Source organism: Caulobacter sp. UNC358MFTsu5.1 (assembly GCF_000712075.1).
In the GTDB taxonomy this organism is placed as follows: domain Bacteria; phylum Pseudomonadota; class Alphaproteobacteria; order Caulobacterales; family Caulobacteraceae; genus Caulobacter.
The window spans coordinates 1-53,201 of sequence record NZ_JONW01000002.1 but is presented as its reverse complement, the minus strand read 5'-3'; the positions used below and the strand labels follow the sequence as shown (position 1 = coordinate 53,201).

The 53,201-nt window shown below is 69.6% G+C and carries 61 protein-coding genes (1 of these 61 running past the window's edge); 31 read left to right on the top strand and 30 right to left on the bottom strand.

Features of this window, described 5'->3' with window-relative positions; genetic code table 11:
* Positions 1–138 carry the end of a DoxX family protein gene (locus tag BR39_RS0101050; protein ID WP_156035535.1) on the top strand. 333 nt of this gene lie to the left of the window's left edge, so only the last 138 of its 471 coding nucleotides appear in the window; its start codon lies beyond the left edge, outside the window; it ends in the stop codon at positions 136–138.
* 7 nt (positions 139–145) lie between these two features.
* Here BR39_RS0101050 and BR39_RS0101045 read toward each other — a convergent pair whose 3' ends face one another.
* Positions 146–781 carry a DUF2799 domain-containing protein gene (locus BR39_RS0101045; protein WP_029907177.1) on the bottom strand — a complete coding sequence of 212 codons (636 nt, stop codon included), beginning with the start codon at positions 779–781 and terminating at the stop codon, positions 146–148.
* A 74-nt stretch (positions 782–855) separates the two neighbouring features.
* On the bottom strand, positions 856–1,446 hold the full coding sequence (locus BR39_RS0101040) for a TspO/MBR family protein (RefSeq protein WP_029907176.1): 591 nt from the start codon (positions 1,444–1,446) through the stop codon (positions 856–858).
* 83 nt (positions 1,447–1,529) lie between these two features.
* On the opposite strand from BR39_RS0101040, the gene BR39_RS0101035 reads away from it, so the two are divergent.
* Positions 1,530–2,105, top strand: coding sequence for a GNAT family N-acetyltransferase (locus BR39_RS0101035; RefSeq protein WP_081916452.1), 576 nt, complete (start codon positions 1,530–1,532; stop codon positions 2,103–2,105).
* A 70-nt stretch (positions 2,106–2,175) separates the two neighbouring features.
* Here BR39_RS0101035 and bfr read toward each other — a convergent pair whose 3' ends face one another.
* Both bfr and BR39_RS0101025 read right to left on the bottom strand, forming a co-directional pair.
* Positions 2,176–2,655 carry a bacterioferritin gene (bfr, locus tag BR39_RS0101030; protein ID WP_029907174.1) on the bottom strand — a complete coding sequence of 160 codons (480 nt, stop codon included), beginning with the start codon at positions 2,653–2,655 and terminating at the stop codon, positions 2,176–2,178.
* A 275-nt stretch (positions 2,656–2,930) separates the two neighbouring features.
* Positions 2,931–3,116, bottom strand: coding sequence for a bacterioferritin-associated ferredoxin (locus tag BR39_RS0101025; RefSeq protein ID WP_029907173.1), 186 nt, complete (start codon positions 3,114–3,116; stop codon positions 2,931–2,933).
* Positions 3,117–3,287: 171 nt separating this feature from the next.
* Between BR39_RS0101025 and thiE the strand changes: the two genes are divergently transcribed.
* The 3 genes from thiE to BR39_RS0101010 all read left to right on the top strand — a co-directional run bounded on the left by thiE (position 3,288) and on the right by BR39_RS0101010 (position 4,871).
* A complete protein-coding gene (gene thiE / locus BR39_RS0101020; protein ID WP_029907172.1) occupies positions 3,288–3,929 on the top strand; it encodes a thiamine phosphate synthase in 642 nt (213 codons plus the stop codon).
* Positions 3,926–4,375 (top strand): NUDIX domain-containing protein, encoded by a 450-nt coding sequence (locus BR39_RS0101015; protein WP_029907171.1) that lies wholly within the window; start codon positions 3,926–3,928, stop codon positions 4,373–4,375. The genes thiE and BR39_RS0101015 overlap by 4 nt, the downstream gene beginning before the upstream one ends.
* Before the next feature lie 76 nt (positions 4,376–4,451).
* A complete protein-coding gene (locus BR39_RS0101010) occupies positions 4,452–4,871 on the top strand; it encodes a hypothetical protein (RefSeq protein ID WP_029907170.1) in 420 nt (139 codons plus the stop codon).
* A 3-nt stretch (positions 4,872–4,874) separates the two neighbouring features.
* Here the strand turns inward: BR39_RS0101010 and BR39_RS0101005 are convergent, their stop codons facing one another.
* From BR39_RS0101005 to BR39_RS0100995, 3 genes are read right to left on the bottom strand one after another with little or no spacing between them, the layout of a single operon-like run.
* Positions 4,875–5,741 carry a sigma-70 family RNA polymerase sigma factor gene (locus BR39_RS0101005; protein WP_029907169.1) on the bottom strand — a complete coding sequence of 289 codons (867 nt, stop codon included), beginning with the start codon at positions 5,739–5,741 and terminating at the stop codon, positions 4,875–4,877.
* Complete coding sequence (locus BR39_RS0101000; protein ID WP_029907168.1) at positions 5,741–6,280, bottom strand: hypothetical protein; 540 nt, start codon at positions 6,278–6,280, stop codon at positions 5,741–5,743. The genes BR39_RS0101005 and BR39_RS0101000 overlap by 1 nt, the downstream gene beginning before the upstream one ends.
* A 3-nt stretch (positions 6,281–6,283) precedes the next feature.
* Positions 6,284–6,679, bottom strand: coding sequence for a hypothetical protein (locus tag BR39_RS0100995; protein WP_029907167.1), 396 nt, complete (start codon positions 6,677–6,679; stop codon positions 6,284–6,286).
* Between the two features lie 138 nt (positions 6,680–6,817).
* Here BR39_RS0100995 and BR39_RS0100990 point away from each other — a divergent pair, with 138 nt between their 5' ends.
* Positions 6,818–7,075 (top strand): hypothetical protein, encoded by a 258-nt coding sequence (locus BR39_RS0100990; RefSeq protein ID WP_156035534.1) that lies wholly within the window; start codon positions 6,818–6,820, stop codon positions 7,073–7,075.
* Between the two features lie 149 nt (positions 7,076–7,224).
* Positions 7,225–8,025, top strand: coding sequence for an inositol monophosphatase family protein (locus BR39_RS0100985; protein ID WP_029907165.1), 801 nt, complete (start codon positions 7,225–7,227; stop codon positions 8,023–8,025).
* 210 nt (positions 8,026–8,235) lie between these two features.
* Here BR39_RS0100985 and BR39_RS0100980 read toward each other — a convergent pair whose 3' ends face one another.
* Complete coding sequence (locus BR39_RS0100980) at positions 8,236–8,628, bottom strand: hypothetical protein (RefSeq protein WP_035018069.1); 393 nt, start codon at positions 8,626–8,628, stop codon at positions 8,236–8,238.
* Between the two features lie 228 nt (positions 8,629–8,856).
* Here BR39_RS0100980 and BR39_RS0100975 point away from each other — a divergent pair, with 228 nt between their 5' ends.
* From BR39_RS0100975 to BR39_RS0100960, 4 genes are all read left to right on the top strand, one after another.
* Positions 8,857–9,327, top strand: a complete 471-nt coding sequence (locus BR39_RS0100975) for a chemotaxis protein CheW (RefSeq protein ID WP_029907163.1) — start codon at positions 8,857–8,859, stop codon at positions 9,325–9,327.
* A gap of 103 nt (positions 9,328–9,430) precedes the next feature.
* Positions 9,431–10,549: a Zn-dependent alcohol dehydrogenase gene (locus BR39_RS0100970; protein WP_029907162.1), complete on the top strand. Its 1,119-nt coding sequence runs from the start codon at positions 9,431–9,433 to the stop codon at positions 10,547–10,549.
* Between the two features lie 215 nt (positions 10,550–10,764).
* Positions 10,765–11,172, top strand: a complete 408-nt coding sequence (locus tag BR39_RS0100965; RefSeq protein ID WP_029907161.1) for a GFA family protein — start codon at positions 10,765–10,767, stop codon at positions 11,170–11,172.
* Between the two features lie 8 nt (positions 11,173–11,180).
* Positions 11,181–12,200, top strand: a complete 1,020-nt coding sequence (locus tag BR39_RS0100960; RefSeq protein WP_029907160.1) for a beta-eliminating lyase-related protein — start codon at positions 11,181–11,183, stop codon at positions 12,198–12,200.
* Here the strand turns inward: BR39_RS0100960 and BR39_RS0100955 are convergent.
* Positions 12,197–13,099, bottom strand: coding sequence for a LysR substrate-binding domain-containing protein (locus BR39_RS0100955; protein ID WP_029907159.1), 903 nt, complete (start codon positions 13,097–13,099; stop codon positions 12,197–12,199). The genes BR39_RS0100960 and BR39_RS0100955 overlap by 4 nt on opposite strands.
* Before the next feature lie 115 nt (positions 13,100–13,214).
* On the opposite strand from BR39_RS0100955, the gene BR39_RS0100950 reads away from it, so the two are divergent.
* Entirely contained in the window at positions 13,215–13,970 is a 756-nt protein-coding gene (locus BR39_RS0100950) for an SDR family oxidoreductase (protein ID WP_029907158.1), read from the top strand.
* A 25-nt stretch (positions 13,971–13,995) separates the two neighbouring features.
* On the opposite strand, the gene BR39_RS0100945 is transcribed toward BR39_RS0100950, so the two are convergent.
* The 5 genes from BR39_RS0100945 to BR39_RS0100925 all read right to left on the bottom strand — a co-directional run bounded on the left by BR39_RS0100945 (position 13,996) and on the right by BR39_RS0100925 (position 19,768).
* The gene (locus BR39_RS0100945) at positions 13,996–14,430 is read right to left on the bottom strand and encodes a recombinase family protein (protein WP_197026629.1); all 435 of its coding nucleotides are present in this window, start codon (positions 14,428–14,430) and stop codon (positions 13,996–13,998) included.
* An 83-nt stretch (positions 14,431–14,513) separates the two neighbouring features.
* Positions 14,514–16,760 carry a bifunctional diguanylate cyclase/phosphodiesterase gene (locus BR39_RS0100940; RefSeq protein WP_035018054.1) on the bottom strand — a complete coding sequence of 749 codons (2,247 nt, stop codon included), beginning with the start codon at positions 16,758–16,760 and terminating at the stop codon, positions 14,514–14,516.
* A gap of 315 nt (positions 16,761–17,075) precedes the next feature.
* Positions 17,076–18,053: a nitronate monooxygenase family protein gene (locus tag BR39_RS0100935; protein WP_029907155.1), complete on the bottom strand. Its 978-nt coding sequence runs from the start codon at positions 18,051–18,053 to the stop codon at positions 17,076–17,078.
* A 77-nt stretch (positions 18,054–18,130) separates the two neighbouring features.
* Complete coding sequence (locus tag BR39_RS0100930) at positions 18,131–18,565, bottom strand: carboxymuconolactone decarboxylase family protein (protein WP_029907154.1); 435 nt, start codon at positions 18,563–18,565, stop codon at positions 18,131–18,133.
* 240 nt (positions 18,566–18,805) lie between these two features.
* Positions 18,806–19,768 (bottom strand): acetyl-CoA carboxylase carboxyltransferase subunit alpha, encoded by a 963-nt coding sequence (locus BR39_RS0100925; protein WP_029907153.1) that lies wholly within the window; start codon positions 19,766–19,768, stop codon positions 18,806–18,808.
* A 395-nt stretch (positions 19,769–20,163) separates the two neighbouring features.
* On the opposite strand from BR39_RS0100925, the gene BR39_RS0100920 reads away from it, so the two are divergent.
* On the top strand, positions 20,164–20,364 hold the full coding sequence (locus tag BR39_RS0100920) for a hypothetical protein (RefSeq protein ID WP_029907152.1): 201 nt from the start codon (positions 20,164–20,166) through the stop codon (positions 20,362–20,364).
* Positions 20,365–20,433: 69 nt separating this feature from the next.
* Positions 20,434–20,850 carry an OsmC family protein gene (locus tag BR39_RS0100915; protein WP_029907151.1) on the top strand — a complete coding sequence of 139 codons (417 nt, stop codon included), beginning with the start codon at positions 20,434–20,436 and terminating at the stop codon, positions 20,848–20,850.
* 16 nt (positions 20,851–20,866) lie between these two features.
* On the opposite strand, the gene BR39_RS0100910 is transcribed toward BR39_RS0100915, so the two are convergent.
* From BR39_RS0100910 to BR39_RS0100880, 6 genes are all read right to left on the bottom strand, one after another.
* A complete protein-coding gene (locus BR39_RS0100910; RefSeq protein ID WP_156035533.1) occupies positions 20,867–21,235 on the bottom strand; it encodes a hypothetical protein in 369 nt (122 codons plus the stop codon).
* Positions 21,225–22,274: a CoA ester lyase gene (locus BR39_RS0100905; protein ID WP_029907149.1), complete on the bottom strand. Its 1,050-nt coding sequence runs from the start codon at positions 22,272–22,274 to the stop codon at positions 21,225–21,227. Before BR39_RS0100905 ends, BR39_RS0100910 begins: the two co-directional genes overlap by 11 nt.
* Positions 22,275–22,692: 418 nt before the next feature.
* On the bottom strand, positions 22,693–23,715 hold the full coding sequence (locus BR39_RS0100895; RefSeq protein WP_029907147.1) for a mechanosensitive ion channel family protein: 1,023 nt from the start codon (positions 23,713–23,715) through the stop codon (positions 22,693–22,695).
* Positions 23,716–23,905: 190 nt separating this feature from the next.
* The gene (locus tag BR39_RS0100890; protein ID WP_029907146.1) at positions 23,906–24,910 is read right to left on the bottom strand and encodes an aldo/keto reductase; all 1,005 of its coding nucleotides are present in this window, start codon (positions 24,908–24,910) and stop codon (positions 23,906–23,908) included.
* 275 nt (positions 24,911–25,185) lie between these two features.
* On the bottom strand, positions 25,186–25,785 hold the full coding sequence (locus tag BR39_RS0100885; protein WP_029907145.1) for a glutathione S-transferase family protein: 600 nt from the start codon (positions 25,783–25,785) through the stop codon (positions 25,186–25,188).
* A 132-nt stretch (positions 25,786–25,917) separates the two neighbouring features.
* The gene (locus BR39_RS0100880; protein WP_051695034.1) at positions 25,918–27,099 is read right to left on the bottom strand and encodes an aminotransferase class I/II-fold pyridoxal phosphate-dependent enzyme; all 1,182 of its coding nucleotides are present in this window, start codon (positions 27,097–27,099) and stop codon (positions 25,918–25,920) included.
* Positions 27,100–27,195: 96 nt separating this feature from the next.
* Between BR39_RS0100880 and BR39_RS25565 the strand changes: the two genes are divergently transcribed.
* The 4 genes from BR39_RS25565 (at position 27,196) to BR39_RS0100860 (ending at position 29,550) form a co-directional block, all read left to right on the top strand.
* Entirely contained in the window at positions 27,196–27,858 is a 663-nt protein-coding gene (locus BR39_RS25565; RefSeq protein ID WP_051695032.1) for a DUF4328 domain-containing protein, read from the top strand.
* An 82-nt stretch (positions 27,859–27,940) separates the two neighbouring features.
* Positions 27,941–28,267, top strand: a complete 327-nt coding sequence (locus tag BR39_RS0100870; RefSeq protein WP_029907142.1) for a DUF1330 domain-containing protein — start codon at positions 27,941–27,943, stop codon at positions 28,265–28,267.
* 93 nt (positions 28,268–28,360) lie between these two features.
* On the top strand, positions 28,361–28,855 hold the full coding sequence (locus BR39_RS0100865; protein WP_029907141.1) for a VOC family protein: 495 nt from the start codon (positions 28,361–28,363) through the stop codon (positions 28,853–28,855).
* A 41-nt stretch (positions 28,856–28,896) separates the two neighbouring features.
* Complete coding sequence (locus BR39_RS0100860; protein ID WP_029907140.1) at positions 28,897–29,550, top strand: dihydrofolate reductase family protein; 654 nt, start codon at positions 28,897–28,899, stop codon at positions 29,548–29,550.
* Here the strand turns inward: BR39_RS0100860 and BR39_RS0100855 are convergent.
* From BR39_RS0100855 to BR39_RS0100845, 3 genes are all read right to left on the bottom strand, one after another.
* On the bottom strand, positions 29,547–29,768 hold the full coding sequence (locus BR39_RS0100855) for an alkylphosphonate utilization protein (RefSeq protein ID WP_029907139.1): 222 nt from the start codon (positions 29,766–29,768) through the stop codon (positions 29,547–29,549). The two genes, BR39_RS0100860 and BR39_RS0100855, sit on opposite strands and share 4 nt — an antisense overlap.
* 150 nt (positions 29,769–29,918) lie before the next feature.
* Positions 29,919–30,833 (bottom strand): site-specific tyrosine recombinase XerD, encoded by a 915-nt coding sequence (locus BR39_RS0100850; RefSeq protein ID WP_029907138.1) that lies wholly within the window; start codon positions 30,831–30,833, stop codon positions 29,919–29,921.
* Positions 30,830–32,185, bottom strand: a complete 1,356-nt coding sequence (locus tag BR39_RS0100845) for a hypothetical protein (RefSeq protein WP_231499370.1) — start codon at positions 32,183–32,185, stop codon at positions 30,830–30,832. The genes BR39_RS0100850 and BR39_RS0100845 overlap by 4 nt, the downstream gene beginning before the upstream one ends.
* A 220-nt stretch (positions 32,186–32,405) precedes the next feature.
* On the opposite strand from BR39_RS0100845, the gene BR39_RS0100840 reads away from it, so the two are divergent.
* The 4 genes from BR39_RS0100840 (at position 32,406) to BR39_RS0100825 (ending at position 35,960) form a co-directional block, all read left to right on the top strand.
* Entirely contained in the window at positions 32,406–33,017 is a 612-nt protein-coding gene (locus BR39_RS0100840; RefSeq protein ID WP_029907136.1) for a shikimate kinase, read from the top strand.
* The gene (aroB, locus tag BR39_RS0100835; protein ID WP_029907135.1) at positions 33,014–34,123 is read left to right on the top strand and encodes a 3-dehydroquinate synthase; all 1,110 of its coding nucleotides are present in this window, start codon (positions 33,014–33,016) and stop codon (positions 34,121–34,123) included. Before BR39_RS0100840 ends, aroB begins: the two co-directional genes overlap by 4 nt.
* Before the next feature lie 188 nt (positions 34,124–34,311).
* Positions 34,312–35,310 (top strand): VOC family protein, encoded by a 999-nt coding sequence (locus tag BR39_RS0100830; RefSeq protein WP_051695031.1) that lies wholly within the window; start codon positions 34,312–34,314, stop codon positions 35,308–35,310.
* 140 nt (positions 35,311–35,450) lie between these two features.
* Positions 35,451–35,960, top strand: coding sequence for a cupin domain-containing protein (locus tag BR39_RS0100825; protein WP_231499369.1), 510 nt, complete (start codon positions 35,451–35,453; stop codon positions 35,958–35,960).
* A gap of 15 nt (positions 35,961–35,975) precedes the next feature.
* Here the strand turns inward: BR39_RS0100825 and BR39_RS0100820 are convergent, their stop codons facing one another.
* Positions 35,976–36,809 carry a helix-turn-helix domain-containing protein gene (locus BR39_RS0100820; protein ID WP_029907132.1) on the bottom strand — a complete coding sequence of 278 codons (834 nt, stop codon included), beginning with the start codon at positions 36,807–36,809 and terminating at the stop codon, positions 35,976–35,978.
* Between the two features lie 161 nt (positions 36,810–36,970).
* Between BR39_RS0100820 and BR39_RS0100815 the strand changes: the two genes are divergently transcribed.
* The 4 genes from BR39_RS0100815 to BR39_RS0100800 all read left to right on the top strand — a co-directional run bounded on the left by BR39_RS0100815 (position 36,971) and on the right by BR39_RS0100800 (position 41,412).
* Positions 36,971–37,909: an alpha/beta fold hydrolase gene (locus BR39_RS0100815; protein ID WP_029907131.1), complete on the top strand. Its 939-nt coding sequence runs from the start codon at positions 36,971–36,973 to the stop codon at positions 37,907–37,909.
* A 56-nt stretch (positions 37,910–37,965) separates the two neighbouring features.
* Entirely contained in the window at positions 37,966–39,249 is a 1,284-nt protein-coding gene (locus tag BR39_RS0100810) for an HlyC/CorC family transporter (RefSeq protein WP_156035541.1), read from the top strand.
* Positions 39,250–39,441: 192 nt separating this feature from the next.
* Positions 39,442–41,040 carry an HWE histidine kinase domain-containing protein gene (locus BR39_RS0100805; RefSeq protein ID WP_029907129.1) on the top strand — a complete coding sequence of 533 codons (1,599 nt, stop codon included), beginning with the start codon at positions 39,442–39,444 and terminating at the stop codon, positions 41,038–41,040.
* Between the two features lie 3 nt (positions 41,041–41,043).
* Positions 41,044–41,412 (top strand): response regulator, encoded by a 369-nt coding sequence (locus tag BR39_RS0100800; RefSeq protein WP_029907128.1) that lies wholly within the window; start codon positions 41,044–41,046, stop codon positions 41,410–41,412.
* Positions 41,413–41,548: 136 nt separating this feature from the next.
* Here BR39_RS0100800 and BR39_RS0100795 read toward each other — a convergent pair whose 3' ends face one another.
* Positions 41,549–44,419: a TonB-dependent receptor domain-containing protein gene (locus BR39_RS0100795; RefSeq protein ID WP_051695027.1), complete on the bottom strand. Its 2,871-nt coding sequence runs from the start codon at positions 44,417–44,419 to the stop codon at positions 41,549–41,551.
* 452 nt (positions 44,420–44,871) lie between these two features.
* Here BR39_RS0100795 and BR39_RS0100790 point away from each other — a divergent pair, with 452 nt between their 5' ends.
* On the top strand, positions 44,872–46,842 hold the full coding sequence (locus BR39_RS0100790) for a S9 family peptidase (RefSeq protein ID WP_051695025.1): 1,971 nt from the start codon (positions 44,872–44,874) through the stop codon (positions 46,840–46,842).
* A 69-nt stretch (positions 46,843–46,911) separates the two neighbouring features.
* Here BR39_RS0100790 and cdd read toward each other — a convergent pair whose 3' ends face one another.
* Together cdd and BR39_RS0100780 are read right to left on the bottom strand one after the other, a co-directional pair.
* A complete protein-coding gene (gene cdd, locus BR39_RS0100785; protein WP_029907125.1) occupies positions 46,912–47,355 on the bottom strand; it encodes a cytidine deaminase in 444 nt (147 codons plus the stop codon).
* A gap of 104 nt (positions 47,356–47,459) precedes the next feature.
* Positions 47,460–47,732 carry a BolA family transcriptional regulator gene (locus BR39_RS0100780; RefSeq protein ID WP_029907124.1) on the bottom strand — a complete coding sequence of 91 codons (273 nt, stop codon included), beginning with the start codon at positions 47,730–47,732 and terminating at the stop codon, positions 47,460–47,462.
* Positions 47,733–47,791: 59 nt separating this feature from the next.
* On the opposite strand from BR39_RS0100780, the gene BR39_RS0100775 reads away from it, so the two are divergent.
* The gene (locus tag BR39_RS0100775; RefSeq protein WP_029907123.1) at positions 47,792–48,442 is read left to right on the top strand and encodes a J domain-containing protein; all 651 of its coding nucleotides are present in this window, start codon (positions 47,792–47,794) and stop codon (positions 48,440–48,442) included.
* A gap of 13 nt (positions 48,443–48,455) precedes the next feature.
* Here BR39_RS0100775 and BR39_RS0100770 read toward each other — a convergent pair whose 3' ends face one another.
* Positions 48,456–49,310 carry a hypothetical protein gene (locus tag BR39_RS0100770; protein ID WP_156035532.1) on the bottom strand — a complete coding sequence of 285 codons (855 nt, stop codon included), beginning with the start codon at positions 49,308–49,310 and terminating at the stop codon, positions 48,456–48,458.
* Between the two features lie 28 nt (positions 49,311–49,338).
* Positions 49,339–50,085 carry a phosphatase PAP2 family protein gene (locus BR39_RS0100765; RefSeq protein ID WP_029907121.1) on the bottom strand — a complete coding sequence of 249 codons (747 nt, stop codon included), beginning with the start codon at positions 50,083–50,085 and terminating at the stop codon, positions 49,339–49,341.
* A 197-nt stretch (positions 50,086–50,282) separates the two neighbouring features.
* On the opposite strand from BR39_RS0100765, the gene BR39_RS0100760 reads away from it, so the two are divergent.
* From BR39_RS0100760 to BR39_RS0100750, 3 genes are all read left to right on the top strand, one after another.
* On the top strand, positions 50,283–50,660 hold the full coding sequence (locus BR39_RS0100760; RefSeq protein WP_029907120.1) for an RcnB family protein: 378 nt from the start codon (positions 50,283–50,285) through the stop codon (positions 50,658–50,660).
* A gap of 150 nt (positions 50,661–50,810) precedes the next feature.
* The gene (gene cobS, locus BR39_RS0100755) at positions 50,811–51,818 is read left to right on the top strand and encodes a cobaltochelatase subunit CobS (protein WP_029907119.1); all 1,008 of its coding nucleotides are present in this window, start codon (positions 50,811–50,813) and stop codon (positions 51,816–51,818) included.
* A 257-nt stretch (positions 51,819–52,075) separates the two neighbouring features.
* A complete protein-coding gene (locus tag BR39_RS0100750) occupies positions 52,076–52,324 on the top strand; it encodes a DUF2188 domain-containing protein (RefSeq protein WP_029907118.1) in 249 nt (82 codons plus the stop codon).
* A gap of 3 nt (positions 52,325–52,327) precedes the next feature.
* On the opposite strand, the gene BR39_RS0100745 is transcribed toward BR39_RS0100750, so the two are convergent.
* Positions 52,328–52,522 (bottom strand): hypothetical protein, encoded by a 195-nt coding sequence (locus BR39_RS0100745; RefSeq protein WP_029907117.1) that lies wholly within the window; start codon positions 52,520–52,522, stop codon positions 52,328–52,330.
* Between the last annotated feature and the right edge of the window lie 679 nt (positions 52,523–53,201).

Below are 53,201 nucleotides of genomic sequence, written 5' to 3'. Positions count from 1 at the left end.
GGCATGACCCTGGTGATCGAGGTGTTCGTCTATCCCGACGCCTGGAGCACCCACCTGTCGTGGGCCGCGATTCTGCTGTTCCTGGTCGCCAAGGGCGGCGGGAAGTGGAGCCTGGACCGGGTGCTGGGCGTCCGCTGACCGCTCCTCACCAACTCCCGTACCGCACCCCGAAGCGGTGGTGCAGATCGTCGACCTCGCGCTCGGCGTCGCGGGCGGCCCACTCGGCCCGGCGGCCGTCCTCGACGGCCTGGCGGCGTTCGGACCGCAGGCGGTTCAGGCGATCGCGCAGCTCGCGCTTCTGCTCGTCGTTCAGCTTGGGATTCTGCAGCTCGTCCTCGACGCCCCGCGCCTCGCGGTCGCGCTTCTCGGCGCGGTGGTCGGCGCTGTCGCGGTCCGACTCCGCCTGGCTCAGCCGCGAGACGGCGGCGTGGACCAGCTGGCCGTCGGCATAGCCGACCAGGAAGCCGCGCTCGGCGCCCGGCGGGCAGACCCCGGCGTAGCTGTTCCCCTCGCGGCCCTCGCCGAAGCCGCGGTCCTGGGTGCAATAGAGCTTCAGCCCCTGGTCGCGGGCCTGGAAATAGGGACCGGCCTCGGGGACCACCCCGACCTTGGCGCAGGCCTTGGCGTGGTCGTCCAGCCGGCTCTGGGCGCGTCCCGCCTCGCCGTCCTTGAAGCCCTGGGCGCCCCAGTCGCCCTGCAGGCAGGCCTCCTTGCTCATGGTGGCGCAGCCCGCCAGCGCGGCGACCGTGACGGCCAGACCCAGAACCCGAAGACCACGCATGGAAAGCCTCCCCGAAACACGTTTCGGGGACAGCTAAAGCTTGGCCGCCTGAACGGCCGCTGAACGGCGTTCTTCTAGTGGACGGTCACCCGGCGGGGACGCTTCCACAACTCCTCGGTCAGGGCGTTGGCGAAGCCCAGCCAGCCCAGATAGGGGCTGGAGAAACCCGAGGCCGGGGCCACCAGCTTGCGGGCCTGCAGGGCGTAGGCGCCCGAGGCGGCCAGGGACGCCGTGGCGGCGCCAAGCTGCCCCCCGACGCGCTTGGCGCCGAGGGCCAGCCAGAGGGCGTTGAAGCCCTGGACCAGGCTCCAGAGGGTGAGAGCCCGGGTGCGTGTGGGGCTGGAGGGCGCGTTCCAGATGCGCAGCCCCGAAAGGGTCATGGCGATGAACAGCGGCGGCAGGATCAGGCTGGTCAGGGCCTTGGGCTGATGGGCGACCGGCTCGTGCATCTCGGCGTAGCCGACCGCGTATTCCTCGTCGTCGATCATCCGCTCGTGGCGCCGGCCCAGCAGGGTCGAGGCCAGGATCGCGCCGCCAGCCAGGGCCAGGCCGATGGCAAGCTGCGCGCCGGCCGAAACGGCGGTGTCGGCCTTGGCGTCCATCTCGAACGACTCGCGACCGGCGTGAGTCCGCCTCCCGTGGGATCGGCCGTTCGGGATGTGCATGGCGGTACTCCTCGCTAAACATGCTTGTAACCCGTCTAGCTGGACCTTGGTTCCAGGGCGGCGAAACGGTTTGTGAGCCCGCCATGGTCGAATTCCGCCCCGCCCGGCCCGACGAGATCGAGACGATCCGCGCCCTCGAACGCGCCTCGGCCCAGCGGTTCGTCGGGTTGATGGACGCCCTGGCGGCGGACGAGCCCAGCCCCGCGGCGGTGCTCGCCGCGCGGATCGCGGACGGCGGCCTGATCGTCGCGGTCGAGGACGGGACCGTCGCGGGTTTCGTGATGTTCCGGCGGGTCGAAACCTACGCCTATGTCGAGCAGATCGACGTGCTGCCGGCCTTCGAGGGACGCCGGATCGGCGCGGCCTTGCTGGACGCGGCGGCGGAGCGGGCGCGGGCGGCGGGGCTGGCGGGCCTGTCGCTGTCGACCTTCCGCGCGGTGCCGTGGAACGCGCCGTACTATCGGCGGCTGGGGTTCGTGGAGGTGGAGGTCCTGACGCCGGGTATGCTGGCGATCCGGGCGGAGCACCGGGCGCGCGGCCTGGACGAGGACGCGCGAGTGTTCATGGTGCGGTCCTCCCCCTGTGGGGGAGGTGTCGGCGCAGCCGACGGAGGGGGGGAGTATTCGGTAGACGGCCCCAACCCGGATCGAGCGCCCTGAGACTCCCCCCACCGATCGCTGCGCGATCGCCTCCCCCACAGGGGGAGGGCCTTGCGCGGGATCGACGATCCTAGGCCGGCAGCTCGCCCACGGCGCTCTGCAGGTAGTTCTGTTCGCCCAGCGACTTGACCAGGCCCAGCTGCATCTCGAGGAAGTCGATGTGCTCCTCGGTGTCGCTGAGGATCTCGCGCAGCAGCTCGCGGCTGACATAGTCGCGGGCCTGTTCGCACTGGATGATGCCGGGGATCAGGGTCTCGCGGCCGCCCAGCTCGACCTGAAGGTCGCTGGCCAGGCACTCGGGCACGGTCTCGCCGATCTTCAGCTTGTGCAGGTCCTGCAGGTTGGGCAGGCCTTCCAGGAACAGGATGCGGTTGATCAGCTTGTCGGCGTGTTTCATCTCGCCGATCGACTCGTCGTAGGTGATCTTGCCCAGGCGCTTGAAGCCCCAGTTGTCGTACATCCGCGCGTGCAGGAAGTACTGGTTCACCGCCGTCAGCTCGTTGGTGAGCACCGCGTTCAAGAGCCGGATGATGCCGGGATCGCCTTGCATGGCGGCCTCCTCAGATTCGATTGATCGAGGGGACCCTGATCTATCGCCTGGGTTGCTTCAACCGCTATGTCTGCAAGTGTTTCTCAGCCTCACGGAAAAGCGTGAGACTGCTTCGCGTGAGCGGAAAATACCCCAAATCCGCTCATCCCGGCGAATGCCGGGATCCAGATCCAAAGGCGGAGAGGCTGATTGGAAAGAGGGCGGCGCTCATGGCGTCGGGCCCAAAGTCATTCCATCTGGGTCCCGGCATTCGCCGGGATGAGCGGAACGAGAACCTATTCGGCGGCGAAGGCCAGGGCCTCGCGGCTGTCCTGGATCATCTGGCGCATCTCGCAGACGCACTTGGCGCACTGGGCCTGGCAGCCCTTGTGGCGGAACACCTCGGCGGGACGGGTGGCGCCCGCCTCGATGGCGGCGCGGACTTCACGCTCGCGAATGCCGTTACAATTGCAGACGTACAAGGGAGAACGCCCTACCCGAGATGATTGTCATTCTCATGTAGCGGAGGCGTGAGGCTTTTGCAACTGACTCGCAGTGCGACAAAGTGAACGAGGGGGACAGGCGCATGCGCCTGTCCCCGGCCATGGCCGGAAGGGGCTGCGTCAGCGGCCAAATCGGCGTAATTGGCGCCCATGACCGACTGCCGCCTCTATCTGATCACCCCGCCGGCCCTCGACGACCTGGCCGCCTTCGGCCGCGACCTGGCCGCGGCGCTCGACACCGGCGACGTGGCGGCGCTGCAGATCCGCCTGAAGGACGCCCCGGACGAGGTGGTCGCCGCCGCCGTCCAGGCCCTGGCCCCCATCGCCCGCGCGCACGACGTGGCGGTGATCCTCAACGACCGTCCCGACCTGGCCGCGCGCCTGGGCTGCGACGGCGTCCATGTCGGCCAGAGCGACACGCCCTACAAGGACGCCCGCAAGATCATGGGTCCGTCGGCGATGATCGGCGTCACCTGCCACGACAGCCGCCACCTGGCCATGGAGGCCGCCGAGGCCGGGGCCGACTACGTGGCCTTCGGGGCCTTCTTCCCGACCACCACCAAGGACGCCCCGACCACCGCCGATCCCGAGATCCTGTCGATCTGGCAGGAGACGATGGAGGTCCCCTCGGTGGCCATCGGCGGGATCACCGCCGACAACGCCGCGGGCCTGGCCACAGCGGGCGCCGACTTCCTGGCCGTCTCGGCCGGTGTCTGGAAACACCCGGACGGTCCCGCCGCCGGCGTCGCGGCGCTCAACGCCGCCATCGCCGAAGGGCTTGCCGCGCGATGAAGGCGCGGCGGCGCAAGGTCGTGATCTACTGCATCGACCGCGACCGCCTGCTGGTGCTGCGCCACCCCGACCATTCACCCGACGCCGTCGGCCTGCAGGTTCCCGGCGGTTCGATCCGCGACGGCGAGGACCCGCGCGCCGCCGCCCTGCGCGAACTGCGGGAGGAGACCGGCCGCCAGGATTTCGAGATCCTCGGCGACCTGGGCGAGGCCGAGTACGACATCACGCCCCATCGGTTCGAGATCCAGCACCGCGTCTTCTTCCTGGCCCGGCCGACCGCGCCTCTGCCCGAGCGCTGGCCGGCGATCGAGGACCACGATGGGCTGGAGCCTCCGACCCGCCTGGAGTGCTTCTGGATCCCCCTGACCGACGCCCACGTGCTGCAGTCCGGCCAGGGCGCGCTGATCGGCCGGCTGTTCCCCGACGACGACGCCTCAGTCGCGTAACGCCGTTCGCGGAACTTGCCGCTCAAGCTTGACGGGCGTAGCCTCCTGCCAACGATAAAATACGGGGAGGACGCCCATGCGGCGGCTTGGTCTGTGTTTGCTTGGCGTAACGGCCCTGGGCCTGGCGGCGACCGCCGCCACGATGACCTGGGCCGAGAACTGGAAGCCCTCGCCCGGCGAGGCGAAGACCTTCTACGACGCGGACTTCCTGAGGGTGGACGAGACGTCCGGCCTGGTGGTGCTGCGCATCGCCGAGGGCCGGCCCAACGGCCCCTACAAGGGCTGGCCGGGCGGCAAGGGCCCGATCATGCTGTTCGCCCTGGACTGCGCCGCCGACAAGTGGATCGACCTGGGCATGGACTTCTCGGGCGACCAGGGCCTGCCCAAGGGCTGGCGCAAGGGCGAGAAGATCGAGGACATCAAGGGCGCCGCCGGCGGCGCGGGCCGCGTGGCCTGCGAGACCCGGGACACCCTGCCGAAGGTGGCTTTGCCTTAGGCCTCAGGAATTCAGCCGCGCCAGCTTTTCCGGATTGCGCATCGTGTAGACGGCGGCGATGCGACCGTCGACGATCTCCAGGCCCATGGTCTGGAACACCACGCCGTCGTGGCTGAACACGATGCCGGGCGCGCCGTTGATCCGCGCCAGGCGCGCGTCCGTACCCTCGGGGGCCGGCCATTTCTTCTTGATGCCCAGCACCAGGCGGATCGCCTTCTCCAGACCGAAGACCGGGTTCATCGTCGCCTTGGCGATGCCGCCGCCGTCCGAGTGCATGACCACGTCCTGGGCCAGGACGCCGCGCAGCAGGGCCTCGTCGCCGGTCATGGCGGCGGCCAGGAAGGCGCCGGTCAGGCGCTGCTCCTCCTCGGCGCTGGGGTGGTAGCGGGGCTTGCCGGCCTTGACGTGCTCGCGGGCCCGGGCGGCCAGCTGGCGGCAGGCGGCCTCGGTCCGGCCCAGGGTCTTGGCGACGTCGGCGAACGACGCGTCGAAGACGTCGTGCAGCAGGAAGGCCGCGCGCTCCAGCGGGGTCAGCCGCTCCAGGGCCAGGAGGAAGGCCACCGACAGGTCCTCGCCCAGGCGTTCGTGGTCCTCGTCGACCACCGGCTCGGGCAGCCATTCGCCGACATAGACCTCGCGCCGGGCCCGGGCCGACTTCAGCCGGTCCAGGCACAGGCGGGTGACCACCTTGTTAAGGAAGCCGGCGGGATTGGAGATCTCGCCGGGTTCGACGCCGCGCCAGCGGATCCAGGCGTCCTGCACCACGTCCTCGGCGTCGGCCCGCGAGCCCAGCATGCGATAGGCCAGGCCGGTCATCGCCCCGCGCCGATCTTCGAAGATCGTGTCCCCGTCCTTGCCCAAAGCGTCCATCATGCCCGCACCGCTATCGCGCGCCCGCCGACCGTGACCTTGGAGCAGGCCTTGCCGTAGCCCAGCGCGTATTTCACCGTCGGATAGACCCGCGCCGCCGCCAAGGCCAGGGCGATGGCGGCCAGTCCCTTCCGGCCCCACCGCGCCACCACCTCGTCGCGCAGGTCCTCGCTGCTCTCCAGGTCGCGGGCCAGGCTGGCGCGGGCGAAGCCGAAGGCCAGGCCCGCGTCCGGCCCCATGGCCTCGCCGTCGCCGGACAGGATCGCCGCCAGGATCGCGGGCGAGACACCCCGCTCCTCGGCCTGGCGCACGACGATCTGGGTGCAGGGACCGCAGTCCTCGTTCAGCGTGCCGGCCAGGGCCGCAGCGGCGATCGCCTCGGGCGGCGCGCCCTCGCGGAAGCCCTGCAGCCGCCCGACGCCCGAGAACGCCATCAGCGCCTTGGGGCTGGCCGCCGCCAGGGCGCGGATGTAGCTGGCCTCGTAGTCGTAGCGGCGCTCCAGGCGGCGCACCGCGCTCAGCATCAGCCAGGTCAGCATGGCTCAGGCCTCCGCCTTGGCGGCGCGTCGCCGGCACGAGCGCACGATCAGGACGCTGAGGATCGCCGGCAGGAACACGCCGGGGAAGTCGCGGGCCAGCAGCGGCCATGGCACGCTGGTCCCGCAGAACGGCATGATGAGGTGGATCACCGCGTGCAGGCACAGGAAGGTCGCCGAGGCCGCCGCCGCGCCCAGGCCTCGCACCGGGTCCTTCAGCGCCCAGCCCATGGCCAGGGCGCAGGCGAGGAAGGCGGCCCCGATGTCGCGCACGAAGTGGTCGTTGAACGCCCCGGTCTCGATCACCCCCGGAACGCGCGGATACCACCAGGCCGGGACCAGCATCATCGTCGCGCCGTTGATCGCCAGGATCGCCGGCAGGATCCATTTCACCCAACGCATCGTCGTGCCCTCCGTTGTTCAGGGACAGGACGAGACAGGCGTCACGGATGTGACACGGCGGCGCGAAAAATCCGCCGACGGTTGTGGAACGGCGTGAAGCTGGTCAAGCTGTCTCGGGCCTCGGGGGAGACGAAAGCCATGCGCGCCAAATGGAAACTCGCCGTCCTGGCCTTTCTGGCGCTGGGCGTGATCTTCTATCTGATCGTCCCGCTCTTCACGGTTCAGGTGACCGTGAAGATGCCGCCTGGAACGGCCGACGCCGCGCCGCAGGACATCAACCGCGTCGCGACCTGGATCGTCATCGGACTGGTCCTGGGGTTCGCCCTGACGGCCCTGGGCACGATCGCCTGGGTGATCGGCCACGTTCTCCGGCGACAACAGCGACCGAACGGCTAGGTCGCGACAAAATCCCCTCGCCTTGCTTTCGGCGGCCCAGGCGACTAGGTATCGCGCCCACTTTCCCGATCTTTCTATCCGCCCGCACGCATATCCCCCGCCGTCACTCCCATGACGCTGCGTAGGGGGACCTTTGAAGGACATCCAGATTGGCCACCGCTTCCGCCCTCCTGAACGTGATGATCGACGCTGCGCGTAAGGCAGCGCGCGGCCTGGCCCGTGACTTCGGCGAAGTCACCGAGCTGCAGGTGTCCAAGAAAGGTCCCGCCGACTTCGTCACCGCCGCCGACCAGAAGGCCGAGCAGGTGATCTTCGAGATCCTGGAGAAGGCCCGCCCCGGCTACGGCTTCCTGGGCGAGGAGCGCGGCCTGGTCGAGGGCACCGACAAGACCCACACCTGGATCGTCGACCCGCTGGACGGCACCACCAACTTCCTGCACGGCATCCCGCACTTCGCGGTCAACATCGCCCTGCAGCGCGAGGGCGAGGTGGTGGCCGGCGTCACCTACAACCCCATCACCAACGACCTGTTCTGGGTCGAGAAGGGCAAGGGCGCGTTCCTGGGCGCCGAGAAGCGCCTGCGCGTCGCGGCTCGCCGTCACCTGGACGAAAGCCTGATCGCCACCGGCATCCCGTTCCTGGGCAAGCCCGGCCACGCCCAGTTCCTGAAGGAGCTGCACCAGATCAGCCAGAAGGTCTCGGGCGTGCGGCGCTTCGGCGCGGCCTCGCTGGACCTGGCCTGGGTGGCCGCCGGCCGCTTCGACGGCTTCTGGGAGCGGAACCTCAAGCCGTGGGACGTGGCCGCCGGCGTGCTGATGGTCACCGAGAGCGGCGGCAAGGTCTCCACGATCGAGGAACACGGCAATCCCGTCGACGGCGCCTCGATCCTGGCGGCCAACCAGGAACTGCACCCGCAGTACCTGGAGCGGCTGCGGGCGGCGCAGGGCTGATCTCCACGCCCACCCCATGGGTGTCATCCGGAAAGCGCGCAGCGCTTGTCCGGGACCCAGGTGAACCGCAAGGCGCCAGCCCAGTCCCCTGGGTCCCGGACAGTCCCTGCGGGGCTTCCGGGATGACAACGATTTGGGGACGGGCCCAGACCTAACAAAAACGCCCCGGGTGCGAACCCGGGGCGTCTTCGTTTCCAGATCGATCAGCCGTTACCGGCACACCGTCCGCGAATAGACCGCGTCGCGATAGGGGTCGTATTCGCGCGTGGTCCAGCAGTCGCGGCCGTAGCCATAGCCGTACGGGCGCGGGGCGTAGCCGCCGTAGTAGCGCGGCGGGGGCGGCGGCGGAGGGGCGTAGCCGTAGCTGTAGCCGCTGCGGTAGTGGTTGTTGCCGTTGCCCGCGATCGCCGCGCCCAGGGCCAGGCCGACGACGCCGGCGGCGATGGCCACCCCCGCGTCGTTGTCGTGGTGGCCATGGCCGTGGCCGTAATAGCCGCCGTGGCGGTAGCCTTGAGCCGAGGCGCCGGTCGCCCCGGCGACCAGGGCCAGGGCGGCGACGCCGGCCGTCGCGCGGCCGATCAGGGTCTTCAGATTGCGGTTCATGACGCTCGTGTCCTCTCTGGAGAGGCGTTCCGACAGGTCCGTCTCCATCTTGGGACCCATCCTCCGCCCCGGCGGCTGAACGCAGGCTGAACGAGGCCGTCAGCTTCGCCGGGCGCCCTCGAGACTCAAATCGTTGAATTCGAGGCGGATTTATTCACCTTTCCGCGTGAAGCTGGGATCAAGACGGCGCCCAGAACGGGCGCAGACAAGCTTGAAGGCGACCCGCCGATGTCCAGGAACGTGGCTTACACGGCCGGCCAGGATCTGCAGATCCTGTCGTTCGAAGTCGGAACCCAGACCTATTGCGTGCCCGTGGGCGCGGTCCGCGAGATCCGCGGCGTCACCCCCGCCACCCCGCTGCCCGACGCTCCGCCCTATGTGCGCGGCGTGATCAACCTGCGCGGCCAGGTCATGCCGGTCATCGACCTCTCCGAACGCCTGGGCAAGGGCGTGGCCGCCGACAGCGCCCGCCAGGTGATCATCGTGGTCGAGCATCACGAAGACGTCGCCGGCCTGCTGGTCGACGCGGTCTGCGACAGCTTCATCGTCCCGGCCGACAGCATCAGCCCGCCCCCGCCGCTGGGCGAGGACGTCGCCTCGACCCTGGTCTCGGCGGTGATCACCACCGAGGCGGCCATGATCGTGCTGCTGGCCGTGGACGCCGTGCTGCCCGAACGCAAGGTCCAGCTGGCGGCCTAGGAGCCACGCGCGCCGAGGCTATTCGAACATTTGTTCGAATAGCCCCTTCCTTCGCCCCCCGCCCTCCCGCTAGGGTCTCCCGCAACAACAAGGGAGATCGCCGATGAAGGCCGCCGTTCTGCGCGAAGTGGGCAAGCCGCTCCAGATCGAGGACGTCTCGATCGGCAAGCCAGGCCCGCGCGAGGTGCTGATCCGCACCAAGGCCGCCGGCGTCTGCCATTCCGACCTGCACTTCGTCGAAGGCTCCTACTCCCACCCGCTGCCCGCCGTGCTGGGCCACGAGAGCGCCGGGATCGTCGAGGCGGTCGGGTCCGAGGTCCGCACGGTCAAGGTCGGCGACCACGTGATCACCTGCCTCAACCCCTATTGCGGCCACTGCGAGGTCTGCCTGACCGGGCACATGAACCTCTGCATCAGCCCCGAGACCAAGCGTGGCAAGGGCGAGGAGCCGCGCCTGTTCCGCGAGGACCTGTCCGGGCCAAATGGCGAAAGAACGGGCGACACCAAGATGGCCCAGTTCCTGAACCTGTCGTCGTTCGCCGAGATGATGCTGGTGCACGAGCATGCGTGCGTGGCCATCCGCAAGGACATGCCGTTCGACCGCGCCGCCCTGATCGGCTGTTCGGTGATGACCGGCGTCGGCTCGGTGGTCCACACCTCCAACGTCCGCCCGGGCGAGACGGTGGCCGTGATCGGCTGCGGCGGCGTCGGCCTGGCCACGATAAACGGGGCGGCCATCGCGGGCGCCGGCCGGATCATCGCCATCGACCGGGTGCCGGCCAAGCTGGAACTGGCCAAGACGTTCGGGGCCACCGACGTGATCGACGCCGGCGCCGTCGACGACGTGGCCAAGGCGGTGGTCGAGCTGACCAGCGGCGGCGTGCAGCACAGCTTCGAGGCCATCGGCCTGAAGGCCACCGCCGAAGCGTCGTTCAAGATGCTGCGCCGGGGCGGCACGGCCAATGTGATCGGCATGATCCCGGTCGGCACCAAGATCGAGCTGCACGGGGTCGACTTCCTGGGCGAGCGCAGGATCCAGGGCAGCTACATGGGCTCCAACCGCTTCCCGGTCGACATGCCGCGCCTGGTCGACGCCTACATGGCCGGAAAGCTGAAGCTGGACGAGCTGATCTCGCGCCGGATCAGGCTGGAGGAGGTCAACTCGGCCTTCGACGAACTGAAGCGCGGGGAGCTGGCGCGGTCGGTGATCGTGTTTGATTGATCCCTTGGGTTGTCATCCCGGAAAGCGCGCAGCGCTTGTCCGGGACCCAGATGAACTGCACCGCATCCGCCCAGTCCCCTGGCTCCCGGACAGCCTCTGCGAGGCTTCCGGGATGACAACCGTTTGGGACTGTGGGGAGCGATAGAGCAAACGACGTTCTTCGTGCACTCTGCCTCCCAACGGCCCGCCGAGGCCGATCAAAGGGAGCGAACACCATGGCCATCCAGGGCGGCTGCCAGTGCGGCGCGATCCGCTACGAGATCACCGGCGACCTGATGGGTTCGGGGGTCTGCCATTGCCGGCAGTGCCAATACTCCACCGGCGGCGGTCCCAACTCGGTGGCCTTGGCCCCGAAGAGCGGCTTCGTCGTCACCAAGGGCCAGCCCAAGCACTACGCCCGCAAGGGCGGCAGCGGCGGCGAGGTGAACCAGGTGTTCTGCGGCGACTGCGGCTCGCCGCTGTGGTCCGAGGGCGTCTTCCCCTTCTACCCGGTCAAGGCGGGCAGCCTGGACGACCCGTCGCTCCTGGAGCCGGCCATCCATCTCTGGACGAGCGAGGCCCAGCCGTGGCATCGGATCGAGCCTGGCCGTCCGGCCTTCCCAGAGAACCCGCCCGCTCCCTGAGGACCTGAATGGCCCGCTACGACTTCGCTTCCGACAACGTCGCCGGCGCCATGCCGGAAGTCATCGAGGCGATCGTCGCCGCCAATGCGGGCACGGCCTCGGGCTACGGAACCGACCATGTCAGCGCGGCGGCCGCCGACCGCATCCGCGCCCTGCTGGACACCGACGCCGAGGTGCGGTTCACCGCCTCGGGCACGGCGGCCAACGCCTTCGCCCTGACCTGCCTGGCCCGTCCGCACGAAGCGGTGCTGGCCCACGAGCACGCCCACATCTGCACCGACGAGACCGGCGCGCCGGGCTTCTTCGGCCAGGGCGTGGGCCTGATCGGCCTGGCCGGCGCCTCGGGCAAGATCGCCCTGCCCGGGCTGGAGCTGGCCCTGAACGAGCCCGACGTCTCGTACCGCCAGCCGGCCGCCGCCCTGTCCCTGACCAACGCCACCGAATACGGCACGGTCTATTCCGCCGACGACCTGGCCGCCCTGATCGCGCCGGTGAAGGCCAAGGGCCACGGCGTGCACCTGGACGGCGCACGCCTGGCCAACGCGGTGGCGGCGGGCTTCGACCTCCGCGCCGTGCCGAAGATCGGCGTCGACATCCTGGTGATCGGCGGCACCAAGGCCGGCTCGACCCCGACCGAGGCCGTGGTGTTCCTGGACAAGGCCTTGGGCAAGCGCCTGGACGCCCGCCTCAAGCACGCGGGCCAGCTGGTCTCGAAGGGCCGGTTCCTGGCCGCCCCGTGGCTGGGCCTGCTGGGCGAAGGCGGGGACGGCGGTCCCTGGGCCGCTCGCGCCGCCCACGCCAACGCCATGGCCCGGAAGCTGGCCGCCCTGATGCCCTTCCCCCTTCGCCACCCGGTCGAAGCCAACGGCCTGTTCGTCGACATGGACGACCAGGCCCTGGAGCGGCTTCGCCAGAAAGGCTGGTTCGTCTATCGCTTCCTGGACGGCACCGCGCGCTTCATGTGCTCCTGGGCCACGACGCCGGAGATGGTCGAGGAACTGGGCGCGGCGCTCGCGCAGATCGCCTAGCCGACCGGCCGGTCGCGGCTGAACACGGCGGCCAGGTGGTCGATCAGCGCCCGCACCGCGGGCGGCAGGCCGCGCCGGGTGGTGAACACAAGGTGGACGATCCCGTCCTGCGACCGCCACTCGGGGAACACCCGCACCAGACGGCCGCTGATCAGGTCGCCCCGGCAGACATGGTCCGGCAGGAAGGCGATCCCGGCGTTGGCGGCGGCGGCGTCGCGCAGGGCCAGGAAGTCGCCGCAGGTCATGCGCGGCTCGTGGCGGACCTCGCGGACTTCGCCGTTCGGGCCGGACAGCTCCCAGACGATCTCGCCTGGCTGGTCGGTGGGGCTCAGGGTGGGTAGGCCGGCGACGTCCTCCACTGACAGGCCGTCGCAGCGCGCCGCCATCTGCGGGCCGGCCACCAGGATGCGGGACGACCGGCCCAGGGTGCGCATGGTCAGGGCCGCGTCGGTCGCCAGGGTGGTGCGCACCCGCAGGGCGACGTCGATCCGCTCGTCGATCAGGTCCACGGCCCGGTCCACCGCGATCACCTGCAGCCGAACCTTCGGGAACCGCGCGAGGAATTGCGGAAAGGTCGCCGACAGGGTCTCGACCAGGCCCGTGGGGCAGCTGAAGCGGATGACGCCGTGCGGCTCGCTCTTGGCCTCGGCGGCGACGGCGTCGGCCTGCTCCACGTCCAGGGCCACTATGCGGCAGCGCTCGTAGAAGGCCTGGCCCACCTCGGTGACCCGGAAGCGGCGCGTGGTGCGCTCGATCAGCCGCACGCCCAGCCGCGCCTCGAGCGCCGCGATCCGCCGGCTCAGGGTGGACTTCGGTTGGCGTAGCGCGCGGCCGGCCGGGGCGAAACCGCCATGGCTCACCACGGCCGCGTAGAGCAGGTAGTCGTTCAGGTCGGGCATGCGATCGTCCCAAATTTGGGACACTAAGTATCACAGAGGCCGACTACTCGTCTCATCGTTCCAGATGCATCTCTCCCGTCACGACGAACGGTTCGTCGACCAAGGAGAGTTTCAGATGAGCGGCAAGTTCGAAAACAAGGTGGTGGTGGTGACCGGCGGCACCAGCGGGATCGGCCTGGAGACCGCCCGCCAGTTCGCGGCCGAAGGGGCCGCGGTGTTCATCGCCGGCCGCCGCCAGGCCGAGCTGGACGCGGCTGTGAAGGCGATCGGCGGCAAGACGGTGGGCGTCCAGGCCGACATGTCGAAGCTGGCCGACATCGACCGGCTGTACGACGCCGTCCAGCAGCGCCACGCCCAGATCGACGCCCTGTTCGCCAACGCCGGCGGCGGCGACATGCTGCCCCTGGGCGCGATCACCGAGGAACACTACGATGACATCTTCGGCCGTAACGTGAAGGGCGTGATCTTCACGGTGCAGAAGGCCCTGCCGCTGCTGCGCGACGGCGCCAGCGTGATCCTGACGGGCTCGACCACGGCCAGCACCGGCACGGCGGCCTTCAGCGTGTACAGCGCCTCGAAGGCGGCGGTGCGCAACCTGGCCCGCAGCTGGACCCTCGACCTCAAGGATCGCGGCATCCGGGTCAATGTCGTCAGCCCCGGCCCGGTCAAGACGCCGGGCCTGGTCGAATTGGCCGGCTCAGACCCCGCCCAGCAGCAGTCCCTGCTGGACCACCTGGCGGGCCAGACGCCGATCGGTCGGGTCGCCGCGCCGAGCGAGATCGCCAAGGCGGTGCTGTTCCTGGCCTCGGACGACTCGGCCTTCATGGCGGGCTCGGAACTGGCCGTGGACGGCGGCCTGGCCCAGGTCTAGCCGGCCGGCGCGGAGGCGGCCCGCTTCAGGCTTCCTCCGCCGCGCCCGTCGCTTCCGATCGCCGCGGCCCTTCCCGCACGATCTTCTCCTCCATGGTCCGCACGGCCCTCCGCTGGTCGTGGAAGGCGGCCAGTTGGGCGCAGGCGGTGAAGAAGCCGCCGGGTGCGCGGGTGTCGATGCCCTCGGCCAGGGTCAGCAGGTGGACGCCGGCCGCCTCGAACCGGGACAGCACCTCCAGCAGGTCGACCAAATGGGCGGCGAAGGCGTGCAGGTTGATCACGACCAGCACGTCGCCGGGCTTCAGCACGGCCAGGGCCTGGTCCAGGCCGGGCTTGTGCACCGCCAGGCCGTAGCAGCGGTCGTGGAACAGCTGGTCGCAGCCGGCCTCGAACAGCCGCTGCGACGACGGCCCGTCGATCACCACGCCCCTGACGGGCGGAACTCTGAGATAGCCGACCATGCGCATGGGCCGGTGTGTGGCGAAGATCGCGGCGGGCGCCTAGGGGGCTTGGCGATCGAAGACGGGGATAACCCCCTCCGGCTTCACTCGCGGCCCTGCCGGCGCGCCGTCGGACTCGGAACCCCCTCATCCTCCCACGCCTGCGGCGCGGGCCCCTCCTTCTCCGCATGGGAGAAAGTTTCCGAAGGTTGGGAGAAGGTGATCACGGGCGCCTTGTCGCCGCCCTTGACGGTGACGCCCAGCATCGCCGCGATCTCGGCCGCCGGCTTGGGCCGGCTGATGAAGTAGCCCTGGATCTCGCCGCAGCCCTGGCGGCGCAGTTCGTCCAGCTGCTCCTCGGACTCCACGCCCTCGGCCGTGGTGGTGATGCCCAGGCTGGCGCCCAGGTCCAGCACGGCCTTGATGATCGCCAGGGCGTCGGCGTCGTCGAGGATATCGCGCACGAAGGTCTGGTCGATCTTGATCTTGTCGAACGGGAAGCTGCGCAGATAGCTCAGCGACGAATAGCCGGTGCCGAAGTCGTCCATCGAGATGCGCACGCCCAGGGCCTTCAGGTCGTGCAGGATCGACATGTTGCCGGCGGTGTCCTGCAGCAGCACCGACTCGGTGATCTCCAGCTCCAGCCGCTCGGCGGCCAGGCCCGAGGCCGCCAGGGCCGAGACCACGGTGGTCACCAGGTGCTTGTCGCGGAACTGGGCGGGCGACAGGTTCACGGCCAGGCGCACGTGCTCGGGCCAGCCGGCCGCCTCGCGGCAGGCCTCGCGCAGAACCCATTCGCCCAGGCTGTTGATCAGGCCGATCTCCTCGGCCAGCGGGATGAAGTCGGCCGGCGAGACCATGCCCCGCACGGGATGGCGCCAGCGCAGCAGGGCCTCGCAGCCCGTCACCCTGTCGGCGCCCAGGTTGAACAGCGGCTGGTAGTGCAGCTCGAACTGGCCCTCGGCCAGGGCCAGGCGCAGGTCCAGCTCCAGGGCCCGGCGGGCCTGCAGGGCCTCGTCCATGGCGCGCTCGAAGAAGTGGAAGGCGCCCTTGCCGTCGGCCTTGGCGCGGTAGAGGGCCATGTCGGCCTTCTTCAGCAGCTCGTCGCTGTCGGACCCGTCGTTGGGCGACACGGCCACCCCGACGCTGCCGCCGATCATCACCTGGTGGCCCTGCAGCTCGAAGGTCTCGGCCAGGGCCTCGACGATGCGGCCGGCCAGGCGGGTGGCGCCGGAGAGGTCGGTCAGGCCGCACTGGACCACCGCGAACTCGTCGCCGCCCAGGCGCGCGACGGTGTCGCCCTCGCGCACGCAGGCCCGCAGGCGCTCGGCGGCGGTCTTCAGCAGGGCGTCGCCGATCGGATGGCCCAGGGTGTCGTTGACGGTCTTGAAGCGGTCCAGGTCGATGCAGTGCACCGCCACCAGGTCCTCGCGCCGCGCGGCGCGCGACAGGGCGGCCGACAGGTCCTTCTGGAACAGCAGGCGGTTGGGAAGGTCCGTGAGCGGATCATAGTGGGCCAGGCGGGCGATCTGGGCCTCGGCCCGCTTGCGCTCGGCGATGTCTTCCGAGACCGCCAGGATGTACTCGGCCGCGCCGTCCGGGCCGGGGATGGCGATCTTCTTGGTGCGCAGCAGGGCCGTGCTTCCGTCCTTGCGCGGCACCAGGTCCTCCTCGATCACCCGCACCTCGCCCGAGGCGGCGACCTCGGCGTCGCGCTGGCGATAGATGGCGGCCTGTTCGGGCGGATAGAAGTCGGCGTCGGTGCGGCCGATCATGTCGGCGCGGGCGTGGCCCAGGATCTTCTCGCCGGCCCGGTTCAGCAGCACGTAGGAATGGTCGTCGGCCCGCTTGACGAACACCATCGAGGGGATGGCCTCGACCACGGCGGTCATGAAGGTGTGGGCGCGTTCCTGATCGGCCTTGGCGGAGGCCAGGGCCTCGACGCCCCGGCGGTTGGTCTCGTTGGCCGCCTGCAGCAGGCCCAGCACCGTGCCGACCCCGATATAGCGCCCGCCGTCGGTGACGATGAAGCCGCGCAGCAGGTCCGAGGCGCGATACGACAGGCTGTCGCTGGTGAAGGCCGCCAGCTCGACATCGGCCTCGACCACCAGCGGGTCGTTGTCCATCAGCACCGAGATCGGCCGCAGGGCGTAGAGGGCGCGGCCGTACTCGGCGGCCATGCGCAGGAAGAAGGCGTTGCGCTCGACCAGGCCGATCGGCCGGTCGTCGGCGTCCAGCACGGGCACGATCAGGGTGTCGGGTTCTTCGCGGAAACGCTCGTACAGCGTCTTGCCCAGGTCGTCGGCCCGGGCCGGCGCCAGCGACGAAACCGTGTCTCGCAACGTGAACATGTAAGACCCCAATTACTCGGGGCCGGATGGACCATTTCTGGCCTAACGACTGGCTAATCCTGGTCCTGAAGCGCTGCTATTTCACGAAAACTTCGCGGTGCTGTCACAGTGTTTGCCGGGGTGTTTACCGTGACTGCCCAAACGCCCTTACCCCACCCAAAACCGTCATCCCGGGCCTTGTGCCCGGGACCCCTTGTTCAGCTCGCACGTGAAGCGCCTTGGCGCGCAGGCGCGCCACACATCCGCACCTGCGGCGGACAGAGGGGTTCCGGGCACAAGGCCCGGAATGACGATTGAAAGGGGGGGCTCGCGAGCCTACCCCACCATCCCGGCCAGCCGTCCCCGGATCAGGTCCTCGGCCTCGCTCATGATCCGGTCGATCAGTTCGCGCACCGTCGGCACGTCGTGGATCAGGCCCTGGACCATGCCGGCCGACCAGACGCCGTGGTCCGTGTCGCCGCTGATCAGCCCTTCGCGGCCGCGCGCGCCCTTCACCAGGTCGGCCACGTCCTCGAACTTCGCCCCGCCGGCCCGCTCGATGGCCACCACCTGCTGGCTGATCGCGTTCTTGGCCACCCGGGCGGTGTTGTGCAGGGTGCGGAAGATCAGGTCGGTCGAGCGCTCGTCGTTGGCGACCATCTGTCGCTTGAAGTTGTCGTGGATCGGCGCCTCCTGGGTGGCGCAGAAGCGGGTGCCCATGTTGACGCCGTCGGCGCCGAGGGCCAGGGCCGCCACCAGGCCGCGCGCGTCGCCGAAGCCGCCCGAGGCGATCATCGGGATCTTCACCTTCTCGGCCGCCACCGGGATCAGGATCAGGCCGGGGATGTCGTCCTCGCCCGGATGGCCGGCGCATTCGAAGCCGTCGATGCTGATGGCGTCCACGCCCATCCGCTCGGCGGAGAGGGCGTGGCGCACGGCGGTGCACTTGTGGATCACCTTCACGCCGTGAGCCTTCAGCTCGTCGACATGCTCCTGCGGCTTGTAGCCGGCGGTCTCGACGATCTTGATCCCCGCCTCGATGATCGCCGCGCGGTATTCGGCGTAGGGCGGCGGCTTGATGGCCGGCAGGATGGTCAGGTTCACGCCGAACGGCTTGTCGGTCAGCTCGCGGGTGCGGGCGATCTCCTTGGAGAGCGCCTCCGGCGTGGGCTGGGTCAGGGCGGTCAGGAAGCCCAGGGCCCCGGCGTTGGCCACGGCGCTGACCAGGGGCGCGGTGCCCACCCACTGCATGCCGCCCTGGGCGATCGGATGCTCGACGCCGAACAGCTCGGTGAAACGGGTCTTGATGGCCACGGACGCCTCTCCCTGGGTTGTTTCCGGGAGTATGGCCGAGTGACGTTGGGGAGGGGCAAGCCCCTCCCCCGATTTGGTTAGTGCACCGACACGCCCAGCCGGTTCCACAGGTTGATCTGGGCGATCACCGCCGTGACGGCGCTGGCCTCGACGTCGGTGTAGTGCTCGCGCAGGGCGGCGCGCAGCGGGGCCAGGTCCTTGTGGGTGGGCAGCTGGGTCAGGGCCTCGGCCCAGGCCAGGGCGGCCTTCTCCTTGGCGGTGAAGTCGCTGACGTGGTCCCAGACCACCAGGCGGTCCAGCCGCTCGTTGGTCTCGCCGTCGTCGCGGGCTTCCTTGGAATGCATCTTCACGCAGAAGGCACAGCCGTTCAGTTGCGAGACGCGCAGCTTGATCAGGTGCAGCAGGTGCTTGTCGACGCCCGAGGCCACCACCGCGTTCTCGGCGGCGATGAAGGCCTTGTAGATCTCGGGGACGTTCAGGTCGTGGCGGAACGGCGCGGTTTCGGCGGTCATGGTCTTTTCCTCTTCTGGGGCCCGTCTCCGGGCTTCGAGGATAAGACGAGATCACGCGGCGAAACGTGACATGGGCCCGCCAGAAATTTTCAGCCCCCCCAAATCCGCTCATCCCGGCGAACGCCGGGGCCCAGATCCAAAGGTTGAACCTGACGGGAAAAAGCGCCGCGCTCGTGGAGTCCGCTTCAGAGCCATTCCATCTGGGTCCGGGCGTTCGCCGGGAAGAGCGGTGATCTGGATTTACTGCAGGCCTTCGCGGCCGATGGCGTAGAAGCGCTCGGCCCGCTGCTTCTTCAGCTCGGCGGGCGACAGGCGCATCAGCGTCTTCAGCTCGTCCTCGACCGCGTCGCCGACGGCTTCGATGGCCGCGGCCGGGTCGGAGTGGGCCCCGCCGGCCGGTTCCTCGACGATGCGGTCGACGATCTTCAGCTGGATCAGGTCCTGGGCGGTGATCTTCATGTTGGTGGCCGCGTCCTTGGCCCGGGCGCCGTCGCGCCACAGGATCGAGGCCGCGCCTTCCGGCGAGATCACCGAATAGATCGAGTGCTCCAGGATCAGCACCTTGTTGGCGCCGGCCAGGGCGATGGCGCCGCCGCTGCCGCCTTCGCCGACGATGGTGGCGACCATCGGGGTCTCCAGCACCAGGCCGCGCTCGGTCGAGCGGGCGATGGCCTCGGCCTGGCCGCGCTCCTCGGCGCCCAGGCCCGGATAGGCGCCGGCGGTGTCGACGAAGGTGATGACCGGCAGGTTGAAGCGTTCGGCCATGTCCATCAGGCGCACGGCCTTGCGGTAGCCCTCGGGGCGGGCCATGCCGAAGTTGTGCTTCAGGCGGGTGGTGGTGTCGTGGCCCTTCTCGTGGCCCATCACGACCACCGGGACGCCGCGGAAGCGGCCCAGGCCGCCGACGATCGCCTGGTCGTCGGCGAACTTGCGGTCGCCGCGCAGCTCGACGAACTCGTCGATCAGGCCGGCCACGTAGTCCTTCAGGTGCGGACGCTCGGGATGGCGGGCGACCATGGTCTTCTGCCAGGCGTCCAGGCCCGCATAGGCTTCCTTGCGAAGCTGCTGGGCGCGGTCGCGCAGGGCTTGGATCTCGCTTTCGAACGCGCCGGGACCGGCCGTCTCGGAAAGTCGGGACAGCTCTTCGATCTTGCTTTCCAGATCGGCGATGGGTCGCTCGAAGTCGAGATAGTGCGCGGCCATGGGTCTCTTAACGTCGCCGTTGCGGAAAGGTGGCGAACCTAGAGCGCGATAACCGAAAACGAAACCGCTTTTGGCGGGTCATGGCCTCGAAATCGCCAAAGCTCGCCTCGGAGGGGACTCAGGCCCGACTCAATGGCGCTCTACGAAGGGTTCGCGAAGCTCGCCCCTGCGACTCGTCGTCGCAGCGACACCGTAGCCCGCCAGGAACCCCTGCGAGTCTCAGGGATTCGTCATCGTGAGAGTCCTGTGGAGAGTCCTGTATTGAAACCTGCGGACCCTGGTTAACCGTCGGATTCTCACCTATATCCCCTTGGTCGGCTCAGAAAACAGCCGACGCCCGCGGCCCCGCCCATCGAATATGGACCCGGTCCCGCCTGATGCGAACGGATGTTCCCATGCAGGTGTTCACCTTCTTCTGTGTCGAGTCGGACGGCTCGGTGCCGCGTTTCGACGTCACCCCTTGCCAGGACGACCAAGCCGCCCGCCGTCGCGCCGAAGCGCTGGTCGGCGTCCATCGCGGCTGCGACACCGTCGAGGTCTGGCGCGGCGCCACGCGCCTGTTCGAAGTGACCTCGCACCACGTGGCCGCGGCCTGATCGTACGAAGCTTCAAGCGCCGCCGTTCGCGCGCGCTATAGTCCGGACTCGCCTCTCGGAGTCCGCCCCATGACCGACGCCCCCGCCCGCCCCTCCGCCATCGCCGACGACAGCGGCCACGGCGGCGTGCAGATCCTAGTCACCGCCGGTCCCGTCCGCTTCACGGGCGACCTGACGCCGGCCGACGGCGGGCTGGATGTCGGTCCCAATCCCCACGACCTGGTCGCCGCCGGCCTGGCGGCCTGCACCACCCAGACCCTGCGGCTCTACGCCAAGCGCAAGGCCTGGCCCCTCGGCGCGGTGCATGTGGAGGTCACCTGGCGGCGCGAGCCGGGCTGGCTGCCGGCCGACGTCTTCTCGCGCGTGATCACCCTGGGCGGCGACCTGGACGAAGCCCAGCGCGCCCGGCTGATGGAGATCGCCGAGGCGTGTCCGATCCACAAGATGCTGGTGGCGGGGTCGAAGGTGGAGACGCGGGTGGGATAGGCCGGGGTTCCGGAGGCTAGTCCTTGATGCTCAGGGGCGGCAGCCGGACATAGCCGGGCGTCGTTCTTCCCCACAGCAGGATCAGGACCGGATAGATCAAGGCCGTGGCGAGGGCCAAGCCGCTGAAGGCGAAGATGATCGCCGTCCAGAGACCGTGCTCGAGGATGGCGCCCGCATCGGTGCGCCAATAGGCCCAGTAGTTGTCGGCGTGCCGCACGATGACGTAGAGCCGGCCATGCAGCAGGAGCTGGGCGAGATTGTAGCCGGTGGGTCCCGCGAACAGCCCGCCGGCGAAGAACAGCGCGAACCATTCGCCGCCTTCGAGCCCGCGCGCATGCAACCGGCGCAACGGACCCTGGCGGGACGCGTCTTGATCAGAATCCATAGAGTCCCGCGTACTCCGCGTCCTTCGCCGCGATCTGGCGCGCGCAATCGACCATGACCTTGGCCTGCTTCCAAGTGGCGTCGTCCTGCATCTTGCCGTCCAGCATGGCCACGCCCGTGCCGTCGGGCATGGCTTCGAGGATGCGCTTGGCGAAGGCCACCTCGTCGGGGGCGGGCGAGAAGACGCGCTTGGCGATCTCGATCTGGCTGGGGTGCAGGCTCCAGGCGCCCGCGCAGCCCATCAGGAAGGCGTTGCGGAACTGCTGCTCGCAGGCGACCGGGTCGTCGATGGCCCCGAACGGGCCGTAGAACGGCTTGATGCCGTGGGCCGCGCAGGCGTCGACCATCTTGGCGAAGGTGTAGTGCCACAGGTCCTGCTGCACCGAGACGCGCGGAGAGCCCTCCGCGTGCGGGTCCTCGATCACGCGGTAGCCGGGATGGCCGCCGCCGACCCGGGTGGTCTTCATGGCGCGGCTGGCGGCCAGGTCGGCCGGGCCCAGGCTGATGCCCTGCATGCGCGGGCTGGCCCCGGCGATCTGTTCGACGTTCATCACCCCCTCGGCGGTCTCGAGGATGGCGTGCAGCAGGATCGGCCGGGTCACCCCGTGCTTGGCCTCCAGCGAGGCCAGCAGCTGGTCCATGTAGAAGATGTCCCACGGTCCCTCGACCTTGGGGACCATGATCACGTCGATGCGGTCGCCGGCCTTCTCGACCAGGGTCGAGACCTCGTCCAGGTGCCAGGGCGAGTTCAGGCAGTTGATCCGCACCCACAGGCCCACCCCCAGCGCCTTGAAGTCGGTCTCGCGGGCCATGGCGATCGCGCCGGCCAGGGCCGCGCCCTTGGCGTCGGCGGGGATGGCGTCCTCCAGATTGGCCAGGATGACGTCGACGGTCGAGGCGATCTCGGGGACCTTGGCGCGGACCTTGTCCAGGTGCGGCGGCACGAAATGGATCATGCGCTCGACCCGGGCCGGCGGCTCGCGCCAGGGCGTGGGCGCGCCGATCGCCAGGGGTTTGAAAAAGCCTCGGGGGGTCTTCATGGCGCGCGCGTCCCTGGTCTCTGCTTATTTCGCAGTTGCGAGATAAGGTGCGGCGAGGGGCGAGCGGGGTCAAGGCTGACGCATGCGTCAGCGGAAAGGCGCAGTCCTAGGAAAGCGCGACGGTGGATAACCGCGACCAAACGGCTAAGTTGCCCGAATGCTCGCCGGAAAGCCGCGCCTTCTTGCCGTTTCGATCGTCGCCGGCGCTCTTCTGCTGGCGACGGGCGGGTGGTTTGCACACCGGGAAATCTCGTGCGGTCAGTTGACGAGACAAGCCAGCGCCTATCCCGACGCGCAGGTGCGCCGGGGCCCGGGCGGGGCATGTCGGATGTGCAGGGACAAGGGGTGGCTTTACGATATCGCCTTCGACTCGTGCTCCAAGACCGACCGCGCCTACACGGGGTTCGGAACGCCCTGACTAGGCCTTCGCCGGCGGCCCCTGCGCCGGCAGCGGCGGCTCCTCGGGGTCCTCGCGCTTGAGGTCCTCGGCCGCGTCGTTCCGCGAGGGGGCGGCCTTGGCCTTGGCCTTGCGGCCGGCCCGGGGCTCCAGCCGCAGGGCGGCGCGGGCGTCGTCGCCCTCCTCGCCGAGCACGCCGCGCAGACGGACGTCGCGCTGCGGGAACGGGATCTCGATCCCGGCCCCGCGCAGGGCGTCGTCGATCGCCCAGGTATAGGCCGCGAAGATCGCCGCCGGGCGGCGCACCGAGTCGACCGTGGGCCAGACCACCAGCTCGAACTTCAGGGTCGACTCGCCCCAGCCCACCAGCCAGACCTGGGCCTTGCGGTTGGCGTCGTCGGGCGCGGTGAACGACACCGAATGGGCCGCCTTCAGCACCGCCTCGCGCACCTTCTCCTTGTCGACCCCGAAGGCGGTGACGAACGGCACGCGGATGCGGCGGCTGGTGTGATGCAGGGTCCAGTTGATCACCTGCTCGTTGACCAGCACCGAGTTGGGCACGATCACGTCGGTGCTGTCGTTGGTGCGCAGGCGGGTCGAGCGCGGGCCGATCTCGTGCACCACGCCCCGCGCGCCGTTCTGCAGCTCGACGAAGTCGCCCACCGCCACCAGGCGCTCGAACATCAGCGAGATGCCCGAGGCGAAGTCCTTGACCAGCCCCTGCAGCCCCAGGCCCGCGCCCACGCCCAGGGCGCCGGCGAAGACGGCGAGGGAGGTCAGATTCACCCCCATCACCGACAGGGCCATCAACAGGCCGATCACCCGCAGGCCGTAGGTGCTGAGCCGCTCGACGATGTACAGCGACGGCGCCGCGCCCACCGACCGCTCGCGCAGCCGGCGCAAGCCCGAGGTCACCAGCCGCGACAGGTAGATCGACGCCACCACGATGACGATCGCAGCCGCCACGCCGCCCAGGGTGATCGTGGTCTTGCCCAGCTTGACCAGCTCGATCGCGTCGGGGCGGGTAAGGGGATTTGGCGACATGGGGCCGAGTGTGGGGGCGCCCGGCGGCGGGGATCAATACCCCGATTACCCCCTCCGCGCCCTTCCCTCCCCCTTGTGGGGAGGGGGGACCAGCGAAGCTGGTGGGTGGGGCCTGCTGACTCAGCAGCCCCCACCCGACCCCGGCTCCGCCAGGGCCACCCTCCCCACAAGGGGGAGGGACAGTCCAAGTTTACCGCCCCACCATCGCCAGGCCCGCCGGCGTGTAGCGCTCGCCTTCGACGGCCTTCTCGGGCACGGCCGCGGCGATCCTCGCCAGGTCCTCGCTCGACAGGATCACGTCGACGGCGCCGACGTTCTCCTCCAGGCGACTGATCTTGGTGGTGCCGGGGATCGGGGCGATGTCCGGGCCCTGGTGGAGGATCCAGGCCAGGGCCAGCTGGGCCGGGGTGACGCCCTTGTCGGCGGCGATCGTCGTCAGGGCCTCGACCAGCGACAGGTTCTTGGCCATGGCCTCGCCCTGGAAGCGCGGCAGGGCGCGGCGGAAGTCGTTGTCGGCCAGCGGCGCGTCGGCCTTGATCGCCCCGGTCAGGAAGCCGCGGCCCAGGGGGCTGTAGGGCACCAGGCCGATGCCCAGCTCGCGCAGCACCGGCAGGGTCTCGGCCTCCAGCTCGCGGAACCACAGCGAATACTCGCTCTGCAGGGCGGCCACCGGCTGGACGGCGTGGGCCCGGCGGATGGTCTCGGGACCGGCTTCCGACAGGCCGAAATGCTTGACCTTGCCCTCGGCGATCAGGTCCTTGACCGTCCCGGCCACGTCCTCGATCGGCACATTGGGATCGACGCGGTGCTGGTACAGCAGGTCGATCACCTCGACGCCCAGGCGCTTGAGCGAGGCCTCGGCCACCTCGCGGATGTGCTCGGGTCGGCTGTCGGTGCCCCGCATGCGCGAGAAGCCTTCGCCCGTGCCCTCCGGCGCGATGTCGAAGCCGAACTTGGTGGCGATCACGATCTTGTCGCGGAACGGCTTGAGGCCCTCGCCGACCAGCACCTCGTTCAGATAGGGGCCGTAGACCTCGGCGGTGTCGAAGAAGGTCACGCCCAGGTCCACCGCCCGGGCGAGCACCTTGAAGGCGTCGGCCTTGTCCAGCGCGGTGCCGTAGACCTGGCCCATCCCCATGCAGCCGAGACCGATGGTCGAAACTTCCAGCCCGTCGCCGAGTTTGCGCGTCTTCATGAGGAGCTCCTGATGTTGGATGTCGCGTGGGAAGGCCCGCCTTCCACGGGGGAAGATGGGGGCCGTCCGGCCCGACGATAAGAGTGCGAAATCGACGGCGCAGGAATGGGCAAGAGGTTTGCCGGATCGAGCAAACACTTCTGAGTTGTCATCCCGGAAAGCGCGCAGCGCTTGTCCGGGACCCAGGTGAACTGCAAAGCATCTGCCCAGTCCCCTGGGTCCCGGACAGCCTCTGCGAGGCTTCCGGGATGACAACGAAGAGGGGTTCGCTGACTTCAGTCGAAGGGCGTCGCCAGGAAGGCCGGGGTCGCCTCGGCGCGCTCGGCCAGGGCCGCGAGCGCCGGGCAGGTCTCCGCGTCGATCGAGCCCGCCAGGGTGCGGATCGCGAAGGTCCAGACCACCGCGCAGGTCAGCCAGGCCTGCGAGCCCTCGAACCCCGGCGGGGGCGCGGCGACCTCGGCCTCCAGCAGGCGCCAGGCCTCCGCCAGCTGCCCGCGCACCCGCTCGACCCACGGGCCGTGCTGCTTGTCCTCGGGGCGCAGGTTGAACTCGTAGACCAGCGAGACGGTCTTCTCGCTGGCGGCCAGGGCCAGGCCCAGGATCCGCTGGGCGCGGGCGTGGTCGGCGAGGTCGGCCGGGCCCAGGCTCCGCCCGGCCAGGCGCTCCAGGTGCTCGAGGATCAGGCCGGAGTCCATCAGCACCACGCCGTCGTCGGTCACCAGGGTCGGCGCCTTCACGACGGGATTGATCGCCGCGAAGGTGTCGTAGTGCCGGAACACCGACACCGCCTCGTGCTCGAACGGCAGGCCCAGCAGGCGGGCCGAGATGGCCACGCGGCGCACATAGGGCGAGTCCAGCATCCCGATCAGTCGCATCGTTGGTCCTCTGAAAACCCTCTCCCAGAGGGAGAGGGAGGGGCCCATGCGCAGCATGGGAGGGTGAGGGGTTAAAACGTCAACCGGCGTGCCGGCAGGGCTTCCGCGAAGAAGGCGGCGAAGGTGTAACCCTCACCCTCCCACGCCTCCGGCGCGGGCCCCGCCCTCTCCCTCAGGGAGAGGGTTTTTCGAAGCGAACCACGGCGTTATCCGCCGCAGAGCCTCCTCGACCTCGGGGGTCGACACCGCGAAGCTGAAGCGGATGAACCGCCGGCCGTCGACCGGGTCGAAGTCGACGCCGGGGGCGGTGGCCACGCCCGTGTCGCGCAGCAGCTGCTCGCAGAAGCCCAGGCTGTCGTCGGTCAGGTGGCCGATGTCGGCGTAGATGTAGAAGGCCCCGTCCGGCGGGGCGATCGAGCCCAGGCCCAGGGCCGGCAGGGCGTCCAACAGCAGGGCGCGGTTGGCGCGGTAGACGTCGAGGTGGCCCTCCAGTTCGTCGAGGCAGTCCATGGCCACCAGGCCGGCGTGCTGGCTCAGCGACGGCGGGGTCAGGAACAGGTTGCCCATGAAGGCCCGGGCCCGCTGGACCTGGTCCTGCGGCACGACCACCCAGCCCAGCCGCCAGGCGGCCATGCTGAAGTACTTGGAGAAGCTGTTGACGATCAGGGCGTCAGGCTCGAAGGCCAGCATCGAGCGGGCCGGCTCGCCGTAGCTGAGGCCGTGATAGATCTCGTCGGAGACGACCCGGATCCCGCGCGCGCGGCAGACCTCGGCGATGGCCTCCAGCTCGGCGGCGGGGATGATCGTGCCGGTCGGGTTGGCCGGGCTGGCGATGATCACCCCGGCCGGAGCGGGCTCCAGCGCGGCCAGATGGGCGGCGGTCAGCTGGAAGCGGCTCTCGGCCCCGCAGGCGATCTCGACCGGCTCCAGGTTCAGGGCCTTCAGCGTGTTGCGGTAGGCCACGTAGCCGGGCCGAGCCAGGGCCACCCGGTCGCCGGGCGCGAAGTTCGAGGCCAGGGCCAGCACCAGGGCCGGCGAGGCCCCGCAGGTCAGGATGATCCGCTCGGGATCGACGCTCACCCCGTCGAGATCGGCGTAGCGCCTGGCGATCGCCGCCTTCAGCAGCGGGCTTTCCCAATAGCCCATGCCGTCGGTGTCCAGCACGTGGTGGGCCTTGGCGATGGCCCCCTGGGGCGCGCCGGTCGACGGCTGGCCGAACTCCATGTGGATGATCGATTGGCCCTGCGCCTTCATCTGGTGGGCCAGACGGCTGATGGCGATAGCGTGGAAGGGTTCGATGTCGGAAGCGGCCATGCAGCGTAACTAGTGCGCGGCGGCGGAGGCGGCAACGGCGGCGTTGTGGGCGGCGTCGAAACGGTCTAGCTCGGATCGGCTTGGGGGAGCGACATCATGAAGACCAGGAAGGTCTATACGCCGAAGGATCCGAGGAAACGCGCCAAGGGCGCGATCATCGGCGCCGTCCTGCACATGATCGCCGTCGCGATCATCGGCGGGCTGACCTTCGTGCACCTGCTGAAATTGTCCGGCGCGGGCGACAAGGTCACCGACGGCGTCGCGGACAGCTTCGACCCCTATCTGATGGCCTATGGCCTGGCGGCGATCGCCTACCTCGCCAGCCTGCTCGTCAACCTGGTGCTCTTCCTGATGTGGGTGCATCGCACGAACCGCAACGCGCAGACCCTGTCCACCGGCATGGAGGTCGGGCCCGGCTGGGCGGTGGGCTGGTTCTTCGTGCCCTTCGCCTCGCTGTACAAGCCGTTCCAGGGGCTGGACCAGACCTGGCGGGTCAGCATCGATCCCACGCGCTGGCGCGCCCTGGACACGCCGTCGCTGCTGCGCTGGTGGTGGGGCTTCCACCTGACCAGCAACATCGGCGGCTCGCTGTCCAACATCGTGGGCAAGAGCGAGGGCGCCGCGTTCCTGGCGGCCTCGACCGCGATCGCCATCGTGAGCTTCGCCGCCGGCTTCATCGCCAGCGCCCTGGCGATCCGGATGATACGGAGGCTCACCGCCAGGCAGACCTCGGCCCTGGACGCCGCCGCCTTCGCCTGACCGCGCGCCATGACCTTCGAGGTCATCGCATCCGGCCGTTTCCCGCGCGAGGCTCTCCCCGTCCACGACGAGGAGCCTCGCCATGCCCGCCTACGCCATCGCCCATCTGCGCAGCGTCGATTTCGGTCCCGACATCGTCGAATACCTGCGGCGCATCGACGCCACGCTCGAACCCTTCGACGGCCGCTTCGTCGTGCACGGCGCGCGGGTCGAGGTGCTGGAGGGCGATTGGCCCGGCGACATCGTGATCATCGCCTTCGCGGACCTGGCGACGGCCCGCGCCTGGTACGCCTCGCCCGCCTACCAGGCCATCCTGGCCCTGCGCACCGACAACGCCCGGGGCGACGTGATCCTGGTCCCCGGCTGCGACCCGGACCACAAGGGCGCCGACCTGCTGGCGGCCGCGTGAGGCGGGTCGTTCGTCGAAAAGCGCGGGCCGATGTCGGAACCGGCGCGTCTTGATCGTCCTTCGCTCGACAACCGTTCAACGGAGGCCACGCCCGTGCAGAAGATCACCCCGTTCCTGTGGTTCGACACCCAGGCCGAGGAAGCCGCGAACTTCTACGTCTCGCTGTTCCCCAACTCGAAGATCAAGAACATCGCGCGCTATCCCAGCGACTCCCCGCCGCCGGCCGGACCGCCCGGCAAGGTGATGACCGTCGACTTCGAGCTGGACGGCCAGGCCTACACCGCCCTGAACGGCGGCCCGCACTTCACCTTCACCGAGGCGGTGTCGTTCATGGTCCACTGCGCCGACCAGGCCGAGGTCGACCGCTACTGGGACGCCCTGACCGCCGACGGCGGCAAGGAGAGCCAGTGCGGCTGGCTGAAGGACAAGTACGGCCTGTCCTGGCAGATCGTGCCGCAGCAGCTGATGGACCTGTATTCCAGCCCCGACAAGGTGGCCGTCGGCCGGATGTTCGCCGCCATGATGAAGATGGTGAAGCTGGACATGCCCAAGCTGAAGGCCGCTTTTGACGGCGAGACCGCGGCCTGAGGCCGGCGGTCGCGGATTTCAATCGATAGAGGAGACTCAGGGTGGGTCGAGTCAGAGTCGCGGGGTTCTCCCTGTCCCTGGATGGGTTCGGCGCGGGGCCGGATCAGAGCCTCGAGGACCCGCTGGGCAAGCGCGGGACCGAGCTGCATCGCTGGTTCTTCGGGACCAGGACCTTCCAGGCCATGTTCGGCCAGGGCGGCGGCTCCGAAGGCGTGGACGAGACCTTCGCCCACCGCTCGATGGACGGCTTCGGGGCCTTCATCCTGGGCCGCAACATGTTCGGCCCCGGACGCGGGGAATGGCCGGACGACGGCTGGAAGGGCTGGTGGGGCGACAACCCGCCCTACCACGCCCCGACCTTCATCCTGACGCATCATGCCCGCGAGCCGCTCGTCATGGAGGGCGGCACTACGTTCCACTTCGTGACGGACGGCGTCCACGCCGCGCTCGAACGCGCCCGCGACGCGGCGGGGCCCCTCGACGTCAAGATCGGCGGCGGGGTCTCGACCGTCCGCCAGTACCTGCGGGCCGGGCTGATCGACGAGCTGCATCTGGCGATCTCGCCCGTCCTGCTGGGGCGCGGCGAGTCCCTGTTCGAGGGCCTGGACCTGCCCGCTCTCGGCTACCGCGTGACGGACTCCGTCGCCACGGAACTGGCGACGCATGTGGTGATCGGGCGGGAAGCGGGCGGCTAGGCCTTCTTCACGAACTCCGTCCGCAGGACCAGGCCCTTCACCTTGTCGACATTGGCCTCGATCTCGTCGGGGTCGCCGGTCAGGCGGATCTTCTTGACCAGGGTCCCGCGCTTCAGCGTCACGCCGCCCGAGCCCTTGACCTTGAGGTCCTTGACCAGGGTGACGCTGTCGCCGTCGGTCAGGATCGCGCCGTTGCTGTCGCGGGTTTCGTCCGACATGGGGGTTCTCCAGAAGGGTGGGGGTGCGTAGCAGCGCCGGCCCGCCTTGTCATGCCGCGCCTCAAGGTGGGGACACACACTCACCCAACGGCTTCGCCAGTCCTGCAACCGACGGGGCCGTGAGTGTGTGTCCCCTGTTTGGCCCACGACCTATCCCTTCTTCGCCAGCGGATGCTTGGACTTCACCACCTGGGCCAGGTGGTCGCCGGCCACGTGGGTGTAGATCTGGGTGGTGGCGATGTCGGCGTGGCCCAGCAGGGTCTGGATCACGCGCAGGTCGGCGCCGCCCTCCAGCAGGTGGGTGGCGAAGGCGTGGCGCAGGACGTGGGGGCTGACCATCTCGCGGTCCAGGCCGGCGGCGACGGCGGCGTCCTCCAGCAGCTGGGAGACCCGCCGCGCGGTCAGCTTCCCGCCCTTGCCGCGCGACGGGAACAGCCAGGGGCTCTCCTTGACGCCCTTTGGCAGGAATTGCGGCCTTGCCTCCAAATAGGCCTTCACCGCCGTGCGGGCCGCGTCGTTCAGCGGGGCCAGCCGCTCCTTGCCGCCCTTGCCCTTGACCATCAGGAAGGCCGGATCGCGGGCCAAGGCCGCCAGGGGCAGGTTCAGCAGTTCGGAGATCCGCAGGCCCGAGGCGTAGAGCAGCTCGATCATGCAGGCTAGGCGCAGGCCCTGGCCGCCGTCCTTGGCGGCGGCTGCCGCGATCAGCCGCTCGACGGCGTCGCGCGACAGCACCTTGGGCAGGGGCCGGCCCGCCTTGGGCGCCTCGACCCGGCGCGAGGGGTCGTCGGCGCGCCAGCCCTCGCCCAGCACGAAGCGGTAGAACTGGCGCAGGGCCGAGCGGCGGCGGGCCGCGGTGGCCGGCGACAGGCCGCGCGCGCCCAGGTCGGCGAAATAGGCCTCGACGGCCTCGGCCGAGGCCCCGTCCAGGTCGCCGCGCGAGGCCAGGAACAGGCGGGCGTCGGCCAGGTCCTTCTCGTAGGCGGTCAGGGTGTTGCGGGCGGCCGCGCGCTCCACGGCCATCATCTCGAGGAAGGCGTCGATCCAGCCGGACGCGGAGGCGCTCATTTCACCTGCAGCGCCAGCAGCCCCTCCACGGCGAAGGCGCGGGCGTCGGTCTCCAGGCCGGCCTTGAGCAGGGCGCGGACCAGGCGGGCGCGGTCGACCGGACCGGGGCCGGACGGACCGGCGTCGGCGGCGATCGACAGGGCCAGCAGGGCGGCCTCGCCCTGGCGGCCGGCGGCGGCCGCGTCGTCCAGCACGGCCAGCCGCCCGGCGGTGGCGGCGGACTTGCCGGGGTCGAAAGTCGCGAACCGGGCCCGGGCCTCGGCGTCCATCGGCGCGCCGAAGGCGGCCAGGATCAGGGCGGCCGGCTGGGCCGGCGACTTGGCGCCGCCCTGGACGCCGCGCTCGATCAGGCCGTCCAGGACTTGGCCGTCCTTCCTGCCCTCGGCGGCGGCCAGGGTCGCGTCCAACAGGGCCAGGTCCTGGGTGGTGGCGCCGGGGACGCTGTCGCCGGTCAGCTTGCCCCGGATGGCCCGGGCCGTGGCCGCGTCGCCAGCCGCGAGGGCGGCGCGGGCCAGCAGCACCGGGTCCTCCAGGGGCGCATCGGCGCCGGCCAGGGCGGCGATGGCGGGCAGCGAGGCCTTGGCAACGTCGGTGAAGGCGGCCAGGCCCTTGGCGCCGCGCAGGGCGGCCAGGGCCTGGGCCTGGGCGGCGGTCAGGTCGGCCGCGACCTCGACCGGCTTGGGCGGCGGCTTCAGGGCCGGTGCGGCGCTGGCGACGGCGGCGGCCGACGACAGGTCCAGCCCCAGCTTGCGCGACAGGGCGTAGTTGACGCCGTTGCGCAGATTGGCCGCCCCGGCGGGCGCGCCCGACAGCAGGGCGTTCATCAGCCGGGCGTAGTCGGCGTCCTTGGTCTGCTGGACGGCCAGGCTGAGGGTCAGCTGGGCGGCGTCGTGCTGGTCGCCGATCGCCTGGCAGAAGGCCCGCAGCCGCAACCAGTACGGTCCGCCCCGATCGGCGCTGAGCGCCTCGCCGATCTTGCAGGCCTTGTCGTCGGCGCCGGTCATCAGGGCCGCCTCGGCCGCGGCCATCGACAGCGGGGCGCTGGCGGCCACGCCGGGCGCGCGGTCCAGCACGGCGTCCGCGCCCTTGGCCTCGCCCAGGGCGATCAGGGCCAGGGCCCGGGTCGCGCCCAGCTCCGGATCGTCGCCCATGCCGGCGGGGGCGTGGGCGCCGGTGGACAGCACCCGCCGCGCCAGGCCGGCGGTCGCCGGCGACAGCGGCTTGGCCGCCAGCTTGGGCAGGGCGTCCTGGGCCACGCCCGGCGAGGCGTCCTTCCAGAGATCGGCCGACAGTCCCGTCTCGGCGGCGGGCGCCGAGAACAGGTCCGGCGCGGCCAGCGACTGGACCTGCACCTGCGCCCACGCGGGCGGGGTCGAAACCAGAGGCGCCGCCAAACCGAGGGCAAGGGGGGCGAGGGCCGAACAGGTCGTGAGTCGCTTGGAAGGAGCCATGGTTCAACTATGCCGCAGGACAGGGGTTGGCGAAACTTTTCGCCTCGCCGGGCACCCTGGACGCGGCTTTGGTCCAAACCTTGGCGGGAGGCCTCGCCGTCGTGTAAACCGCCAGCAGGCCATGACCGACGATCCCGCCCCTTCCCCTTCCGACCTGCCGGGTCCCGACCCGAAGGCCGCCCTGCGCCGCAAGACCATCGTGCTGGTCGGGCTGATGGGCGTGGGCAAATCCAGCGTCGGCCGCCGCCTGGCCGCGGCCCTGGACCTGCCGTTCCGCGACGCCGACAACGAGGTCGAGGCCGCCGCCGGCCGCTCGATCCCCGAGATCTTCGCCGAGATGGGCGAGCCGGCCTTCCGCGACGGCGAGCGGCGGGTGATCGCCCGCCTGCTGGACGAGCCGCCGCACGTGCTGGCCACCGGCGGCGGGGCCTTCGTCAACGCCGAGACCCGCGCCCTGATCAAGTCCAAGGCCGTGGCCGTCTGGCTGAAGGCCGACCTGGAGCTGCTGGCCCGCCGCGTGGGCCGCAAGGAGGGCCGGCCGCTGCTCAAGAACCGCGACCCGATGGACGTGCTGCGCGAGCACGCCGCCGCCCGCTATCCCGCCTATGGCGAGGCCCACCTCACGGTCGAGACCGGCGACACCGCCCACGGCGTGGCGGTCGAGGCCGTGATCCAGGCCCTCAAAAGCCATTTGGAGGGCCACCTGCAACCGTCTGAAAGCGAGACCCAGTGATCACCACCATCCCCGTGGGCCTGGGCGCGCGCGCCTATGACGTGGTCGTCGGCACGGGTCTGATCGACCGGGCGGGCGAGCGCATCGCGCCGCTCCTGAAGCGCAAGCGGGTGGCCATCGTCACCGACACCATCGTCGGCGAGCATCACGGCGAGCGCCTGGCCAACGCCCTGGAGCACGCGGGCGTGGCGACCGACGTGATCCTGGTCCCGCCGGGCGAGGAGACCAAGAGCTTCGAGGGCCTGGCCGACCTGTCGGACAAGCTGCTGGCCCTGAACCTGGAGCGCGGCGACATGGTCGTGGCGTTCGGCGGCGGCGTCGTGGGCGACCTGACCGGCTTCGCGGCGGCGATCTACAAGCGCGGCATCGACTTCATCCAGATCCCCACCACCCTGCTGGCCCAGGTGGATTCGTCCGTGGGCGGAAAGACCGCCATCGACACCCCGCGCGGCAAGAACCTGATCGGCGCCTTCCACCAGCCGCGCCTGGTGCTGGCCGACCTCGACATCCTGGCCACCCTGCCCGCCCGCGAGCTGGCCTGCGGCTACGCCGAGATCATCAAGTACGGCCTGCTGGGCGACTTCGCCTTCTTCGAGTGGCTGGAGGCCAACGTCCAGGCGGTGCTGGAGCGCGACACCTCGGCCCTGGTCCGCGCCGTCGGCCGCTCGGTGGAGATGAAGGCCGAGATCGTCGCCGAGGACGAGAAGGAGGCCGGCCGCCGCGCCCTCCTGAACCTGGGCCACACCTTCGGCCACGCGGTCGAGGGCGAGATGGGCTTCGGCGACGCGCTCAAGCACGGCGAGGCCGTGGGGCTGGGCATGGCCCAGGCCTTCCGCTTCTCGGCGCGCCAGGGCCTGTGCCCCAGCCAGGACGCCGTCCGCGCCGAGGCCGCCATCAAGGCCGCCGGCCTGCCGACCAAGCTGTCGGACATCCGCCCCGAGCCGTTCAGCGCCGACGCCTTGATCGCCCACAGCGCCCAGGACAAGAAGGCCGAGGGCGGGATGCTGACCTTCATCCTGGTGCGCGGCATCGGCGACGCCTTCGTGGCCAAGGACGTGGATCGCGCGGCGCTGCGGGCGTTCCTGATCGAGGAAGGCGCGGTCTAGACGCCGGGGACATGCGCTCGCGCGGGCCCCCAACAGAGGCGGAGCGGAAGATGGGGACACGCCCAAGGGCATGTCCCCGTCGGCGCCGAATTTGACCTCCCGCCGCCAGAACTCATGACCTCCGGGGTCATGGCTCCGCTTACGGCGGCGTGCCAGCTTGCGCCGTCCCGTCACGGAGCTTTCTCGCCTTGCGTCCTCTGCTCGCCCTTTCCGCCCTCGCCCTCTCGCTGGGCCTGGCCCTGCCCGCCCAAGCGGCCCCCGCCCCCGCCGACAAGCTGGACCACGCGCTGCTGTGGGGCCGCGACATCGACCAGGTCTCCACCGTGCTGGCGGTGAAGCTGGGCTTCCAGGTGCGGCCCGGGCGCAACCCCGGCGGGGTGGCCAACCGCTACATCCGCCTGGCCGACCAGGGCTATGTCGAGCTGCTGGGCATCACCCGGCCCGACGCCGAGATGGACCCCGGCATGCAGGCCGACCAGGCCTCGCTGCATGGCGGGGCGGGATCGCGGACGTTCGGCCTGCACTCGGCCGCGCTGGACCAGGCCCAGGCCGCGATGAAGGCCCGGGGCCTGCCCGTGACGCCGATCTTCACGGCCCCCGCCGACGATCCGGACGGCCAGGGCCCGGGCAAGCCGCCGCGCTGGCGGCTGTTCGCCTTCGAACGCCCGGTGCTGTCCAGCAACCTGTTCCTGATCGACTACGCCGCGCCGCGTACCGACCCGGCCAGCGTCGCCGACGACAAGACCGCCCGCGTGCATCCGAACGGAGCACGGTCGCTGTCGGCCTTCTGGCTGCTGTCGGCCGACGCTGCGGCCGGCAAGGCCGGCCTGGAGAAGCTGGGCGTGCACGGCGCGGTCCCCGTGCGCGTCCCGCAGGTCGGGGCCAAGGGCTACTGCGTGGCCGTCGGTCCGAACGCCCTGCTGACCCTTGAGCCGGACGGCCCGGGCGTCGCCGCCGACGCCCTGCGCGAGGGCGGCCCGCAGGTGCTGGCCGTCAGCCTGGGCGTCGCCGACCTGGACGCCGCCAAGCGGCGGGTCGAGCGGGGGTATGAGACGCCCCTGACGGCCTATCAGGGCCTGTCCGGGGCGTCGTTCCTGGCCCCGACCCGCGCGGACCTGGGCATGCTGATCGAGTTCCATGCGGAGACGGGCAAGGGGCCGTGCGAGGGCTTGCCCCCTCCCCCATAGGGAGAGGGTTCAAGAAGCGTCCGCAACGGGCCTTTGGCGGCCTCGGTCAGATCCCCCGCCTTTGGTCGAGGTGGCTCGGCGGGCCGGAGGCCGCTAGCTTGAGTCGGCGACGATAGGGTCGCGACCTGGGGAGAGCTGCGATGACCACCATGGCCAAGGCCTTCACGATCTGCGCGGCCTCGGTGCTGCTCGCCGTCTCGTCGGGCGCCGCTTCCGCCCAGACGTCCCCCGCTCAAGCCGCCGACCCGACCGCTTTCGCGAGCGGCGCGGACGTCCAGGCCCAGGTCCGCGACATGCTCGCCGCGATGAAGCCCGACCAGGGGTTCATGTGGCGCCCCCTGGTCCGCGACGGCGCCACCGTGGCGGCGATCGAGATCTGGAAGAAGCCGGGCCGCCCCGCCGTCCACCCCGCCGAAGCGGAATACGCCATCGTGCTGGACGGCGCCGGCACGCTGGTTTCGGGCGGGACCATGGCCGATCAAAAGGTCACCAACCCCAACCTGGTCGAGGGAAGCCGGATCGAGGGCGGCGCGACGCGGACGCTCGGCCCGGGCGACGTCATCCTGGTCCCCGCCGGCGTGCCCCACTGGTTCGGCATCTCCGGCGAGCGGCTGGTCCTGCTGGGGATCAAGCTGCCCCAGGCCAAATAACCGACGCCCCGCGCCCTACGCCCCCTCCGCCAGCCGCTCGCACACCGCCGCGGTGTGATCGTCCGCCGGGAAGGCGCATTCGATGCGCATCTCGTCCAGGGTCACGTCGCGCGGCAGGGCGAAGGTGGTGATGGTCTCGAAGAACCGCAGCTCGCCCAGCGGGCTGCGGAAGCGCATGGTCTGGATCGGCGACGGGGCCTTGTCGACGTCGCGGAAGCGCCAGCGGGTGGGCACGTCGGGATAGCGCAGGATCTCGTCCAGCAGCTGCTGCGGGCGCGGGTCGGTGGGCGAGACGGCGATCTCGTGGTGCAGGTGGCCGACGAAGCCCTCGGCCACCTCCTGCCAGTTGACGATCACCGGGCGGAAGTCGTCGGGGTCGAACACCTGGTGCAGCAGGTTCTTGTGCCGGCTCTGGCGGCCCATGGTCAGCTGGTCGATGCGCGCGGTGGCCTTGTTGACCTGCAGCACGTCGAAGTGCCGGTTGATGACGAAGGCGGGGTACGGCTCCTGCTTGGCCAGGATCAGGTCGATGGCCTTCTGCATCCGCTCCAGCTCAGGGGTGTCGAGCGTGGTCTCGGGATATTTCGGGGCGTAGCCGGCGGCGGTCAGCAGGGCGTTGCGCTCGCGCAGCGGCATGGCCAGGGCGTCGGCCAGGCGGGTCAGGACCTCGCGGCTGGCCTGGGCCTTTCCGGTCTCGATGCAGCTGAGGTGCCGGGTCGAGACGCCCGCCTCCATCGCCAGGTCCATCTGGCTGAACCGCAGCGCCGCCCGCCATTCCCGCAGGAGCCGGCCGATCGGCGGCTGGGCGGCGGCGGCCGGGGTGCGCGACGCGGCGGACGAAACGCTCATTCTGACCCTTTGACGCGAAGAGACCGGAGGCTTGCCAAGCAGGTGGTGGCCCGGCCCATGACCTCCAAGGTCATGACGCCATGATTTGCAGCGTAGTTGAGATGACCCGGACGATCTTCTTACATCGCCTTCATCTGAAGCAGCGGGCGCGAGGCGTTGGAATGTTGAGACGAGACCTGTTGGCCGGCGGACTGGCTGTCGTGGCGACCAGCCCGGCCAGGGCCTCGCCGTCGGAATGGACCCCCGCGCAATTCCACGCCGCCCGGCGCTTCGTCGACCTGGACGTCGGCCGGATCGCCTATGTCGAGCGCGGCTCGGGGCCGGCGGCGATCTTCCTGCACGGCTATCCGCTGAACGGCTTCCAGTGGCGCGGCGCCATGGCCCGGCTGGAGGGCCATCGGCGCTGCATCGCCATCGACCTGATGGGCCTGGGCTACAGCGACGTGGCCGCCGACGCCGACCTGTCGCCCGCGGCCCAGGCGGCGATGGTGGTGGCGGTGATGGACAAACTGAACCTGAAGGCGGCCGACCTCGTCTCCAACGACAGCGCCACGGGCGTGGCCCAGCTGGTCGCCGCCGGCCATCCGAAGCGCGTGCGGTCGCTGCTGCTGACCAACGGCGACGTCGACACCAACAGCCCGCCCCCTCCGTTCATGGGCGCGATCGAGGCGGCGCGGAACGACCAGTTGGTCGGCTGGTTCGACAAGCAGCTGGCCGACAACGCCTTCGTCCGGTCGCACGACGGCATCGGACGCGGCTATTCTCATCCCGACCAGGTGCTGACCCCCGCCGTCGTCGACACCTACCTGCGGCCGCTGACGGGGCCGGACAAGCGCCGCCGCCAGGGCCAGGGCTACGCCATCGCCATGCTGCCCAATCCCCTGCCCGCCGCCGCGCCCGCCCTGCGCCGCTTCGACAAGCCGGTGCGGATGGTCTGGGCCCGGAACAACGAGCTGTTCGGCGACGAATGGGCGGCCTGGCTGGATCGGACCTTCCCGAAGTCGCGCGGCGTGCGCTTCGTCGAGGACGCCAACCTGTTCTTCCCCGAGGAGCGCCCGGACCTGATCGACGAGGAGGCCCGCAAGCTCTGGGGCGTGTGACCGCCCCCATCGACGGCCTCCCGCATTTCCGGGACGTGGCGTAAGAAGGATCCATGATCCTGACCGCCATCCTCGGCCTCGCGCCGATCATCATCGTCCTGCTGGCCATCTCGGCGCTGTTCTCGGCCGCCGAGACCTCGCTGACCGCCGCCTCGCGGGCCCGCATGCACCAGCTGGAGCGCGAGGGCGACCGGCCGGCCAAGCGGGTCAACACCCTGCTGGCCGACCAGGAGACGATGATCGGGGCGGTGCTGCTGGGCAACAACCTGATCAACATCCTGGCCTCGGCCCTGACCACCCAGGTGCTGACGGCCGCCATCCCCGGTCCGTGGGGCGTGGCGGCGGCGACCGGGGCGATGACCGTGCTGGTCCTGGTGTTCGCCGAGGTGCTGCCCAAGACCCTGGCGATCCTGAAGTCCGACGACGTGGCCCGCTTCCTGTCGGCCCCCACCCTGCTGGTGGTCCGCCTGTTCGGCCCGATCATCTACGCCATCCAGTGGATCGTGCGGCGCACCCTGAGGCTGTTCGGCGTCAAGCTGGACATGGCGGTCGACGTGCTGGCCGCCCACGAGGAGATCCGCGGCGCGGTCGAGTACCACCACTCCGAAGGCGGCGTGGAGAGCGGCGACCGGCGGATGCTGGGCGGGGTGCTGGACCTGTCGGACATGGACGTCTCGGAGATCATGGTCCACCGCAAGTCGATCACCCTGATCGACGCCGACCTGCCGATCCGCGAGCTGGTGGCCGAGGCCCTGGAGGCCCAGCACACCCGCATCCCGCTGTATCGCGAGAACCCCGACAACATCGTCGGCGTGCTGCACGCCCGCGACCTGCTGCGGGCCCTGGCCGCGGCCAACGGGGCGATCGACGACATCGACGTGGCGGCCATCCAGCGCGAGCCGTGGTTCATCCCCGACACCACCAACCTGAAGGACCAGCTGAACGCCTTCCTCAAGCGGCGCAGCCACTTCGCCCTGGTGGTCGACGAATACGGCGCCCTGCAGGGCCTGGTGACCCTGGAGGACATCCTCGAGGAGATCGTCGGCGAGATCGAGGACGAGCACGACACCAAGGTCGAGGGCCTGCGGCCCCAGCCCGACGGCTCGGTCCATGTCGACGGCCACGTCACCGTGCGCGACCTGAACCGGGCCATGGACTGGCGCCTGCCGGAAGGCGATGCGGTGACCATCGCCGGCCTTGTGATCCACGAGGCCCAGACCATTCCCGAGCCGGGCCAGATCTTCATCTTCCATCACCACCGTTTCCAGGTGCTGCGCCGTCAGCGCAACCAGGTCACCGGCCTGCGGATCAGCGGCCGCCTGGACGAGGGGGCGCGTTAGGCCCCGCACCCCAGGGACTGCGTCGGGGACCCGACGCAACCGCTTGATTTTCTCGGATTTCACAACGAAGACGCTTCCAAGCCTCAACCGCAGGGCGCAGGATGACGTGGGCTTGGAACCATCACCATAACGGCGCGTTTGTGAGCACGCCCGCGGATGGCGGCAGGGGGGATCAAGGGCTTGGTCAGGGCGATGAGCCGCGCCGAAGGGGACGAGGTCGAGGACCTTCTGGCGCGCCTGGGCGCCGCCGAGGAGGCCCTGGCCGAGGAGGTGCGCCGCTCGCGGGCCCTCAACCGCATCGCCGAGGCCATCGGGGCCGGCCATGACGCCGAGACCCTGGTCCAGACGGTGGTCGACGGCGGCGTCGAGCTGACGGGCGCCCAGTTCGGGGCGTTCTTCTACAACATCGTCGCCCCGGACGGCGAAAGCTACACCCTCTACAGCCTGTCGGGCGCACCGCGCTCGGCGTTCGAAGGCTTCCCGATGCCGCGCAACACCGCTGTCTTCGCCCCCACCTTCAAGGGCGAGGGCGTGGTGCGGTCGGACGACATCACCCAGGACCCCCGCTACGGCCGCAACGCCCCGCGCAGGGGCATGCCCGAGGGCCACCTGCCGGTGCGCAGCTATCTGGCCGTGCCGGTGATCACCCGCGAGGGCGCCGTGCTGGGCGGTCTGTTCTTCGGCCATCCCCAGGTCGGCCGCTTCGGCGCGCGGGCCGAGAGCCTGATGGTCGGCCTGGCCGCCCAGGCGGCGGTGGCCATCGAGTCGGTGCGCGCCCGCGAGGCCGCCCACGCCGAGCTGGCCCAGCGCCGCGACGCCGAGGAGCGCCTGAAGTTCGCCCTGGATTCCGGCCGCCTGGGCTCGTGGGAGCTGGATGTCGAGACCCGCGCCTACCTGGCCTCGGACATCTGCAAGGCCAATTACGGCCGCCGCCCCGACGAGGACTTCACCTTCGACGACCTGGTCGCCTCGGTGCATCCGGGCGACCGCGACCGGATGACCGCCGCCATCGAGGACGCCATCCGGCACGGCGCCGAATACGACATCGAGTACCGGGTGCGCGCGCCGGTCGGCGAGACCCGCTGGGTGCACGCCCGCGGCCGCGCCGCCCAGACCGCCGACCACGGCGGCGCCCGGCGCATGGCCGGCGTGTCGCTGGACGTCACCGAGCGCAAGCGCGCCGAGGAGCGCCAGAAGCTGCTGGTCAACGAGCTGAACCACCGGGTGAAGAACACCCTGGTCTCGGTGCAGTCGATCGCCAGCCAGACCCTGCGCACCACCGAGACGCCCGAGGCCTTCCGCGACGCCTTCGAGGGCCGGATCATGGCCCTGTCGCACACCCACGACCTCCTGACCCAGCAGAACTGGGAAGGCGCCAGCCTGCGCGAGATCTTCGATTTCGAGCTCGAGGCCTTCGCGGCCCGCGACCGCATCGGCTTCGACTACGACCGCGACCTGCAGCTGAGCCCCAAGGCCACGGTGGCCCTGGGCATGGCCGTGCACGAACTGGCGACCAACGCCCTGAAATACGGGGCCCTCTCGGTCCCTGGGGGCGAGGTGCGGGTGGTCTGGGCGGTGGAGTCGGGCGAAACCGACGAAAGCCCGGCCCTGCGCCTGACCTGGACCGAGCGGGGCGGCCCGCCGGTGGTCGCGCCGACGCGCCAAGGCTTCGGCGCGCGACTTCTCGAAAAGGGCCTGGCGGGCGAACTGTCCGCACAGGTCAGCCTAGCCTATGATAGCCTCGGCCTAGCCTGCACCATGAGGTTGCCGATCCGTGCTTTGGAGCCCTGAACAATGAAGACCCTCGCCGCCCTCAAGGTCCTGGTGGTCGAAGACGAAGCCTTGGTCTCCATGTTGGTGGAGGACATGCTCAGCGACCTGGGTTGCGTCGTGGTCGGTCCGGCCGCCGAGCTGGAGGAGGCCCTGCGCCTGGCCGGTTCCGCCGACATCGACGCGGCCCTGCTGGACGTCAATCTGGGCGGACGCCCGATCTTCCCGGTCGCCGACGCCCTGAAGGAACGCGGCGTGCCGTTCGCCTTCGCCAGCGGCTACGGCGAGGCCGGCCTGTCGGAAGGCCACAAGGGCGCGACCGTGCTGCAGAAGCCGTTCCGCGAAGCCGACCTGCGCAAGGTGCTGGAGAGCCTGGCCGCCCAGGTGGCCTGACGGCCGCGCCAACGCGCGCCGATCCGGCAAAGAAAAAGAGCGGCGGGAAGCTCCCGCCGCTCTTTCCTTTTGTCTTGCGTCCGGGTTCCCGCCGACGCCGCCGGCCCCGAAAGGGTCGGCGGCGGGGCTGGCGGAACTACCAGCGCTTGTTGATCTCGAACACGAACCGGCGACCGCGCAGGTCGTAGGCGTTCAGCGCCGAGACGCCGATCCGGAACTGGCCGGCCGACTGGGCCGGGGGCAGTTCGTCGAAGACGTTCAGCACGCCCAGTTGGACCGACAGGTTGTCGAACTTCTTGCGCACGGTCAGCGAGTGGTACGCCGTGAACTCGGTGTACTGCTTGGAGTACAGGTTCTTGTTGTACCGGGTGCTGGAGTGGATGTCGCCACCGTCGATCAGCTCGGTGTCCGAGGCCTTGCCGTACATGTCGACCGCCCAGTTGACCGTCCAGTCGTTGTGGTCGAACCGGGTGTTGATCACGCCGGTGAAGTCCGGCTCGGTGGTTTCGCCGTTGTGGTCGTCCGGCTCGCCGCCTTCCAGCAGGTTGGTGACGTCCTCGAACTGCCAGGTGAACTGACCGTCGATGGTCAGCTTGCCGGCGGTGAACTCGTGCTGGTAGCGCGAGTTGAAGTCCAGGCCGCGGTTCTTCTGGCTGGCGACGTTCAGGTAGTTGTCGTTGATGATCGTGACGTCGTGGCTGACCGGGTCACGATTGAACAGCGAGCAGAAGTCGTTCGGGTAGTTGTTGCCGCCGTAGCAGGCGTTGAGGATGTTGCCGGCCCCGAAGTTGGCGACTTCGTTGTTCACCTCGATGTCGAAGTAGTCCAGCGCCAGGCTCAGGTCCATGAAGCTGGGGGTCCAGATCACGCCGAAGGTCGCGGCCTTGGAGGTTTCGGCCTTCAGGCGGCCCACGCCGCCGCCGGTGCTGACCAGCGGGGTCGAGGATTCCACGTAGTCGTCGGGGATGCCGGCGGCCGCGCAGTTCTGTTGCAGGCGGGTGTTGGTCGATTCACCCCAGCGACGGCATGGGTCGACGCCGTTGAAGAACGAGGTCTGGTCGGCCAGGTACAGTTCGTACAGCGCCGGGGCGCGGAACGAGGTGCCGTACGACGAGCGGATGCGGAAGGCCGACGACAGCTGCCAGTTCAGGCCGACCTTGTAGGTCTCGTCCGAACCGTAGCTCTTGTAGTCGGTGTAGCGGCCCGACAGGCTCAGATCCAGCTTCTCGATCGCCGGCAGGTCCTTGAAGATCGGGATGGCCAGTTCGCCGTAGATTTCCTTCACGTCGTCGCTGCCGGCCGTGCGGCCCGCGGTGCTGTAGCCCCAGTAGTTGGCGTTCTGGGCATTGAAGCCGGGGGTGTCGTCCAGCTTGTCCTTGCGGTAGGTGGCGCCGAACGCCGCGCCGACCGGGCCGGCCGGCAGGGTGAACAGGTCACCGCTGATCGAGCCTTCGAACGAGTACTGGGTGTACTTGGTCGTGCCGGTTTCCTGACCGATCAGGAAGGCCTTCTGGGCCGGGGTGAGGTTGCCGGCCAGCACGTTCGGATTGAAGTAGTCGATGTTCATGCACGAGCCGCCGGAGATCGTGATCTCGGACGGGTCGCAGCCCAGGCCGCTGCCGCCGGTGGTGGCGTAGACGCGGTCGGCGTAGATGAAGTCGCTGGTGTATTTGGCGTCGGACTTGCCGTACTGGCCGTAGACGTCCCAGTCCCAGTTGTTCAGGAAGCCGGCGCCGTTGATCGTGCCGCGCAGGCCGCCGACGACACGACCGTAGTCGATCGTCTCGCGCTGGAAGTGCGGCAGCAGGATCAGCGGGATCGCGTCGCCCGACGCGCCGCCGGCCTGCAGGCCCGCGGCGACCGAGTTGTTGGGGTTGTCGCCCGACACGGTCTCGAACAGGTACATGATGCTGGTGCCCGACGACTTGCGGCGGTTCAGCAGCACTTCGGTGTAGGCCTCGACGTTCGGCGTGATGTCATAGCTGCCGGTCAGGTAGATCGTGCCGCGCTTGACCGGCGAGATCGCGTCCGAGTTCTGGTAGGCCGCGTTGTCGTAGTTGGCGTACGGATAGGTGGCCGGCTGGCCGGCGCGGGCGGCGCGCACCCAGTCGGGCAGGAAGCCGCGCGTGGTCAGGCCCGCCGCCGGATAGCCGCCGGGAGGGGCCTTGGACAGGGTCGGGTCGTACTGGAAGATGCCGCCGTAGACGTCGGCCGCCTGCCAGGCGTTGTTGACCGCGTTGTAGCACTTGTAGTGGCCGGTCGCCGGATCGATGAAGTCGACGCGCTCGCCGGTCACGGCGTCGAAGCGGTAGTCTTCGGCGCAGGAGGTGTATTTGCGGTCCTTGACCTTCAGCGCCTTCTGCTCGTTGTAGTCGGCGGTCAGGTTGATGTAGCCCTTGTCGAACACCTTCCCGGCGGTGCCCGAGATCCGATAGGTCTCGCCTTCGCCGCGGGCCGGGACCGAGCCGTAGACGTTCAGCTCGACGCCGTCGAAGTCCTTCTTGGTCATGATGTTGACGACGCCGGCCACGGCGTCGGAGCCGTAGATCGACGAGGCGCCGTCCTTCAGGATTTCGGTGCGGTCGATGATCGACGACGGCAGGACGTTCAGGTCGACCGGGCCGACGGTGCCGCCCTGGCCGGCCGGCGCCAGGCGGCGGCCGTTCAGCAGGACCAGGGTGCGGTTGGCGCCCAGGCCGCGCAGCGAGATGCTGCTGATGTTCTCACCGCCGGTGATCACATAGCCGGTCAGCAGGTTGTTCGACTGGAACGAACCGCTGGCGGCCGACGACTTCTGCAGGATGTCCCCGGTGTCGGCCAGGCCTTGCAGGGTGGATTGCTCCGAAGTGATCACCTGGATCGGCGAAGCGCTGGTGTATTCGTTCCGCTTGATGCGCGAACCGGTGACGACCAGGGCTTCGACTTCGCTGTCCGAGGAGGCGGTCGACGAGCTCGACGTCTGGGCGAAGGCTGTCGGCGCGGCCGACAGAGCGATGACACCCGCCAAGATTGAACTTGTGAGCAGTGACTTGCGATCAAGCATATGGACCCCTCAATTTTTAGCATGTCGGGGACACGACAAAAAAATTGCGTCACCCCCGATTGCGGAGAACGCTATTCACCTTCACTGCGTCGCTCAACGATAAGAAGCGCGTGAGCAAACTTCGGCCGAACAGCGTTACAATCTGGTCACAGTGCCGCCACGAATGCGACACGGCGCCGCATTGTGCGGCGTTCCACCGGCAAACGGTGGGTTGGAGACCGATGCAATCTGGATAGATTACCCTAGGCGGGGGTGTTTCGTCGGTCGCCGCGCGTGTCGGGGAAGGGACCGACGCGAAGTAAGACCACGCTTACAAAACGGAATCTTTTTCCAATCCGAGGACTTTGGGCAGCAACATGCGTTCATACAATTTAGGATTGCTCGTCGGCGCCGCATTCTGTCTGGCGACGGCGCCCTTGGCGGTTCAGGCCCAGGCGCCGGCCGCGCCGCCGGTCGCCAAGGACTTCGCCCGCTACGCCCAGATCGACAACGTCAGCATCTCGCCGGACGGCCAGCACATCGCCGGCCTGGTCTCGCAGGACGGCGAGAACAAGGTCATCGCCATCTGGGAGACCGCCAATCCCGACAAGGCCCCGACCATCCTGGGCTCGGCCAAGATGCAGCTGATGGGGATGAACTTCGTCAAGAACGACCGCCTGGCGGTCCTGGCCCAGCAGACCTGGACCTACGGCGCGACCAAGACCCACCTGCAGAAGCTCTACATCACCGACCTGAAGGGCTCGGACTGGAAGCCGGCCCTGCCCGAGAACCGGGGCAAGACCGAGGACGAGCAGTTCGCCCAGGCCGTCAGCAACCCCTCGATCCTGAGCCGGATGCCCAACGATCCGCGCCACATCCTGGTGCTGAACACCAACTTCACCGGCTCGGGCGACGTCTACAAGGTCGACCTGTACGACGGCTCGGCCGACCGGGTGACCCGGGGCTCCGACCACTTCGGCGGCCTGCAGGCCGACCACAAGGGCGAGCTGCGCGCCCGCCAGAAGGTCGATTTCGACGCCGGCAAGGTCTATATCGGCCAACAGATCCGCGATCCGAAGACCGGCGAATGGGTGGAGCACTGGCGCTCCTACGCCAAGGACCGCAACCTGATGACCGTGGTCGGCTTCAGCGACGACCCCAACATCATCTATGTCAACGTCCGCCAGGGCGACGCCGACAAGACCGGTATCTACGAGTACGACATCGCGCAGAAGAAGATCACGGAGCCGGCCTTCGAGATCAAACTGTTCGACGCGGGCGGTCCGATCCTCGACGACGACGGCAAGCTGCTGGGCTTCGACTACGAGGCCGAGACCGCTCGCAACTACTGGGTCGACCCCACCCTGGCGGGCGTCGCCAAGAACCTGCCGTCCGCTCTCGGGGTCAAGACCGTCAGCCTGGCCTGGACCGATCCCGGCGGCGCGCCCACCGCCAAGTTCAGCTATCCCGACGGCGCGGGCGCCGAGATCGCCGACTGGTCCAAGGACAAGAAGTACGTCCTGATCCGCAAGTCGGGCCCGAACCTGCCGCCGGAATACTACCTGCTGACCGACGGGACCAAGCTGACCCTGCTGGGCAAGTCGCGCCCGCAGCTGGCCGCCGCCAAGCTGGGCGAGTCTCGGCTGGTGGAATACAAGGCCCGCGACGGCCTGATGATCCCGGCCTTCCTGCACACCCCGCCCAAGGACGTCTACGGCGAGGGCCCCTACCCCGCCATCGTCCTGCCGCACGGCGGCCCCTCGGCCCGCGACCATCTGGACTGGGACGTCTCGGGCTGGACCAAGTACTTCACCGCCCGGGGCTATGTGGTGATCCAGCCCCAGTTCCGCGGGTCGGAAGGCTGGGGCTCCAAGCTGGCCCGGGCCGGCGACGCCCAGTGGGGCAAGACCATGCAGGACGACAACGACGACGCGGCCAAGTACCTGATCGACCAGAAGCTGGCCGCGCCCGACCGCATCGCCCTGTTCGGCTACTCCTACGGCGGCTACGCGGCCTACGCCGCCGCCATCCGTCCCAACGGCCTCTACCAGTGCTCGGTGGCCGGGGCGGGCGTGGCCGAGATCAAGCGCTTCCAGGGCGAGACCTTCAACGACCGCTTCCTGCGGGAATACCAGCGCCCGACCATCGACGGCATGGACCCGATGCCCAACGCCAAGAACGTCTCGATCCCGATCTTCATCTATCACGGCGATCGCGACCAGACGGTCGAGGTCGAGGAATCCCGCCGCTTCGTCGGCGCGCTGAAAGCGGCCGGCAAGACCTACAAGTACCTTGAGATCAAGGACATGGGTCACCAGTACAACTTCATGACCCCGGCCATGCTGGAGACCCAGCTGACCGAGATCGAGAACTACCTGAAGACCGACTGCGGCCCCGGCGGCCTCTGACCGGTTTCCGGAACCTCGGGAAGGGCGGCCTGCGGGCCGCCCTTTTTCGTTGCCGCTAGTCCAGATTCCTCAATCCAGGTCCCTGGGGCCGAACGAGTCGGGCAGCAGGCTCCAGAACGGCGTGCGGCGCGTGGCCTTGCCGCCCTGGACCGAGACGATCTCGCAGGTGTCGGCGGCGAATTCGGCGATGCGCTGGCGGCAGGCGCCGCAGGGCTGGACCACGGCGTCGGAGCCGGCGGCGATCAGCACCTTGGCGATCTTGCGCCCGCCCGCCGTGACCATCGCCCCGATCGCCGTCTGCTCGGCGCAGGTGCCCGACGGATAGGCGGCGTTCTCGACATTGACCCCCAGGTGGGCGCGACCGTCGGCGTCAATCACCGCGGCGGCGACCGTGAAGTTCGAATAGCGGGCGTAGGACCGCGCCAGCAGGGCCGGCAGGGCGGCGGCCAGGGCGGCCTCGCTGTCCTCGTCCAGGAAGATGGGGATCGGGGTGGTGGTGTCGGTTGCGCTCATGCCGGCCTCGTCGCCGGCGGAAACCGCGTCTTTGCGGGATCGCGCCGGGCGCAGAGGCAATCAGTCGCGGGCCGCCCTGGCAAGCCCGTTTTCACGCCAAAGGGTCAAGCTTCGCCCGGCGCCTTGGCGACGATCGACAGGGCGTGCACGGGGCCCGCCATCTCCTCGGCCAGGGCCTGGAAGATCAGGCGCTGGCGCTGCACGCGGGCCTTGCCCGCAAAGGCCTCGGCCTCGATCAGCAGGTTGAAGTGGCTCTCCCCGCCCTCGCGATGTCCGGCATGGCCCTGATGGCGGTGGCTGTCGTCGACGACCTCCAGCCTCGTCGGCGAAAACGCGCGGTTCAGTTTGGCGGCGATGGTGTCTGCGACGGCGCCCATGGCGGCTTCCTTGCTTGTCAATCCTTGAACGCAAATAGCTGCGGCTTACTCTAAGCGCCATGAGCGCCGACTTCGAATATCGCCCCAAGTTTTTCGACATCCGTGTCCGCCCCCCGAAATCGCCGGAGGAAGCGGCGCGGGAGAACGACGTCTACGCCCTGAAACCGGGCGAAGTGCGCTGCGATCACCCCGAATGCCGCTCGGCCGCCACGGCCAAGGCGCCCAAGTCGCGCGACCTGCCGGGGGTCTACTACAATTTCTGCCAGCGCCACGCGGCCGAGTACAACAAGAACTGGAACTTCTACGCCGGCATGAGCGAGGGCCAGATCCGCGCCCAGCAGGAGCAGGAGAAGATGACCGGCGGCCGGCCGACCTGGTCGATGAAGGCCGACTCGCGCTCGCGCGAGGCCGCCGCCGCCGCCGCCCGCGACGCCCGTCACCTGAACGATCCGTTCGGCCTGTTCCGCGCCCAGCAGCGCAAGGCCGAATCGGCCGCCGCCGGCCGCCAGCTGGGCAAGCTGGAACGCCAGGCCCTGGCCGACCTCGACCTGGAGGCCGGCGCCGACGGCGCGGCGATCCGCGCCCGCTACAAGGACCTGCTCAAGCGCTGCCACCCGGACATGAACGGCGGCGACCGCAGCGCCGAGCACAAGCTCCAGCGGGTGATCAAGGCCTACAAGACCCTGCAGAAGTCCGGGCTGGCGAAGTAGCGGCCTTCTCCGCTCAAAGCAGCCGGTAGCCCTTCTCGACCTCGTAGGCGACGTCGGCGGGGTGCTCGTTCAGGATCAGCGGCACGTCGAGGCCGACCAGAGGCCGGCTCGGCCGGGCCAGGGGCTGGCGCGTCTTGGCGTCCAGCTCGGCGCGAGGCTCGATCCGCCACCCGACCTCGCCCGCGACCAGGTCGGCCGCCACCAGCCGCTCGCCCTTCGCCGGGTCGGACTCGGCGCAGGTCACGGCCAGCCGTCCGTTGTCCTTCCACGCCCCCGCCCGGCAGGCGGCGATGTCGCTGGCCGCCGCCAGCCGCAGGCCGCGCGGGCCGGCTTCGAAGACGCTCACGCCGCCGCCGCTGTCCGGATCCTCATTGGCGATCACCAGCCAGCGGCCGTCCGGAGAGGCCGAGGGGTCGCCCAAGGCGCTGACCAGTCCGCCGGCGGCGTCGACCAGATAGGCCATCTCCTCGCCCTCGCCGTGGAAGAAGGTCAGCCACGGATAGTCGCGCCCGCCCAGGCGCCAGACGCCCCGGAAGCGCCAGCGGGCGCACTGGTCGAAGCCGTCGCAATAGCCGGTGTCGGTGAAGCTGGCGACGTCGCGGCCGCCGACATGGACGACCAGGACGTCGCCCTGCCGCCGCGCGACGCCCGGCCAGCGGGAAAACGGCGCCGTCTCCTGGTCGCGCTCGAAGGCGAGATTCTGCTGGCGGTCGGCCTCGATCTCGGCGGGGGTCATGGCGTTGGGGTCGATCGCGGCCGTTGGGGCCGGGCGAGCCGGGACCGGCGCCGGCGCGTCGGGCGCCTCGCAGGCCGCCAGGGTCGCGGCGACGACCATGACGACACCGCCCGCGAAACCCGCTTTCCGCATCACCCGCCCCCTCGCAACCCCAGGGAGACTATCGACCTTCGCGACCCGGGTCGAGCCGCCGCCCCGTCCTGCGTTCCCACCACCACGCCGCCACCCAGCAGGCCATGGCCCAGGCCGCGCCCAGGCTCCAGCCGGCCAGGACGTCGCTGGTCCAGTGGACGCCCAGATAGATCCGCGACGCCCCGACCAGCAGGCTCAGCAGCACCGCCGCGCCCAGGGCCAGGGCCTTGACCCGCTTGAGGGTGGCGAACCGCGCCGCCAGGGCGCCCAGGGTCAGGAACACCACGGCCGACAGCATGGCGTGGCCGGAGGGGAAGCTGGGATTGGCCGCCTCGACCGCGCGATAGACAATGTCCGGCCGCTCGCGCCCGAACAGCTGCTTGAGGCCCTGGCTGATCGCCACCCCGCCGCCGGCCCCGACCAGCACCACCAGGGCCTCGCTCCAGCGCCTGAGGCTGAGCATCAGGGCCAGGGCCAGGGTCACGACCAGGGTCAGCACGGTGATCGAGCCCAGGGCGGTCACGTCGGCGGCGGCCACGTGCAGCCATTTGGGCCCGACCAGGCTGTTGGGATCGCCCGGCAGCCGCAGGGCCTTGAGCACGGCCAGGTCGAAGGCGGCGGTGTCGCCCTCGGCCACGTCCTCGGACAGGTCCAGGAAGGCCAGGGCGCCGCCCGCCAGCACCAGCAGGGCGGCCACGGCGCCGAGCTCGCCACGCGCCGCCGCGAGCAGTCGCGGCAAATCCCGGCGAGGTCGAAAGGCTGGAAAACGCATCATGTGCAAGTGAACGCACAAAACTGGATTTCGCGCCCTCCAGTATTCTAGGCGATCATCGAAATGTTTCGCCCTCGAAACATGATGAACCATTCCTGACCAGCGCCGTTCATCCCCGGTCCAAACCACTCTCGCTAGTGTCGGACTATCGAAGAGGTTCGGCAGTGTCGGACTGCCACGCAACAGGAAAGGACCTCGTTATGAAGCGTCTGATCATCACCACCCTGGCCGCCACCCTGCTGGCCGGGACCGCCCTGTCGGGGACGGCCATGGCCGCGGGCCAACGTTACGACGACCATCGCTACGACCAGCGTCACGACAGCCGCTACGACCGTCACGACGATCGCCGCGACCATCGCTACGACCGCCGCGACGAGCGCCGCGACTACCGTCGCTGGCAGCGCGGCCAACGCCTGGACGCCCGCTATCGCGGCAACGGCTACTATGTGAGCGACTATCGCCGCCACGGCCTGCGCGCCCCGCCCCGCGGCTATCGCTGGCAGCGCGTGAACGACCAGTACGTCCTGGCGGCCATCGCCACCGGCCTGATCGCTTCGGTGATCATCGCCAACAACTAGGCCCTTCCCGAAGAGCCTTCCAAGACCTGTAGCGAGCGCCCCGGACGGTCCAACCGTCCGGGGCGTTTGCGTTCGCGCGGTGTTTTTTCCATGCAGGACTGGCCTTCGCCCTTCCCTCCCCCCACGTCAAAGCGGTAAGCGAAAAGCATCATGCCCGACCTGACCGACAGCCACGCCGCCGATCCCCTGATCACCCTGGCCCCCGACAAGTGGGTGACGCTCCGCGACGCGTTCGGCGTCGACAGCGACATGAAGGTGCCCGCCTTCAGCCACAAGGACAGCCACGTCCCGGACATCGACACCGCCTACCGGTTCGACCCGCAGACGACCAAGGCCATCTGCGCCGGTTTCGCCAACGACCGCCGGGTGATGGTCCAGGGCTATCACGGCACCGGCAAGTCGACGCACATCGAGCAGATCGCCGCCCGGCTGAACTGGCCGCTGGTGCGGGTGAACCTCGACAGCCACGTGTCGCGGATCGACCTGGTCGGCAAGGACGCCATCGTCCTGAAGGACGGCAAGCAGGTCACCGAATTCCGCGAAGGCATTCTTCCGTGGGCCCTGCAGCGCCCGATCGCCCTGGTGTTCGACGAATACGACGCCGGCCGCCCGGACGTGATGTTCGTCATCCAGCGCGTGCTGGAGGCCGGCGGCAAGCTGACCCTGCTGGACCAGAACCGCGTCATCCGCGCCAACCCGTACTTCCGCCTGTTCTCGACGACCAACACCATCGGTCTGGGCGACACCACGGGCCTCTATCACGGCACCCAGCAGATCAACCAAGGCCAGATGGACCGCTGGTCGATCGTCACCACGCTGAACTACCTCGACCACGACGTCGAGGCCGGCATCGTCCTGGCCAAGAACCCGTCCTACGACACGCCGGACGGCAAGCGCGCGATCGCCGCCATGGTCCGCGTGGCCGACATGACCCGCAACGCCTTCATGAACGGTGACATCTCGACCGTCATGAGCCCGCGCACGGTGATCACCTGGGCCCAGAACGCCGAGATCTTCGACAAGGACATCGGCCTGGCCTTCCGCCTGACCTTCCTGAACAAGTGCGACGAGCTGGAGCGGCCGACCGTGGCGGAGTTCTTCCAGCGCGCGTTCGGGACCGACCTGCCCGAGAGCGCGGCGCGGGTGAAGGTGGCTTAGGGCTGGATCTCAGCGCCAACAGCTAAGGCCGTCATCCCGGGCCTTGTGTCCGGGACCCCTCTGTCCGCCGCAGGTGCGGCGCGCCAATGCGCTCCACATGCGAGCTGAACCAGGGTTCCCGGGCACAAGGCCCGGGATGACGAGCGCGTGAGGGCGTGCGGGAGAAGGATCACAGCCGCTCCATTCAAGACTTCCCGCTTGGAACCGTGGCCATCGAGGCGCAGTTTCAAAAACGAGCCTTTCAACGGAGCCGTCCCATGACCGACATCACCTACCTCATCGTCGAGCACGACGGCGGCTGGGCCTACAAGGTGGGCGACGTGTTCTCCGAGACCTTCAAGACCCACGACGCGGCCCTGCACGCGGCCCAGCGCGCGGCCGGCGAGCAGCGGATCGCGGGCGAGGACACCGGCATCTCCTACGAGGATGAGCGCGGCCGCTGGCGCGACGAGCTGTCGGCCGGCGACGACCGTCCGACCACCCACGTGGTCGACGGCAAGAAATAGGCCTCAGGCGGGGTCGCGCCCCACCTCGAACAGGCGGACGACGCCGTCCCAGACCTCGATCCGCGCGCAGCTGCGGTGCTCGGCCAGCAGTTCGCGCGCATGGACCGCCGGGTCCTCGCCGTTCTCGAAGACGCGGACGTCGAGGAACGGCGAGCGGCCGTCCGCCGTCAAGGCCACGAAGGTGTAGGTCTGCCCCAAGTCGCCAGCCCCTCGGCGCGCTCCTGATCCGAGCCCAGGCTAGGCAGGTTCCGCGCCCCGCGTCCGTCGGACGGCCGACAGAGCGATACCCCCTCTCCCAGAGGGAGAGGAGGGGCCCGCGCCGAAGGCGCGGGAGGGTGAGGGGTTACATCCTGACAGGTTTGGCTGCGACCGCCCTGCCGGCGCGCCGGTTGGCGTCGTAACCCCTCACCCTACCCTCTCCCTATGGGAGAGGGTTCCGAGTGGGCGACTTATGCTCGGCGGATAGCGGATGAAGTTCAGCGTTTTCAACGCCCTGAACTTTCTCGACCCGATTTGGTCCTCACCCTCCAGACCGCCCGTATCCTTTACCCACCTCGACGCGGGAAAGGGCGCATGGCCAGCGACCGATGCGGCGGCGGGGGGCGATCGAGCGGGAAGCTCCTTCGGCGGTCCGAAAGGATCAAACCCCATCCATCTGGTGCCGGCTGGGCTCGGAACACGGATACAGCGTTGGATGGGGGCCGGTTGAGCAGCAGGCGGGCGGTGAGACGCTCGCGGTCCGGGACTGGAGATCGTTGCTCCAGCCCGCCCGTCGGAGGCTTCAAGGCGGCGAGGTTCGAACAGAGCTCAGCGCCGCCGCGCTTCCGGACAACGACCGCGCGGAGCGATCGGGCTTCGTCGAAACGGTATTCTCTAA

Excerpts from the sequence above, each read along its gene's own strand:
- BR39_RS0101045 (WP_029907177.1), bottom strand. The coding sequence starts at position 781 with ATGCGTGGTCTTCGGGTTCTGGGTCTGGCCGTCACGGTCGCCGCGCTG.
- BR39_RS0101040 (WP_029907176.1), bottom strand. The coding sequence starts at position 1,446 with ATGCACATCCCGAACGGCCGATCCCACGGGAGGCGGACTCACGCCGGT.
- BR39_RS0101035 (WP_081916452.1), top strand. The coding sequence starts at position 1,530 with ATGGTCGAATTCCGCCCCGCCCGGCCCGACGAGATCGAGACGATCCGC.
- bfr (WP_029907174.1), bottom strand. The coding sequence starts at position 2,655 with ATGCAAGGCGATCCCGGCATCATCCGGCTCTTGAACGCGGTGCTCACC.
- thiE (WP_029907172.1), top strand. The coding sequence starts at position 3,288 with ATGACCGACTGCCGCCTCTATCTGATCACCCCGCCGGCCCTCGACGAC.
- BR39_RS0101015 (WP_029907171.1), top strand. The coding sequence starts at position 3,926 with ATGAAGGCGCGGCGGCGCAAGGTCGTGATCTACTGCATCGACCGCGAC.
- BR39_RS0101010 (WP_029907170.1), top strand. The coding sequence starts at position 4,452 with ATGCGGCGGCTTGGTCTGTGTTTGCTTGGCGTAACGGCCCTGGGCCTG.
- BR39_RS0101005 (WP_029907169.1), bottom strand. The coding sequence starts at position 5,741 with ATGGACGCTTTGGGCAAGGACGGGGACACGATCTTCGAAGATCGGCGC.
- BR39_RS0101000 (WP_029907168.1), bottom strand. The coding sequence starts at position 6,280 with ATGCTGACCTGGCTGATGCTGAGCGCGGTGCGCCGCCTGGAGCGCCGC.
- BR39_RS0100995 (WP_029907167.1), bottom strand. The coding sequence starts at position 6,679 with ATGCGTTGGGTGAAATGGATCCTGCCGGCGATCCTGGCGATCAACGGC.
- BR39_RS0100990 (WP_156035534.1), top strand. The coding sequence starts at position 6,818 with ATGCGCGCCAAATGGAAACTCGCCGTCCTGGCCTTTCTGGCGCTGGGC.
- BR39_RS0100980 (WP_035018069.1), bottom strand. The coding sequence starts at position 8,628 with ATGAACCGCAATCTGAAGACCCTGATCGGCCGCGCGACGGCCGGCGTC.
- BR39_RS0100975 (WP_029907163.1), top strand. The coding sequence starts at position 8,857 with ATGTCCAGGAACGTGGCTTACACGGCCGGCCAGGATCTGCAGATCCTG.
- BR39_RS0100970 (WP_029907162.1), top strand. The coding sequence starts at position 9,431 with ATGAAGGCCGCCGTTCTGCGCGAAGTGGGCAAGCCGCTCCAGATCGAG.
- BR39_RS0100965 (WP_029907161.1), top strand. The coding sequence starts at position 10,765 with ATGGCCATCCAGGGCGGCTGCCAGTGCGGCGCGATCCGCTACGAGATC.
- BR39_RS0100960 (WP_029907160.1), top strand. The coding sequence starts at position 11,181 with ATGGCCCGCTACGACTTCGCTTCCGACAACGTCGCCGGCGCCATGCCG.
- BR39_RS0100955 (WP_029907159.1), bottom strand. The coding sequence starts at position 13,099 with ATGCCCGACCTGAACGACTACCTGCTCTACGCGGCCGTGGTGAGCCAT.
- BR39_RS0100950 (WP_029907158.1), top strand. The coding sequence starts at position 13,215 with ATGAGCGGCAAGTTCGAAAACAAGGTGGTGGTGGTGACCGGCGGCACC.
- BR39_RS0100945 (WP_197026629.1), bottom strand. The coding sequence starts at position 14,430 with ATGGTCGGCTATCTCAGAGTTCCGCCCGTCAGGGGCGTGGTGATCGAC.
- BR39_RS0100940 (WP_035018054.1), bottom strand. The coding sequence starts at position 16,760 with ATGTTCACGTTGCGAGACACGGTTTCGTCGCTGGCGCCGGCCCGGGCC.
- BR39_RS0100930 (WP_029907154.1), bottom strand. The coding sequence starts at position 18,565 with ATGACCGCCGAAACCGCGCCGTTCCGCCACGACCTGAACGTCCCCGAG.
- BR39_RS0100925 (WP_029907153.1), bottom strand. The coding sequence starts at position 19,768 with ATGGCCGCGCACTATCTCGACTTCGAGCGACCCATCGCCGATCTGGAA.
- BR39_RS0100920 (WP_029907152.1), top strand. The coding sequence starts at position 20,164 with ATGCAGGTGTTCACCTTCTTCTGTGTCGAGTCGGACGGCTCGGTGCCG.
- BR39_RS0100915 (WP_029907151.1), top strand. The coding sequence starts at position 20,434 with ATGACCGACGCCCCCGCCCGCCCCTCCGCCATCGCCGACGACAGCGGC.
- BR39_RS0100910 (WP_156035533.1), bottom strand. The coding sequence starts at position 21,235 with ATGGATTCTGATCAAGACGCGTCCCGCCAGGGTCCGTTGCGCCGGTTG.
- BR39_RS0100905 (WP_029907149.1), bottom strand. The coding sequence starts at position 22,274 with ATGAAGACCCCCCGAGGCTTTTTCAAACCCCTGGCGATCGGCGCGCCC.
- BR39_RS0100895 (WP_029907147.1), bottom strand. The coding sequence starts at position 23,715 with ATGTCGCCAAATCCCCTTACCCGCCCCGACGCGATCGAGCTGGTCAAG.
- BR39_RS0100890 (WP_029907146.1), bottom strand. The coding sequence starts at position 24,910 with ATGAAGACGCGCAAACTCGGCGACGGGCTGGAAGTTTCGACCATCGGT.
- BR39_RS0100885 (WP_029907145.1), bottom strand. The coding sequence starts at position 25,785 with ATGCGACTGATCGGGATGCTGGACTCGCCCTATGTGCGCCGCGTGGCC.
- BR39_RS0100880 (WP_051695034.1), bottom strand. The coding sequence starts at position 27,099 with ATGGCCGCTTCCGACATCGAACCCTTCCACGCTATCGCCATCAGCCGT.
- BR39_RS25565 (WP_051695032.1), top strand. The coding sequence starts at position 27,196 with ATGAAGACCAGGAAGGTCTATACGCCGAAGGATCCGAGGAAACGCGCC.
- BR39_RS0100870 (WP_029907142.1), top strand. The coding sequence starts at position 27,941 with ATGCCCGCCTACGCCATCGCCCATCTGCGCAGCGTCGATTTCGGTCCC.
- BR39_RS0100855 (WP_029907139.1), bottom strand. The coding sequence starts at position 29,768 with ATGTCGGACGAAACCCGCGACAGCAACGGCGCGATCCTGACCGACGGC.
- BR39_RS0100850 (WP_029907138.1), bottom strand. The coding sequence starts at position 30,833 with ATGAGCGCCTCCGCGTCCGGCTGGATCGACGCCTTCCTCGAGATGATG.
- BR39_RS0100840 (WP_029907136.1), top strand. The coding sequence starts at position 32,406 with ATGACCGACGATCCCGCCCCTTCCCCTTCCGACCTGCCGGGTCCCGAC.
- BR39_RS0100825 (WP_231499369.1), top strand. The coding sequence starts at position 35,451 with ATGACCACCATGGCCAAGGCCTTCACGATCTGCGCGGCCTCGGTGCTG.
- BR39_RS0100820 (WP_029907132.1), bottom strand. The coding sequence starts at position 36,809 with ATGAGCGTTTCGTCCGCCGCGTCGCGCACCCCGGCCGCCGCCGCCCAG.
- BR39_RS0100815 (WP_029907131.1), top strand. The coding sequence starts at position 36,971 with ATGTTGAGACGAGACCTGTTGGCCGGCGGACTGGCTGTCGTGGCGACC.
- BR39_RS0100805 (WP_029907129.1), top strand. The coding sequence starts at position 39,442 with ATGAGCCGCGCCGAAGGGGACGAGGTCGAGGACCTTCTGGCGCGCCTG.
- BR39_RS0100800 (WP_029907128.1), top strand. The coding sequence starts at position 41,044 with ATGAAGACCCTCGCCGCCCTCAAGGTCCTGGTGGTCGAAGACGAAGCC.
- cdd (WP_029907125.1), bottom strand. The coding sequence starts at position 47,355 with ATGAGCGCAACCGACACCACCACCCCGATCCCCATCTTCCTGGACGAG.
- BR39_RS0100780 (WP_029907124.1), bottom strand. The coding sequence starts at position 47,732 with ATGGGCGCCGTCGCAGACACCATCGCCGCCAAACTGAACCGCGCGTTT.
- BR39_RS0100775 (WP_029907123.1), top strand. The coding sequence starts at position 47,792 with ATGAGCGCCGACTTCGAATATCGCCCCAAGTTTTTCGACATCCGTGTC.
- BR39_RS0100770 (WP_156035532.1), bottom strand. The coding sequence starts at position 49,310 with ATGCGGAAAGCGGGTTTCGCGGGCGGTGTCGTCATGGTCGTCGCCGCG.
- BR39_RS0100765 (WP_029907121.1), bottom strand. The coding sequence starts at position 50,085 with ATGATGCGTTTTCCAGCCTTTCGACCTCGCCGGGATTTGCCGCGACTG.
- BR39_RS0100760 (WP_029907120.1), top strand. The coding sequence starts at position 50,283 with ATGAAGCGTCTGATCATCACCACCCTGGCCGCCACCCTGCTGGCCGGG.
- cobS (WP_029907119.1), top strand. The coding sequence starts at position 50,811 with ATGCCCGACCTGACCGACAGCCACGCCGCCGATCCCCTGATCACCCTG.
- BR39_RS0100750 (WP_029907118.1), top strand. The coding sequence starts at position 52,076 with ATGACCGACATCACCTACCTCATCGTCGAGCACGACGGCGGCTGGGCC.